Source organism: Pseudomonas sp. 1121_17 (assembly GCF_052850745.1).
This window is the reverse complement of record NZ_VXCX01000010.1, coordinates 115,344-171,805: the sequence shown is the minus strand read 5'-3', so window position 1 is coordinate 171,805 and position 56,462 is coordinate 115,344. Positions and strand designations below refer to the sequence as shown.

The 56,462-nt window shown below is 61.6% G+C and carries 54 protein-coding genes and 1 other RNA gene (2 of these 55 cut by a window edge); 14 read left to right on the top strand and 41 right to left on the bottom strand.

All coding sequences use genetic code 11. The annotated features are described in order from the left end of the window. The 3 genes from FW789_RS18380 to FW789_RS18370 form a co-directional block, all read right to left on the bottom strand. Positions 1-740 carry the 5' portion of an MFS transporter gene (locus FW789_RS18380; protein ID WP_411564332.1) on the bottom strand. Its footprint begins 505 nt before the window's first position, so only the first 740 of its 1,245 coding nucleotides appear in the window; it begins with the start codon at positions 738-740; its stop codon lies off the left edge, out of view. 183 nt (positions 741-923) lie between these two features. Then, a complete protein-coding gene (locus tag FW789_RS18375) occupies positions 924-1,766 on the bottom strand; it encodes a mechanosensitive ion channel family protein (RefSeq protein WP_103438467.1) in 843 nt (280 codons plus the stop codon). A 109-nt stretch (positions 1,767-1,875) separates the two neighbouring features. Then, positions 1,876-2,361, bottom strand: coding sequence for a YajQ family cyclic di-GMP-binding protein (locus FW789_RS18370; RefSeq protein ID WP_101321976.1), 486 nt, complete (start codon positions 2,359-2,361; stop codon positions 1,876-1,878). 103 nt (positions 2,362-2,464) lie between these two features. Between FW789_RS18370 and FW789_RS18365 the strand changes: the two genes are divergently transcribed. The 3 genes from FW789_RS18365 to FW789_RS18355 are packed head-to-tail and all read left to right on the top strand — an operon-like array spanning position 2,465 to position 6,020. Further along, the gene (locus tag FW789_RS18365; protein ID WP_103438468.1) at positions 2,465-3,382 is read left to right on the top strand and encodes a putative 2-dehydropantoate 2-reductase; all 918 of its coding nucleotides are present in this window, start codon (positions 2,465-2,467) and stop codon (positions 3,380-3,382) included. 39 nt (positions 3,383-3,421) lie between these two features. Continuing rightward, positions 3,422-5,452 carry a sensor histidine kinase gene (locus FW789_RS18360; protein ID WP_446431838.1) on the top strand — a complete coding sequence of 677 codons (2,031 nt, stop codon included), beginning with the start codon at positions 3,422-3,424 and terminating at the stop codon, positions 5,450-5,452. Position 5,453: 1 nt separating this feature from the next. Beyond that, positions 5,454-6,020, top strand: a complete 567-nt coding sequence (locus FW789_RS18355) for a cob(I)yrinic acid a,c-diamide adenosyltransferase (RefSeq protein WP_446431837.1) — start codon at positions 5,454-5,456, stop codon at positions 6,018-6,020. Between the two features lie 51 nt (positions 6,021-6,071). Here the strand turns inward: FW789_RS18355 and FW789_RS18350 are convergent, their stop codons facing one another. From FW789_RS18350 to secA, 3 genes are all read right to left on the bottom strand, one after another. Then, positions 6,072-7,016 carry a Nudix family hydrolase gene (locus FW789_RS18350; RefSeq protein ID WP_103438470.1) on the bottom strand — a complete coding sequence of 315 codons (945 nt, stop codon included), beginning with the start codon at positions 7,014-7,016 and terminating at the stop codon, positions 6,072-6,074. A 65-nt stretch (positions 7,017-7,081) separates the two neighbouring features. Continuing rightward, entirely contained in the window at positions 7,082-8,299 is a 1,218-nt protein-coding gene (gene argJ, locus FW789_RS18345) for a bifunctional glutamate N-acetyltransferase/amino-acid acetyltransferase ArgJ (protein ID WP_446431836.1), read from the bottom strand. 171 nt (positions 8,300-8,470) lie between these two features. Further along, complete coding sequence (gene secA, locus FW789_RS18340) at positions 8,471-11,206, bottom strand: preprotein translocase subunit SecA (protein ID WP_101321982.1); 2,736 nt, start codon at positions 11,204-11,206, stop codon at positions 8,471-8,473. Positions 11,207-11,567: 361 nt separating this feature from the next. On the opposite strand from secA, the gene FW789_RS18335 reads away from it, so the two are divergent. Beyond that, the gene (locus FW789_RS18335) at positions 11,568-12,029 is read left to right on the top strand and encodes a DUF721 domain-containing protein (protein ID WP_103438471.1); all 462 of its coding nucleotides are present in this window, start codon (positions 11,568-11,570) and stop codon (positions 12,027-12,029) included. 60 nt (positions 12,030-12,089) lie between these two features. Here FW789_RS18335 and lpxC read toward each other — a convergent pair whose 3' ends face one another. The 18 genes from lpxC to rsmI form a co-directional block, all read right to left on the bottom strand. Further along, positions 12,090-13,001, bottom strand: coding sequence for a UDP-3-O-acyl-N-acetylglucosamine deacetylase (gene lpxC / locus FW789_RS18330; RefSeq protein ID WP_101321984.1), 912 nt, complete (start codon positions 12,999-13,001; stop codon positions 12,090-12,092). A gap of 112 nt (positions 13,002-13,113) precedes the next feature. Next, positions 13,114-14,310 carry a cell division protein FtsZ gene (gene ftsZ / locus FW789_RS18325; RefSeq protein ID WP_101321985.1) on the bottom strand — a complete coding sequence of 399 codons (1,197 nt, stop codon included), beginning with the start codon at positions 14,308-14,310 and terminating at the stop codon, positions 13,114-13,116. Positions 14,311-14,365: 55 nt separating this feature from the next. Beyond that, a complete protein-coding gene (gene ftsA / locus FW789_RS18320; RefSeq protein ID WP_101321986.1) occupies positions 14,366-15,625 on the bottom strand; it encodes a cell division protein FtsA in 1,260 nt (419 codons plus the stop codon). A 14-nt stretch (positions 15,626-15,639) separates the two neighbouring features. Continuing rightward, positions 15,640-16,509, bottom strand: a complete 870-nt coding sequence (locus FW789_RS18315) for a cell division protein FtsQ/DivIB (RefSeq protein ID WP_101321987.1) — start codon at positions 16,507-16,509, stop codon at positions 15,640-15,642. A gap of 5 nt (positions 16,510-16,514) precedes the next feature. Then, positions 16,515-17,471 carry a D-alanine--D-alanine ligase gene (locus FW789_RS18310; protein ID WP_103438473.1) on the bottom strand — a complete coding sequence of 319 codons (957 nt, stop codon included), beginning with the start codon at positions 17,469-17,471 and terminating at the stop codon, positions 16,515-16,517. Continuing rightward, positions 17,468-18,922, bottom strand: a complete 1,455-nt coding sequence (murC, locus tag FW789_RS18305) for a UDP-N-acetylmuramate--L-alanine ligase (protein ID WP_101321989.1) — start codon at positions 18,920-18,922, stop codon at positions 17,468-17,470. The genes FW789_RS18310 and murC overlap by 4 nt, the downstream gene beginning before the upstream one ends. After that, positions 18,915-19,994 (bottom strand): undecaprenyldiphospho-muramoylpentapeptide beta-N-acetylglucosaminyltransferase, encoded by a 1,080-nt coding sequence (gene murG / locus FW789_RS18300; RefSeq protein WP_446431835.1) that lies wholly within the window; start codon positions 19,992-19,994, stop codon positions 18,915-18,917. Before murG ends, murC begins: the two co-directional genes overlap by 8 nt. Continuing rightward, positions 19,984-21,201 (bottom strand): putative lipid II flippase FtsW, encoded by a 1,218-nt coding sequence (gene ftsW / locus FW789_RS18295; protein ID WP_103438475.1) that lies wholly within the window; start codon positions 21,199-21,201, stop codon positions 19,984-19,986. Before ftsW ends, murG begins: the two co-directional genes overlap by 11 nt. Further along, positions 21,198-22,544 carry a UDP-N-acetylmuramoyl-L-alanine--D-glutamate ligase gene (gene murD, locus FW789_RS18290; RefSeq protein ID WP_446431856.1) on the bottom strand — a complete coding sequence of 449 codons (1,347 nt, stop codon included), beginning with the start codon at positions 22,542-22,544 and terminating at the stop codon, positions 21,198-21,200. The genes ftsW and murD overlap by 4 nt, the downstream gene beginning before the upstream one ends. A gap of 6 nt (positions 22,545-22,550) precedes the next feature. Next, positions 22,551-23,633 (bottom strand): phospho-N-acetylmuramoyl-pentapeptide-transferase, encoded by a 1,083-nt coding sequence (gene mraY / locus FW789_RS18285; protein ID WP_103438476.1) that lies wholly within the window; start codon positions 23,631-23,633, stop codon positions 22,551-22,553. Further along, positions 23,633-25,000, bottom strand: a complete 1,368-nt coding sequence (locus FW789_RS18280) for a UDP-N-acetylmuramoyl-tripeptide--D-alanyl-D-alanine ligase (protein ID WP_207073200.1) — start codon at positions 24,998-25,000, stop codon at positions 23,633-23,635. Before FW789_RS18280 ends, mraY begins: the two co-directional genes overlap by 1 nt. After that, on the bottom strand, positions 24,993-26,480 hold the full coding sequence (locus FW789_RS18275) for a UDP-N-acetylmuramoyl-L-alanyl-D-glutamate--2,6-diaminopimelate ligase (RefSeq protein ID WP_446431834.1): 1,488 nt from the start codon (positions 26,478-26,480) through the stop codon (positions 24,993-24,995). The genes FW789_RS18280 and FW789_RS18275 overlap by 8 nt, the downstream gene beginning before the upstream one ends. Next, complete coding sequence (locus FW789_RS18270) at positions 26,480-28,228, bottom strand: peptidoglycan D,D-transpeptidase FtsI family protein (protein WP_340612192.1); 1,749 nt, start codon at positions 28,226-28,228, stop codon at positions 26,480-26,482. The genes FW789_RS18275 and FW789_RS18270 overlap by 1 nt, the downstream gene beginning before the upstream one ends. Continuing rightward, complete coding sequence (ftsL, locus tag FW789_RS18265) at positions 28,228-28,521, bottom strand: cell division protein FtsL (RefSeq protein ID WP_101321996.1); 294 nt, start codon at positions 28,519-28,521, stop codon at positions 28,228-28,230. The genes FW789_RS18270 and ftsL overlap by 1 nt, the downstream gene beginning before the upstream one ends. Continuing rightward, positions 28,518-29,465, bottom strand: coding sequence for a 16S rRNA (cytosine(1402)-N(4))-methyltransferase RsmH (rsmH, locus tag FW789_RS18260; protein WP_103438479.1), 948 nt, complete (start codon positions 29,463-29,465; stop codon positions 28,518-28,520). Before rsmH ends, ftsL begins: the two co-directional genes overlap by 4 nt. Continuing rightward, a complete protein-coding gene (gene mraZ / locus FW789_RS18255; RefSeq protein WP_101321998.1) occupies positions 29,462-29,917 on the bottom strand; it encodes a division/cell wall cluster transcriptional repressor MraZ in 456 nt (151 codons plus the stop codon). Before mraZ ends, rsmH begins: the two co-directional genes overlap by 4 nt. Positions 29,918-30,225: 308 nt before the next feature. Beyond that, positions 30,226-30,585, bottom strand: an RNA gene (gene rnpB / locus FW789_RS18250) — RNase P RNA component class A. Positions 30,586-30,652: 67 nt separating this feature from the next. Continuing rightward, complete coding sequence (rsmI, locus tag FW789_RS18245) at positions 30,653-31,528, bottom strand: 16S rRNA (cytidine(1402)-2'-O)-methyltransferase (protein ID WP_446431833.1); 876 nt, start codon at positions 31,526-31,528, stop codon at positions 30,653-30,655. 187 nt (positions 31,529-31,715) lie between these two features. Between rsmI and FW789_RS18240 the strand changes: the two genes are divergently transcribed. The 5 genes from FW789_RS18240 to FW789_RS18220 all read left to right on the top strand — a co-directional run bounded on the left by FW789_RS18240 (position 31,716) and on the right by FW789_RS18220 (position 35,438). After that, a complete protein-coding gene (locus FW789_RS18240; RefSeq protein ID WP_446431832.1) occupies positions 31,716-33,530 on the top strand; it encodes a penicillin-binding protein activator in 1,815 nt (604 codons plus the stop codon). Further along, complete coding sequence (locus FW789_RS18235) at positions 33,530-33,901, top strand: YraN family protein (RefSeq protein ID WP_103438482.1); 372 nt, start codon at positions 33,530-33,532, stop codon at positions 33,899-33,901. The genes FW789_RS18240 and FW789_RS18235 overlap by 1 nt, the downstream gene beginning before the upstream one ends. Before the next feature lie 88 nt (positions 33,902-33,989). After that, the gene (locus FW789_RS18230) at positions 33,990-34,583 is read left to right on the top strand and encodes a phosphoheptose isomerase (protein ID WP_101322002.1); all 594 of its coding nucleotides are present in this window, start codon (positions 33,990-33,992) and stop codon (positions 34,581-34,583) included. Beyond that, on the top strand, positions 34,580-35,158 hold the full coding sequence (locus FW789_RS18225) for a BON domain-containing protein (protein ID WP_101322003.1): 579 nt from the start codon (positions 34,580-34,582) through the stop codon (positions 35,156-35,158). Before FW789_RS18230 ends, FW789_RS18225 begins: the two co-directional genes overlap by 4 nt. Before the next feature lie 61 nt (positions 35,159-35,219). After that, the gene (locus FW789_RS18220; RefSeq protein WP_101322004.1) at positions 35,220-35,438 is read left to right on the top strand and encodes a YgdI/YgdR family lipoprotein; all 219 of its coding nucleotides are present in this window, start codon (positions 35,220-35,222) and stop codon (positions 35,436-35,438) included. Between the two features lie 52 nt (positions 35,439-35,490). Here the strand turns inward: FW789_RS18220 and FW789_RS18215 are convergent, their stop codons facing one another. From FW789_RS18215 to rplM, 7 genes are all read right to left on the bottom strand, one after another. After that, on the bottom strand, positions 35,491-35,922 hold the full coding sequence (locus FW789_RS18215) for a ClpXP protease specificity-enhancing factor (RefSeq protein WP_181107751.1): 432 nt from the start codon (positions 35,920-35,922) through the stop codon (positions 35,491-35,493). A 10-nt stretch (positions 35,923-35,932) separates the two neighbouring features. Beyond that, the gene (locus FW789_RS18210) at positions 35,933-36,556 is read right to left on the bottom strand and encodes a glutathione S-transferase N-terminal domain-containing protein (RefSeq protein ID WP_101322006.1); all 624 of its coding nucleotides are present in this window, start codon (positions 36,554-36,556) and stop codon (positions 35,933-35,935) included. A 118-nt stretch (positions 36,557-36,674) separates the two neighbouring features. Further along, positions 36,675-37,454, bottom strand: a complete 780-nt coding sequence (locus tag FW789_RS18205; RefSeq protein WP_446431831.1) for a cytochrome c1 — start codon at positions 37,452-37,454, stop codon at positions 36,675-36,677. Next, positions 37,454-38,665 carry a cytochrome b gene (locus FW789_RS18200; RefSeq protein WP_101322008.1) on the bottom strand — a complete coding sequence of 404 codons (1,212 nt, stop codon included), beginning with the start codon at positions 38,663-38,665 and terminating at the stop codon, positions 37,454-37,456. The genes FW789_RS18205 and FW789_RS18200 overlap by 1 nt, the downstream gene beginning before the upstream one ends. Then, a complete protein-coding gene (gene petA, locus FW789_RS18195) occupies positions 38,665-39,258 on the bottom strand; it encodes a ubiquinol-cytochrome c reductase iron-sulfur subunit (RefSeq protein WP_101322009.1) in 594 nt (197 codons plus the stop codon). The genes FW789_RS18200 and petA overlap by 1 nt, the downstream gene beginning before the upstream one ends. A gap of 262 nt (positions 39,259-39,520) precedes the next feature. After that, on the bottom strand, positions 39,521-39,913 hold the full coding sequence (gene rpsI, locus FW789_RS18190; protein ID WP_101322010.1) for a 30S ribosomal protein S9: 393 nt from the start codon (positions 39,911-39,913) through the stop codon (positions 39,521-39,523). Positions 39,914-39,927: 14 nt separating this feature from the next. Continuing rightward, positions 39,928-40,356 carry a 50S ribosomal protein L13 gene (rplM, locus tag FW789_RS18185; RefSeq protein ID WP_103438485.1) on the bottom strand — a complete coding sequence of 143 codons (429 nt, stop codon included), beginning with the start codon at positions 40,354-40,356 and terminating at the stop codon, positions 39,928-39,930. A gap of 261 nt (positions 40,357-40,617) precedes the next feature. Here rplM and FW789_RS18180 point away from each other — a divergent pair, with 261 nt between their 5' ends. Together FW789_RS18180 and FW789_RS18175 are read left to right on the top strand one after the other, a co-directional pair. Beyond that, complete coding sequence (locus FW789_RS18180) at positions 40,618-41,658, top strand: NADP(H)-dependent aldo-keto reductase (RefSeq protein ID WP_103438486.1); 1,041 nt, start codon at positions 40,618-40,620, stop codon at positions 41,656-41,658. A 241-nt stretch (positions 41,659-41,899) separates the two neighbouring features. Continuing rightward, on the top strand, positions 41,900-42,796 hold the full coding sequence (locus FW789_RS18175) for a GlxA family transcriptional regulator (RefSeq protein ID WP_446431855.1): 897 nt from the start codon (positions 41,900-41,902) through the stop codon (positions 42,794-42,796). 39 nt (positions 42,797-42,835) lie between these two features. Here the strand turns inward: FW789_RS18175 and zapE are convergent, their stop codons facing one another. The 3 genes from zapE to FW789_RS18160 all read right to left on the bottom strand — a co-directional run bounded on the left by zapE (position 42,836) and on the right by FW789_RS18160 (position 46,024). Continuing rightward, on the bottom strand, positions 42,836-43,930 hold the full coding sequence (gene zapE, locus FW789_RS18170; protein WP_103438487.1) for a cell division protein ZapE: 1,095 nt from the start codon (positions 43,928-43,930) through the stop codon (positions 42,836-42,838). 83 nt (positions 43,931-44,013) lie between these two features. Continuing rightward, the gene (locus FW789_RS18165; protein WP_411562628.1) at positions 44,014-45,363 is read right to left on the bottom strand and encodes a tryptophan--tRNA ligase; all 1,350 of its coding nucleotides are present in this window, start codon (positions 45,361-45,363) and stop codon (positions 44,014-44,016) included. Between the two features lie 25 nt (positions 45,364-45,388). Further along, positions 45,389-46,024: an alpha/beta hydrolase gene (locus FW789_RS18160; protein ID WP_103438489.1), complete on the bottom strand. Its 636-nt coding sequence runs from the start codon at positions 46,022-46,024 to the stop codon at positions 45,389-45,391. A 139-nt stretch (positions 46,025-46,163) separates the two neighbouring features. On the opposite strand from FW789_RS18160, the gene FW789_RS18155 reads away from it, so the two are divergent. Beyond that, the gene (locus FW789_RS18155) at positions 46,164-46,601 is read left to right on the top strand and encodes a YhcB family protein (protein WP_101322017.1); all 438 of its coding nucleotides are present in this window, start codon (positions 46,164-46,166) and stop codon (positions 46,599-46,601) included. A gap of 72 nt (positions 46,602-46,673) precedes the next feature. Here FW789_RS18155 and FW789_RS18150 read toward each other — a convergent pair whose 3' ends face one another. Then, on the bottom strand, positions 46,674-47,870 hold the full coding sequence (locus FW789_RS18150; protein WP_446431830.1) for a methionine gamma-lyase: 1,197 nt from the start codon (positions 47,868-47,870) through the stop codon (positions 46,674-46,676). 127 nt (positions 47,871-47,997) lie between these two features. Between FW789_RS18150 and FW789_RS18145 the strand changes: the two genes are divergently transcribed. Next, entirely contained in the window at positions 47,998-48,477 is a 480-nt protein-coding gene (locus FW789_RS18145) for an Lrp/AsnC family transcriptional regulator (protein WP_446431829.1), read from the top strand. A 90-nt stretch (positions 48,478-48,567) separates the two neighbouring features. On the opposite strand, the gene cysN is transcribed toward FW789_RS18145, so the two are convergent. From cysN to FW789_RS18130, 3 genes are all read right to left on the bottom strand, one after another. Then, entirely contained in the window at positions 48,568-50,469 is a 1,902-nt protein-coding gene (gene cysN / locus FW789_RS18140) for a sulfate adenylyltransferase subunit CysN (protein WP_103438492.1), read from the bottom strand. A 16-nt stretch (positions 50,470-50,485) separates the two neighbouring features. Further along, positions 50,486-51,403: a sulfate adenylyltransferase subunit CysD gene (cysD, locus tag FW789_RS18135; RefSeq protein WP_103438493.1), complete on the bottom strand. Its 918-nt coding sequence runs from the start codon at positions 51,401-51,403 to the stop codon at positions 50,486-50,488. A 166-nt stretch (positions 51,404-51,569) separates the two neighbouring features. Next, positions 51,570-52,328, bottom strand: a complete 759-nt coding sequence (locus FW789_RS18130) for a Nif3-like dinuclear metal center hexameric protein (RefSeq protein WP_103438494.1) — start codon at positions 52,326-52,328, stop codon at positions 51,570-51,572. Positions 52,329-52,551: 223 nt separating this feature from the next. Here FW789_RS18130 and algW point away from each other — a divergent pair, with 223 nt between their 5' ends. Continuing rightward, entirely contained in the window at positions 52,552-53,712 is a 1,161-nt protein-coding gene (algW, locus tag FW789_RS18125) for a Do family serine endopeptidase AlgW (RefSeq protein WP_446431828.1), read from the top strand. Between the two features lie 34 nt (positions 53,713-53,746). Here the strand turns inward: algW and FW789_RS18120 are convergent, their stop codons facing one another. The 3 genes in view from FW789_RS18120 to FW789_RS18110 are tightly spaced (at most 10 nt apart) and all read right to left on the bottom strand, a layout consistent with a single transcriptional unit that may run on beyond the window. Then, the gene (locus tag FW789_RS18120) at positions 53,747-54,511 is read right to left on the bottom strand and encodes an amino acid ABC transporter ATP-binding protein (protein ID WP_103438495.1); all 765 of its coding nucleotides are present in this window, start codon (positions 54,509-54,511) and stop codon (positions 53,747-53,749) included. 10 nt (positions 54,512-54,521) lie between these two features. Continuing rightward, on the bottom strand, positions 54,522-55,619 hold the full coding sequence (locus tag FW789_RS18115) for an amino acid ABC transporter permease (protein ID WP_150570648.1): 1,098 nt from the start codon (positions 55,617-55,619) through the stop codon (positions 54,522-54,524). Positions 55,620-55,628: 9 nt separating this feature from the next. Further along, a protein-coding gene (locus tag FW789_RS18110; protein WP_101322028.1) for an amino acid ABC transporter permease crosses the window boundary here: on the bottom strand, positions 55,629-56,462 show its 3' portion. It continues 345 nt past the right edge of the window; 834 of the gene's 1,179 nt are visible here — the last part of the coding sequence; the start codon falls outside the window, past its right edge — the gene reads right to left on this strand; the stop codon is at positions 55,629-55,631.

Sequence of the window (56,462 nt, the reverse complement as noted above, 5' to 3'; positions counted from 1 at the left end):
GACAGGCCGATCCAGCCGATCAGCGGCAAGCCGACCAGGCCCAGCGCAGCGCTGCCGGCGACGAAGCGACGATTGCTCAGCAACTGGCCATAACCAGACAACAGCGGCAGCAGGTGAATCGGCGTGAACGGCAGGCGGGTACCGTCGCGGCGCTCGACGCCGAGGGTTTCCGGCATGAAGCGATACAGCAGCCCGAGGGTCAGCAGAGCACCCACGGCAAAAGCCAAGAACAACCAGCGCCAGTCCAGCCACTGCAGCATCAGCGTGCCCACCAGCGGCCCAAGCAAGGGCGAAAGCAAGGCGATATTGGCCAGCAAGGCCATCATGCGTACGGCATCGGCCTCGCTGAAAGCCTCGTTCAATGCTGGGTAGCTGACGGTGACGACAAAGCCCAGGCCGATCCCCTGCAACAGCCGCAGCAGGTTGAACAGGCCGATGTCATGCACCCAGAAGGTCGCCATGCAGGCCACACCAAAGATCACGCAGCCAGCGAGCAGCAAGGGCCGCCGGCCATAGCGGTCGGCCAGCGGGCCGATCAGCCATTGCAGGACCACCCCACCCAGCAGGTACAGGTTCAGCGCGTGCGGGATAAATTCCGGACTGGCGTTCATCTCGGTGACCACATCCGGCATAGCCGGCATGACCGCATCGCTGGCCAGGTAGGTGAGCAGCTCGAACAAGGCCAGGGTCAGACCAAACAGCAAGGCACGGGCCGGGGTGATATACAGCAGTGGTTTCATGGCAGACATCAATGGATACGAAAGGGGTCAGGTTATATGCCAGAAATGGCACGCCCTGGCTGTGAACAAGTGTAAGGGTGCGCCAAACAAAACGCGGGCTTGCCCGCGAATGTCCAGCGCCAGCAACATCGTTGCGGCGGGTACATCCGCGGAACAAGCCCGCGCAGTTACAGCGAACGCGGTTTACTGCGCGGCAGTCTCCTGCACCACGCGGATCACCCGTTGCGGGAACGGGATATCGATCCCTTCTGCCTTGAGCCGGTCGCGCGTGTGCTCGTTGAGCATGAACATCACGTCCCAATAGTCGGCCGTTTTCGTCCACAGACGCAGAGACACAGTGATCGAGCTGTCGCCCAGGGTCGAGATCACCGCCTGCGGCGCCGGGTCGGGCAGCACGCGCGGGTCCTTGGCCAGCTCCAGCAGCACGTTGCGCGCCTTCTGCAGGTCAGCTTCGTAATCAACGCCCACATCGAACACCACCTTGCGCGTCGGCTGACGGTTGGTGTTGGTGATGATGCCATTGGACAAGCTGCCGTTGGGCATGATCACGGTCTTGTTGTCACCGGTGCGCAGCACCGTGTGGAAGATCTGGATGCTGTCGACAGTACCGCTGACGCCTTGCGCCTCGATCCAGTCGCCGATGCGGAACGGGCGGAACAGCAGGATCAGCACACCACCGGCGAAGTTGGCCAGGCTGCCCTGCAACGCCAGGCCAATGGCCAGGCCGGCAGCACCGATGGCCGCGACGAACGAGGTCGTCTCGATGCCGATCATCGAAGCGACGCTGACCAGCAGCAATATCTTCATGATGATATTGGCCAGGGTGCTGATGAAGCCCTGCAAGGCCAGGTCGGCATTGCGCAGCCCAACCAGCTTGCCCAGGCGGGCGCTGAGCTTGTTGGTAATCCACCAGCCAACCGCCAGGGTCAGCAGCGCCAGCAGCAGGCGGCTGCTGTATTGCATGATCAACGGCAGCCAGGTTTGCGATTGGCGAACCAGTTGATCGACCTCATTGGTCAAATCCATAACTTTCTCCTGATGCCAAACGGCATGTACACAGTGAAGCAGGCCGCAGACAGGCCGCGGCGAGGAGCCCCATGGACCTCAGTGTGGCAATGGGGTTCCTGCGGCCAGGTCAATCGCGGAAGTTGTTGAACTGCAGCGGCATGTCGAATTCCTTGGCGCGCAGTGCAGCGATCGCTTCTTGCAAGTCGTCACGCTTCTTGCCGGTGACGCGTACCTGTTCGCCCTGGATGGCGGCCTGGACCTTGAGCTTGGCGTCTTTGATGTGGGCGACGATCTTCTTCGCCAGCTCCTTGTCGATGCCTTCGCGGAAGGTCGCTTCCTGTTTCATTTCCTTGCCCGAGGCATAGGCGTCCTTGACCTCGAGGCACTTCACTTCGATCTTACGTTTGACCAATGCGCTGCGCAGGATCTCGACCATCGCCTCGAGCTGGAACTCGGCCTCGGCGGTCATCAGCACGGTCTGGTCCTTTTCCTTGAATTCGAAGCTACCCTTACCTTTGAGGTCGTAGCGGCGGTCCAGCTCCTTGATGGCGTTGTCGACTGCGTTCTGCACTTCGTGCTTGTCCAGTTCCGATACCACGTCGAACGAAGGCATGGTTGTTCTCCAATATGAAAGCGCCGCGCTCAGCGTGAAGATGGAGCGCGCAGGGTTTGATGGTTAAAATGCGGGACACATTATAACGGGTTGCGAAACGTAGATGAGCAGCACCTGGCATATTCTCGGCGCCGGCAGCCTGGGCAGCCTCTGGGCCTGCCGGCTGGCCCGTGCGGGCAAGGCGGTCCGTTTGATCCTGCGCGACCCGCAGCGTCTGGCGGCGTACCAGGCCGTCGGCGGCCTGAGCTTGATCGAGCAAGCGCACAGCAGCTTTTTTGCCATCCCCGCCGAAGCCGATGAAGCGCACGCGCCGATTCATCGCTTGTTGGTGGCCTGTAAAGCCTACGATGCCGCCCCTGCCCTGGCCAGGCTGGCCCCTCGTCTGGCTGCGGGCGCCGAGCTGATTCTGTTGCAGAACGGCCTTGGCAGCCAGGACGAGGTGGCCGATCAGGTGCCCCATGCGCGCTGTATCTTTGCCTCCAGTACCGAAGGCGCGTTTCGTCCGGCGGACTGGCAGGTGCAGTTTGCCGGGCATGGCTTCAACTGGTTGGGCGACCCGCTCAACCCCGCCCCGGCCGAGTGGTTCAGTGACCTCGAGGAGGCCGGCATCCCCGCCCAGTGGACGGTGGATATTCTCAGCCGGCTGTGGCGCAAGCTGGCCCTGAACTGCGCGATCAACCCGCTGACCGTACTGCACGACTGCCAGAACGGTGGCCTGCTCGAGCACTTGAGTGAGGTGGATGCGCTGTGCGCCGAGCTGGCGCAACTGCTGCACTGCTGCGGCCAGCCGCAAGCGGCCGAGGGCCTGAACGAAGAAGTACAGCGGGTGATTCTGGCGACTGCAGCCAATTATTCTTCCATGTATCAAGACGTGCGCCATGGCCGCCGCACCGAGCTGCATTACCTGCTCGGCTACGCCTGCCGCGCCGCCCACCGCCATGGCCTGGCCCTGGTGGAGCTGGAACACCTGCGCCAGCGATTGGTCGATAACCTGCAGGCACGCGGCCTGCCCAGTGACTGATCGCTGCCCTCTGACCCGAATACGGACACTGCCTTGCCCATGAAACTGTGCCAACGCCTGGACAACCTCCCGGTCGGGCAGAAACTGCTTGCGGCCCTGCTGGTACTGCTGATCACCATCCTGCTGGTGGCCAACCTGACCTTTATCAGCGCGGCCTACTGGATCACCCAGGAAAGCATGGCGCCACAGGCGCTGCAAACCATCGGCAGGCTGGTCGCCAACCCGCAGCTGTCGGCCCGCGCCGGTGATTCCAGCGATAACGCCAACGCCCTGCTCAAGGAACTCGACAGCTACACCCCACTGCGCGCCGCAGCGGTCTACGGCAGCGACGGGCGCATGCTCGCGCAACTGCAGCATGGCGAACCGCTGGCCCTGCCCAAGCGCTATCGCAACATCGACGGTTGGCGTCTGATGGAGTTTCGCAGCACTCAACTGATTCGCCTGCCGCGTCCGGGCAACCCGCCGGCGTTTCTCCTTCTGGTAGCCAGCAGCGAGCTGCCGACCGCGTTCTACACCGGCACGCTGACCGCCAGCCTGGCGATTCTGGTGTTCAGCATCCTGCTCTGGCTGGTGATCGCCCGGCAGATCAAACGGCTGATCACTCAGCCGATCAACCAGCTCGAAGAACTCAGCCGCCAGGTCACCCGCGAAGAGAGCTATGCCCTGCGCGCGCAACGTGGCAACGACGATGAGATCGGCAGCCTGGCCAACGCTTTCAATACCATGCTGTCGCGCATCGAAGCCCGCGAGCAGCAACTCAAACGTACCCGTGACGAATTCCAGACGGCCTACGACCAGGCCCAGGGCCTGGCCGAAGAAACCCGCCACACCAATCGCAAACTGGAGCTGGAAGTCCAGGTGCGCAGCAAGATCGAGAAAAAACTCACCGGCTTTCAGAATTACCTCAACAGCATCATCGACTCCATGCCCTCGGCGCTGATCGCACTGGACGAACAGCTGTACGTGACCCAATGGAACCAGGAAGCCACCGCGCTCTCCGGGACGCGTCTGGATGAGGCGCTGAACCAACCTATTTTCATCGCCTTCGAGCCGCTTAAGCCGTTTCTGCCGCAGCTCAAGGACACCGTCGAAAAACATCGGGTGGCGAAGATCGAGCGGGTCACCTGGCACAAGGACGACGACGCCCGCCACTACGCCCTGACCTTCTACCCACTGACCGGTGGTGGCGGCCGTGGCGTGGTGATCCGCATCGACGACATCACCCAGCGCATATCGCTGGAAGAAATGATGGTGCAGTCGGAAAAGATGCTCTCCGTGGGGGGCCTGGCCGCAGGCATGGCGCATGAGATCAACAACCCGCTCGGGGCGATCCTGCACAACGTGCAGAACATCCGTCGACGGCTGTCACCCGAGCTGCCACGCAATCAGGAGCAGGCAGAAGAACTGGGCATCGACCTGCCCCAGATCAGCCGTTATCTGGACAGCCGCGAAGTACCGCAGCTGCTCGACGGCATCCAGCAGGCCGGCGCCCGCGCGGCCAAGATCGTCACCCACATGCTCAGCTTCAGCCGTCTCAGCAATCGCCAGCTGGCCCCCTGCAGCCTGCCCGCGCTGATCGACCAGGCGGTGGAAATTGCCGGCAACGACTTCGATCTGGCAATTGGTTTCGACTTCAAGGGCCAGGCCATCGTCCGCCAGTTCGACCCGCAACTGGGGCCGGTGCCATGCACCGCCAACGAGCTTGAACAAGTACTGCTCAACCTGTTGAAGAACGCCGCCCAGGCGATCCACCTGCGCCCGCAACCGAGCGAGCCAGGCCGTATCATCCTGCGCACTCGGCTCAATCCGCCGTGGGCGGAAATTCAGGTCGAGGACAACGGCATCGGCATGCCCGAAGCGGTGCGCAAGCGTACCTTCGAGCCGTTCTTCACCACTAAGGAGATCGGCCAGGGCACAGGCCTGGGCCTATCGGTTTCGTATTTCATCATCACCAACAACCACAAGGGGCAGATGGAGGTGCAGTCCTCGCCCGGCCAGGGCACCTGCTTTACCCTGCGCCTGCCCCTCGGCTCGCCCGTGCCTGCTGCACCGGCCACTACGGAGACATGACATGGGCTTTCGCCTGTCGAAAATCTACACCCGCACCGGTGACAAAGGCGAAACCGGCCTTGGCGACGGCCGCCGCGTGCCCAAGGACCACCCTCGGATCGAGGCGATTGGCGAGGTCGACACCCTCAACAGCCAACTCGGTGTGCTGCTGGCAGGGCTGAGTGAGGCCGGGCTGAGCGAGTTGAGCGAGGTGCTCGCGCCTTGCCAGCACCGCTTGTTCGACCTTGGTGGCGAGCTGGCAATGCCTAGTTATCAGGCGCTGAACCAGGCTGAAGTCAAGCGCGTGGAAGCAGCCATCGACCTCTGGAACGACGAACTTGGGCCGCTGGAAAACTTCATCCTGCCCAGCGGCTCGGCCTTGATTGCACAAGCCCACGTGTGCCGCAGCCAGGCGCGCACCGCCGAGCGCCGCTGCCAGGCGCTGAATGCGCTGGAGCCGCTGGAAGGGGTTGGCCTGGCGTATATCAATCGGGTGTCGGATTTGCTGTTTGTTGCAGCGCGTATCATTGGCCGCCGTCAGGGCGTTGCAGAAGTGCTGTGGCAGGCGGCGAAAAAGCCTGAGGCTTGATCCTGCTATCCAGCTGAACGGGGGCGCAGGCACGCCCCGATTCATGCCAGCTTAAAGCTCAGGCCAGAACGCGCGGATACCCGCCACACCTTGGGCGCCTGCCTGCCAGGCACGCTCACGGTCGGCAGCGCTGACGCCGCCCAGCAAGAACACCGGGAAGCTGACGCTGTCGATCAACGCCGCGGCCTGCTCCCAACCCAATGGCAGTGCATCGGGGTGGGTCTGAGTCGCCTGGACTGGCGACAGAGTGACGAAGTCGACCCCCATCTGCGCCGCCAGGGCCAACTCTTCGGCATTGTGGCAAGACGCTGCCAACCAACGATGCTCCGGGAACGGCCGGCCCTTGGCGGCGTACTTGCGCAATTGCGCGGCGGTCAGGTGCCAGCCGGCCGAGGGGAAGTCGCCCAACCATTCCAACGGACCTTTGAGCATCAGTTGGGCTTTGCCCGCACACAGTCCAGCCGCATCTACCGCGACATCACGGTACTTGGGGTCGTACATGTCCGGCGCGCGCAGCTGAACCAGCTTGATACCGTTGGCCACAGCCTTCTGGATACCGCGCAACATCGGCGGCACTTCGAGGCCATCAGGGGTGATCAAGTACTGATCCGGCAAGCGTGCAGCGGCGACGATGGGCTTGTTTGCCGCAGGGAACTCGTACTGGTGCAGGTCACGCGGCGCGACCCATTCCAGCGGCTGACCTTCGGCGCCATGCGGCTCGCCGCTAAATGCATCGACCTCACGCACATCGAGCAGGATTTGCTTGTCCGGGTAGTCATGGCTGATCTTGATCAGCGGGCGTGATCCGCTGACCTCGATACCAAGCTCCTCGCGCAGCTCACGGGCCAGCGCTGCTTCGACGCTTTCACCGGCCTCGACCTTGCCCCCGGGAAACTCCCAAAGGCCGCCCTGATGCTGGCTATCGGCGCGACGGGCGATGAGGACCCGCCCGTCGCCACCGCGGATAACCGCCGCTACTACATGAATCCGCTGCACCTTGTACCCTCCGTTGCTGCGTCAGGCGCCCCGGCCAGTGGCCAGACCAGGGCGCAGGCCAATGATCAGGTCCGGTATTCGGCGTTGATCTTGACGTACTCGTGGGACAGGTCGGTGGTCCAGATGGTCTCGCTGCACTGGCCGCGACCCAGCTCGATACGAATAGTGATCTCTTCTTCGGCCATGACCTTGGAGCCTTGCTCTTCGGTGTAACTTGGGCTGCGCCCGCCTTTGCTGGCGATGCACACGTCACCGAGGAAAACGTCGATCAGGCTGACGTCCAGCTCAGGCACGCCAGCCCGGCCGACGGCAGCGAGGATACGGCCCCAGTTGGGATCGGAGGCGAACAGCGCGGTCTTGATCAGCGGCGAATGCGCCACGGCGTAACCGACGTCGAGGCATTCCTGGTGATTGCCACCACCGTTGACCTGCACGGTGACGAACTTGGTCGCGCCTTCGCCATCACGGACGATCGCCTGGGCTACTTCCATGCACACTTCGAACACTGCTTGCTTCAAGGAGTCGAACAGCTCGCCCTTGGCTTCGGTCACTTCAGCGACCTTGGCCTGGCCGGTGGCAATCAGCATGCAGCAGTCGTTGGTCGAAGTGTCGCCATCGATGGTGATGCGGTTGAACGACTTGTTGGCGCCGTCGAGGATCAGATCCTTGAGCACCGCCGGAGCGACCTTGGCGTCGGTAGCGATGTAGCCAAGCATGGTCGCCATGTTCGGGCGAATCATGCCGGCGCCTTTGCTGATGCCGGTGACGGTGATGGTCTGGCCATCGAACTGGAACTGACGGCTGGCACCCTTGGGCAGGGTGTCGGTGGTCATGATGCCGGTAGCGGCTTCAGCCCAGTGATTTTCCGAAAGGTTGTCCAGTGCAGCCTGCAGCGCGGCCTCGATCTTCTCGACCGGCAGCGGCTCACCGATCACACCGGTGGAGAACGGCAGCACCGCCTGGGCGTCAACGCCGGTCAGCTCGGCCAGTTTGGCACAGGTGCGCTCAGCGGCGGCCAGGCCTGGTGCGCCGGTACCGGCGTTGGCATTGCCGGTATTGGTCAGCAGGTAACGCACGGTGCCCTGCACGCGTTGCTTGGCGAGGATCACCGGCGCCGCGCAGAACGCGTTGAGGGTGAACACGCCAGCCACGCTGGAGCCTTCGGCGCAGCGCATTACCACGACGTCCTTGCGCCCAGGGCGCTTGATGCCCGCCGAAGCGATGCCAAGTTCAAAACCGGGAACCGGGTGCAGAGTGGGCAAAGGACCAAGACCAACAGCCATTAGAGCGCTCCTAGATAAAAAACAGATAGGTTCCATGAAACAAAGCCGCCCCAACTGACACCTTTACGGTGCCTGTAGGAGCGGCCTTGTGTCGCGATGGGCTGCAAAGCAGCCCAAAAATCTCAAGCCAGCAGCGGCCTTAGATCACTCGCATCACTCGCATCACTCGCATCACTCAATGGTGCCGTGGCAATGCTTGAACTTCTTGCCCGAACCACACCAGCATGGCTCATTACGACCCAGCTTCTGGTCATTGCGAACCGGCGCGGCGGCAACGGCGACTTCAACGCCCTCTTCGCTCAGCTGCTCGCTTTCCAGGCCTGGTGCCGGAGCATGTTCAAACTGCATACGCTGGGCCAGCTCTTCGGCGTCGCGACGCAGGCGGGCTTCTTCTTCGATCGGGTCTTCGCGGCGAACCTGTACGTGCGACAGCACACGGATGGCGTCGCGTTTGATCGAATCGAGCAGTTCCTGGAACAGCGTGAACGACTCGCGCTTGTACTCCTGCTTCGGGTTCTTCTGCGCATAACCACGCAGGTGAATGCCGTGACGCAGGTGATCCATGGTCGACAGGTGGTCTTTCCACAGGTCATCCAGCACGCGCAGCAGGATCTGCTTCTCGAAGGTGCGCAGAGCCTCTTCGCCGGCCTGATCTTCTTTCTCGGTGTATGCGCTGGTGATCTCGCTCAGGAGCTTCTCACGCAGGGTTTCTTCGTACAGGTGGTCGTCTTCATCCAGCCATTGCTGGATCGGCAGCTTGATCGCGAAATCGCTGGCCAGCGCCGCTTCGAGACCGGCCACATCCCACTGCTCAGGCAGCGATTGCGGCGGAATGTGCTGGCTGATGGTGGTATCGAGGACTTCCTTACGGAACTCTTCGATGGTGCCGCCCAGGTCCTGCGCAGCCAGCAGGCTGTTGCGCATGTGGTAGATCACCTTGCGCTGTTCGTTGGCCACGTCATCGTATTCGAGCAGTTGCTTACGAATATCGAAGTTGCGCCCTTCGACCTTGCGCTGAGCTTTTTCGATGGCGTTGGTCACCATGCGGTGCTCGATGGCTTCACCGGACTGCATGCCCAGGGCCTTCATGAAGTTCTTCACCCGGTCAGAGGCAAAGATGCGCATCAGGCTGTCTTCCAGCGACAGGTAGAAGCGGCTCGAACCCGGGTCACCCTGACGACCGGAACGGCCACGCAGCTGGTTGTCGATGCGGCGCGACTCGTGGCGCTCGGAGGCGATCACGTGCAGGCCGCCGGCCTCGATCACTTGCTGATGACGCTTCTGCCAGTCGGCCTTGATGTGCGCAATCTGCTCGGCAGTCGGGTTTTCGAGTGCCGCGACTTCCGACTCCCAATTGCCGCCCAGAAGGATGTCGGTACCACGGCCGGCCATGTTGGTGGCGATGGTCAAAGCGCCTGGCGCACCGGCCTGGGCAATGATCTCGGCTTCTTTTTCGTGGTACTTGGCGTTGAGCACCTTGTGCTCGATGCCTTCCTTGTTGAGCAATGCCGACATGTGCTCGGAGGTCTCGATGGTCGCCGTACCGACCAATACTGGACGCCCGCTGGACATGCTTTCCTTGATGTCGGCAATGATCGCCAGGTACTTCTCTTCGGCGGTCAGGTACACCAGGTCGTTGAAGTCTTTACGCGCCAACGGCTTGTTCGGCGGAATGACCATCACGTTGAGGTTGTAGATCTGAGCGAATTCGAACGCTTCGGTGTCTGCAGTACCGGTCATGCCGGACAGCTTGTTGTACAGACGGAAGTAGTTCTGGAAGGTGGTCGAAGCCAGGGTCTGGCTTTCGGCCTGGATGTTCAGGTTTTCCTTCGCTTCGATGGCCTGGTGCAGGCCCTCGGAGAGACGACGACCCGGCATGGTCCGACCGGTGTGCTCGTCGATCAGCAGCACCTGACCGTCCTGGACAATGTACTCGACGTTGCGGTGGAACAGCTTGTGCGCGCGCAGGCCGGCATAGACGTGGGTCAGCAGGCCCAGGTTGTGCGCCGAATAGAGGCTCTCGCCTTCAGCCAGCAAGCCGGCCTGGGTGAGCATCTCTTCGATGTACTGGTGGCCGGCTTCGTTGAGCTCGACCTGACGGCTCTTCTCATCGATCGAGAAGTGGCCTTCCTGGGTGACCTGGCCTTCGACTTCTTCAATGTGCTGGGTCAGCTGCGGGATCAGGCGGTTGATTTCGATATACAGCTTGGAGCTGTCTTCAGCCTGGCCGGAGATGATCAGCGGGGTCCGCGCTTCGTCGATCAGGATCGAGTCGACTTCGTCGATCACGGCGAAGTTCAGCTCACGCTGGAACTTCTCGTCGACACTGAAGGCCATGTTGTCGCGCAGGTAATCGAAGCCGAATTCGTTGTTGGTGCCGTAGGTGATGTCGGCAGCATAGGCGGCGCGCTTGTCTTCCGGCGGCTGGAAGGCCGAGACAATGCCAACCGACAGGCCGAGGAATTCGTACAACGGGCGCATCCAGTTGGCGTCGCGGCGGGCCAGATAGTCGTTGACCGTGACCACGTGCACGCCTTTGCCGGACAATGCGTTGAGGTACACCGCCAAGGTACCGACCAAGGTCTTGCCTTCACCGGTACGCATCTCTGCGATCATGCCTTCATGCAATGTCATGCCGCCGATCAGCTGGACGTCGAAGTGGCGCATACCCATCACACGCTTGCCGGCCTCGCGGGCTACAGCAAAGGCTTCCGGCAGCAGTTGGTCGAGGGTTTCGCCTTTGGCCAGACGCTCTTTGAACTCGGCGGTCTTGCCGCGCAATTGCTCATCGGAGAGGGCCAACATTTTCTCTTCGAAGGCATTGACGGTGGTTACCGTCTTGAGCAGGCGTTTGATCTCGCGCTCGTTCTTGCTTCCAAAAAGTTTCTTTAACAAAGGCGCAAACATATCGGCAGGATCTTCCACACTTAGGGATGGAGGGCGGCCCCATGAGTCGCCCGAGCAGCCCTTGGGCCGCATGCGAACGAGCATTCTACCCGGAAACGATGGTGAGGAAAGTGGTCGATTGCCACGATGCTGGCACAGCGCTAGGGTGGGGACGGTTCTTAGATGAGGGTGATTATTACAAGTTCAAGGTTTGCTGAAGATGAAAGCTGCCGAGAATCTCTATTATCCTGCACAACATGCCTAGCCCCCGGTAATTGCGTGCTGATCCAGGGCAACTGCATCACCTGTCCCCACCGGCAATCACTCAGCGCTGCGCACGCAGATGCTAAGATGGCCATTCTGTAACTTCCTGCGTACCGTCATGGCTTACAAACCCTCGCCCGCCCGGCTGCCGGCCGCGCTCCTGCGTGAAGTCCGACCGCTACGACTGCTGCTCAATCAGGCTGAACGCCTGGTGCATCTGCAGCGTTTGCTCGAAAGTCAGCTGCAACCGGCGGCCCGTGAGCACTGCCACGTGGCCTCCTGGCGCGACGGTGTGTTGCTGCTGGTGGTCACCGATGGCCACTGGGCCACGCGCCTGCGCTATCAGCAAAAACGCCTGCAACGGCAACTGATCGAACTTGAAGTATTCGCCAACCTGCGGCGGATCCTGTTCAAGGTGCAGCCGCCAGTGATCCCGGCCAAACGCGGCGGGCACCCGACCCAGCTCTCCGGCGATGCCGCGCAGAGCCTGCGCGAAACCGCCGCAGGCATTGACGACCCCAAGCTCAAAGCGGCTCTGGAGCGCCTGGCATGCCACGCCCAGAACAAGCCTCAGCGCTGAGTTCTGCCCAATAAAAAGGCCACCCGAAGGTGGCCTCAATGAACTAGAGAGTGTTCGAACTTACACAGCCGCAACAGGGCGCATGTAGGAGATCGGTGCCGTACTGGCATCTTCGAAGGTGACCACTTCCCAGGCATCTTTTTCTGCAATCAGCTTGCGCAGCAGCTGGTTGTTCAGCGCGTGTCCGGACTTGTAGCCCTTGAACTCGCCGATCAGGCTGTTGCCGAGCAGATACAGATCGCCTATGGCATCGAGAATCTTGTGCTTGACGAACTCGTCTTCGGAGCGAAGGCCGTCTTCGTTGAGCACGCCGGTCTCATCGACAACGATGGCGTTATCGACGCTGCCACCCAGTGCCAGATTCTGCTCGCGCAGATACTCGATGTCGCGCATGAACCCGAAGGTCCGTGCACGGCTGACTTCTTTCACGAACGAGGTGCTGGAGAAGTCGACGCTGGCACTTTGGGTCTGGTCCTTGAGGACCGGGTGATCGAAGTCGATCTCGAAGCTCACCTTGAACCCTTCGAAAGGCAGGAAGGTTGCGCGCTTGTCGCCATCCTCCACTGACACTTCACGCAGGATGCGGATGAACTTCTTGGCTGCGTCCTGCTCTTCCAGGCCGGCAGACTGAATCAGGAATACAAAGGGACCGGCGCTGCCATCCATGATCGGCACTTCCGAGGCGGAGAGCTCGACGTAGGCGTTATCGATGCCCAGACCCGCCATGGCGGAGAGCAAGTGCTCGACCGTATCGACCTTGACGTCACCGTTGACCAACGTCGTCGACATGGTTGTCTCGCCAACGTTGGCCGCACGAGCCGGAATCTCGACCACAGGATCGAGGTCGGCGCGGCGGAAGACGATGCCGGTATCCACAGGCGCAGGCTTGAGGGTCAGGTAGACCTTCTCACCGGAGTGCAGACCGACACCTGTGGCACGGATAATGTTCTTCAGGGTGCGTTGTTTAATCATGGCATTGGCCGCTTCAGCGCAAATTGCGAATTGGTATCAACAAAGGCTGAGGATGATAACAGACCCGTCCTTTGCTGAATACCAATCACCTTTATAGCCCTGATAAATTCCATCAATCAGCCTGACGACGCAGGAAGGCTGGGATGTCCAGGTAATCCAAGTCATCTTGCGGGTTGAGTTTAGCGGCTGCAGCGGCACCTGCATGGGCCTGGTTACGCATCACGGTTGGACGCTCCAGGTCACGGTAGTTGACCGCTGGCTGCTCCTGGCGAGCTGGTGCCGGGTTCGACGCCTCGTAGGCCGCTTGAGCGGTCTGCAAAGTATTGTCGACAACCTTGACCGGCTTCTCGATGCGCGCACCCAGGCCAGTGGCCACAACGGTTACGTGCAGCTCGTCGCGCATGTCCGGGTCGATCACGGTACCGACCTTGACCATCGCGTGGTCGGAGGCGAAGGCTTCGATGATGCTACCGACGTCGGAGTACTCGCCCAGCGACAGGTCAGGACCTGCGGTGATGTTCACCAGAATACCGCGGGCACCCTGCAGGTTGACGTCTTCGAGCAGCGGGTTGCGAATGGCCGCTTCGGTGGCCTCGCGCGCACGGTTCGGACCGCTGGCGCAGCCAGTGCCCATCATCGCCATGCCCATCTCGCCCATCACGGTGCGCACGTCGGCAAAGTCGACGTTGATCATGCCGGGACGCTTGATGATGTCGGAGATACCGCGCACGGCACCGGCCAGCACATCGTCAGCCTTGGCAAAGGCCGACAGCAGGCTGGCGTCCTTGCCGAGAATGGTCAGCAGCTTCTCGTTGGGGATGGTGATCAGCGAGTCGACGCTTTCAGCCAGCATGCGGATGCCTTCATCGGCGATCTGCATACGCTTGCGGCCTTCGAACGGGAACGGACGGGTCACCACCGCAACGGTGAGGATGCCCATTTCCTTGGCCACTTCGGCGATGATCGGCGCTGCACCGGTACCGGTACCGCCACCCATGCCAGTGGTGATGAAGACCATGTTGGTGCCCTGCAGCACCTCGGCAATACGCTCACGGTCTTCCAGCGCGGCCTGACGACCGACTTCCGGATTGGCACCGGCACCAAGGCCCTTGGTAACACCAGTACCCAGTTGCAGAATGGTCCGTGCGCCAATGCTTTTCAGCGCCTGGGCATCAGTGTTGGCGCAGATGAACTCGACGCCTTCAATGCTGCTTTTGACCATGTGATTGACGGCGTTGCCACCACCACCACCGACGCCGATCACCTTGATGACCGGGCTTTGCGGGACGTTGTCTACGAGCTCGAACATTTTCCCTCTCCTTACAGTTCTCTAGTTGTTTCGCCTACCACTACTGCTTTGAAACTTAGAAGTTGCCCTGGACCCAGCGCTTGAGACGCTCAAGCACTGGAGCCTTCGGTTCCTCGCCATAGCTGTTGCTGCTGTTGCTATTGCCGGTCAGGGTCAGGTCCTCGGACTGCTTGAGCAGACCGTAGGTGAGCAGGCCCACACCGGTGGAGTAAATCGGGTTGCGTACCACGTCGCTGAGGCCACGCACGCTGTGCGGGACGCCGAGGCGTACGGGCATGTGGAAAATCTCTTCGGCCAGCTCCACAGCGCCTTCCATCTTCGCCGTGCCGCCGGTGAGGACGATGCCGGCTGGGACCAGGTCTTCATAGCCGCTGCGACGCAGCTCAGCCTGAATCAGGGTGAACAGCTCGTCGTAGCGCGGCTCGACCACCTCGGCCAGGGCCTGACGCGACAGTTCGCGCGGCGGCCGGTCGCCAACGCTTGGCACCTTGATGGTTTCGCCGGCACCGGCCAGCTTGGCCAGGGCGCAGGCGTAGCGAATCTTGATTTCTTCGGCGTACTGAGTCGGTGTACGCAGGGCCATGGCGATGTCGTTGGTGACCTGGTCGCCGGCAATCGGGATCACTGCGGTGTGGCGGATCGCGCCTTCGGTGAAGATGGCGATATCGGTGGTACCACCGCCGATGTCGACCAGGCACACGCCGAGCTCTTTCTCGTCATCGGTCAGCACCGAGTAGGCCGAGGCCAGTTGCTCGAGGATGATGTCGTCGATTTCCAGGCCGCAGCGGCGTACGCACTTCTCGATGTTCTGCGCCGCGTTGACCGCGCAGGTCACCACGTGCACCTTGGCTTCCAGACGCACGCCCGACATACCCAGCGGCTCGCGAACGCCTTCTTGGTTGTCGATCACGTAGTCCTGCGGCAGGGTGTGCAGCACGCGCTGGTCAGCCGGAATCGCCACAGCCTGGGCAGCGTCGAGCACGCGCTCGAGGTCAGCCGTGCTGACTTCGCGGTCGCGAATAGCGACGATGCCGTGCGAGTTGAGACTGCGGATGTGATTGCCGGCCACTCCGACAAAAGCCGAGTGAATGCGGCAGCCTGCCATCAACTGGGCTTCTTCGACGGCGCGCTGGATCGACTGCACGGTCGACTCGATGTTCACCACCACGCCCTTCTTCAGGCCGCGGGAGGGATGAGTGCCGATCCCGACAATCTCCAGGGTGCCGTCTTCGCCGACTTCACCGACCAGCGCCACCACCTTGGAAGTGCCAATGTCCAGCCCGACGATCATTTTGCCGCTATGCGCGTTTGCCATGGTCCTGCCTCTCTCTAATTCTTCGCAACGGCGGGTTGGGCCGTCGTCGGTGCAATCGGTTCCCGCCAGCCAACAGCCAGGCCGTTGGCGTAGCGCAGATCAATGCGGGCGATATTGGTGATCTGCTCTTTGAGTGTCTTGTCGTATATGGCAATGAAACGGCGCATCTTTTCGACCAGGTGGTCGCGCCCGAGCAACAGTTCGATACCTGGGCCGGCACTGCCGGCACCGGTGGTCAGGAACCAGCTGCCGCGTTCACGCAGCTCCAGCCGCGCAATCGAGAAGCCCATCGGCCGCAGCATCTGGCTCAACACCTGATACTGCTGCATGACTTGTTGCTGAGCGCGCTGCGGGCCGAACAGCTGCGGCAGGTGCTCGTAGTTGGCCAGCTCGCGCGGGGTGAACGCTTCGCCCTGGTTGTTGAGCAACGCCTGATCCCCCCAGCGCGCCACGGGCAGTTGTTCTTCCAGGCGAATGACCACTTCGTCCGGCCAGACCCGGCGCACTTCGGCGTGGGCAATCCACGGCATCTGTTCAAGCTCGGCACGCATCGCGCCCAGGTCGACACTGAAGAAGCTGGCCGCTACAAACGGTGCGATACGTTGCTGCACCGCCTGCTGGCTGATGTAGCTGAGGTCACCCTGCACGGCGATCTTGGTGATCGGCCGGTCAGCGTAAGGCATCAACCGCACAGCGCCTTCGTAGGCAGCAAAGCCCGCAGCCACCAGCAGCACCGGCCACAGCAAGCGCTTGAGCACGCTGAAGTTGGCCTTGGGCAGGCGCGCAGACATCGGCTCCTGGGCCACCATTCGGCTGGCACCGCGCGGCACCGGCTTGTTACGGCCGGGTGCAGGAGGCTGCTGACGAAGCATCGCGCCTTGCATGCTGATTAACCTCGCGTCTCGACGCTGGCAGCCAGGATCGCCAGCACCAACTGCTGGAAGTCCAGGCCGGCCGCGCGGGCCGCCATGGGCACCAGGCTATGATCAGTCATGCCTGGCGCGGTGTTTACTTCGAGCAGCCAGAAGCGGCCCTGCTCGTCCTGCATTACATCCAACCGGCCCCAGCCTTCGATGCCGATGGCATCACAGGCGCGCGCGGTCAGATCGATCAGTTCTTGTTCCTTGACACTGTCCAGCCCGCACGGAATGCGGTACTGGGTGTCATTGGCGATGTATTTGGCGTCGTAGTCGTAGAACACATGCGGCGTACCGAGGGCGATCGGCGGCAGCACCTGGCCACGCAATACGGCGATAGTGAACTCCGGGCCGTGGATCCATTGCTCGACCAGGACTTGCGAATCGTACTTGGCGGCGTCTTGCCAGGCGGCGACCAGCTCTTGCGTGCTGTTCACCTTGGCCATGCCGATACTGGAGCCTTCATGGGCCGGTTTGACGATCAATGGGAAGCCCAGTTCCGTACCGGCTGCAATACAGTCCTGTTCGCTGGCCAATACCGCGTGACGCGGGGTTGGAATACCCAGGCTTTGCCACACCTGCTTGGTGCGCAATTTGTCCATGGCCAGCGCCGAAGCGAGGATGCCGCTACCGGTGTAGGGGATGCCGAGGCACTCGAGCAGGCCCTGCATGCTGCCGTCTTCACCGCCACGGCCGTGCAGGATGATGAAGGCGCGATCGATCTTCTCGCGCTGCAGACGCTCGAGCAGATCATCACCAACATCGATGGCCACGACGTCGACACCGGCGCTTTGCAGCGCGCCGATTACCGCCTCACCGGATTTGAGCGAGACTTCGCGCTCGGCGCTTTTGCCACCGTACAGCACCGCTACGCGGCCAAACGCGGTGACGTCGAGCGTCGAGTGCAACTGGGCGTAAGTGGCGGTCATTGCGGCTTCTCCTGTTTGGCGACGGCACCGGCAAACAGCGGGCTCTTCATCAGTTGTGGGGCGAGGCCACCAATGTCACCCGCGCCCTGGCACAGCAGGATGTCGCCGGCACGCAGCAGGGGCTTGACCAACGGCGCCAGCTCGACGCCGCGCTCGATGTAGATCGGGTCGAGCTGACCACGCTGGCGGATGCTGTGGCACAGCTGACGGCTGTCGGCGCCCGGGATCGGCTCCTCACCGGCTGGGTAGACTTCCATCAACAGCAGCACGTTGGCGTCGGCCAGGACCTGAACGAAGTCGTCATACAGGTCACGGGTGCGGCTATAGCGGTGCGGCTGATAGACCATCACCAGGCGCCGGCTCGGCCAGCCGCCGCGCACGGCCTTGATCACGGCAGCCACTTCGGTTGGGTGGTGACCGTAGTCGTCGACCAGCATCACGTCGCCGCCTTCGACCGGCAGTTCGCCATACACCTGGAAGCGTCGACCGACACCCTGGAAGCCCGACAGTCCCTGAACGATGGCGGCATCGCTGATGCCTTCGTCAGTGGCGATGGCTATGGTCGCCAGCGCGTTGAGGACGTTGTGGTTGCCAGGCATGTTGACCGACACATCGAGCGGCTCGCAGTCGCGACGCAGCACGGTGAAGTGGGTCTGCATGCCCTGCTGGCGCACATTGATGGCGCGGATGTCCGCCTCATCGCTGAAGCCGTAGGTCACGGTCGGACGCTTCACCAGCGGCAGGATCTCGCGCACCACCGGGTCATCCAGGCACATCACTGCCAGCCCGTAGAACGGCAGGTTGTGCAGAAACTCGACAAAGGTCTTCTTCAGTTTGTTGAAGTCGCCTTCATAGGTGGCCATGTGGTCGGCATCGATATTGGTGACCACGGCAACCATCGGTTGCAGGTGCAGGAAGCTGGCATCGCTTTCATCTGCTTCGGCAATCAGGTAACGGCTGGCGCCGAGCTGGGCATTAGTGCCCGCTGCGGTCAGACGACCACCGATGACGAAGGTCGGATCCAGCCCACCGGCGGCGAACACCGAGGCCAGCAAGCTGGTGGTGGTGGTCTTGCCATGGGTACCGGCCACGGCAATGCCATGGCGATAGCGCATCAGCTCGGAGAGCATCTCCGCACGCGGTACTACCGGGATGCGACGCTCCAGCGCAGTGGCGACTTCCGGGTTGGCCGGGTTGATCGCACTGGACACCACCAGCACATCGGCGTTGGCGGCGTTCTCGGCACGGTGACCGACAAAGATCTGTGCGCCGAACGACTGCAGGCGTTGGGTGACCGGCGACTCTTTGAGGTCGGAGCCAGACACTTCATAGCCCAGGTTGAGCAGGACTTCGGCAATGCCGCACATGCCCACACCGCCGATACCGACGAAGTGAATACGGCGAATACGGCCCATCTTTGGTTGCGGCATGGCTTTTTGCGCTTCAACCATGGGCCACCTCCAGGCAGATATCGACTACGGTGCTGGTTGCAGCAGGCTTGGCCAGGCGCCGTGCGGTGCCGGCCATGGTGTTGAGTTTCTCGGGTTGCATCAGCACCTCGTTCAGGCGGTCAGCGAGTTGCGCTGCGCCAGTTGTCGCTTGTGGCAGCAGGAAGGCAGCGCCTTCCCGGGCCAGATAATGGGCATTGTGGGTCTGGTGGTCGTCGATGGCGTGCGGCAATGGCACCAGCATCGAAGGCAGGCCTGCCGCCGCGAGTTCGCTGACGGTCAGGGCACCGGCCCGGCACACGACCAGATCGGCCCAGCCGTAGACATGGGCCATGTCCTTGATGAACGGCTCGACCTGCGCCTCGACGCCAGCCTCGCGATAACGCTCGGCGGTGATCGGCGCATGTTGCTTGCCAGCCTGGTGGAACACTTCCGGACGCAGCTCAGGGGCTACTTCCGACAGGGCCTTAGGCAGCAATTTGTTCAATGGTTCCGCACCCAGGCTACCGCCCAGCACCAACAGCCGTGCCCGGCGCTCGCCGAGTGGGGGGCGCTGGGCCTCGAGGAACAGCTCCGGACGTACCGGATTACCTGTGGTACGGCGCTTGTCGCTGGTGGCGAAGGTGTCCGGGAAGGCTTCGCAGACCCGCGCAGCCAGTGGTACCAACAGACGGTTGGCAGTGCCGGCGCGGGCATTCTGCTCGTGAATCACCAGCGGCACGCCGCACAGCTTGGCAGCGACGCCGCCGGGGCCGGTGACATAGCCGCCAAAGCCGATCACGCACACTGGCTTGAGCTGGGCGATGATCTTGCGCGCCTGCATCACCGCCTTGATCAGGGTGAACGGCGCCTTGAGCAGCGACAATTTGCTTTTGCCACGCAGGCCGCTGACCTGAATCAGGTGCAGCGGCAGACCCGCTTGTGGCACCAGCTCGTTTTCGATGCCGCGCGGGGTACCCAGCCAGTGCACGCTATAGCCGCGCGCCTGGAATTCGCGGGCACAGGCCAGCGCCGGGAACACGTGGCCACCGGTGCCGCCGGCCATGATCAGTACGTTTTTACCGTCAGCGGCCATGGTTGCTGGTCTCCTCGGCAAAATCGCTTTCGTTGAATTCATGCTCTTCGCTGCCCAGGTGGGTGCGACTCTCCCACTCGATGCGCAGTAACAAGCCAACGCAGGCGCAACAGATCACCAGCGAGCTGCCGCCGTAACTGAGGAACGGCAGGGTCAGGCCCTTGGTCGGCAGCAGGCCGACGTTCACGCCGATGTTGATCAGGAACTGACCAATCCACAGGAATGCCAGGCCGAACGCCATATACGCCGCGAAGTACTGCTTGGCCTTCTCGGCCCACAGGCCGATATACAGGGCACGCACGGTGACGAACACGAACAGCGCGACGGTGCACAGGGTGCCGACCACGCCGAGCTCTTCGGCCAGTACCGAGAACACAAAGTCGGTATGCGCTTCGGGCAGGTAGAACTGCTTCTGTACGCTGTTGCCCAGGCCAACCCCCAACCACTCACCGCGACCAAAGGCGATCAACGCCTGGGTCAACTGGTAGCCGGAACCGAACTGATCGGACCACGGGTCGGTAAAGGTGATGAGCCGCGCCATCCGATATGGCTGGGCCTGCACCAGGACGAACACGGCCACAACCGCCAGCACCACCATCAGCGAGAAGCGGAACAACCCCACCCCGCCGAGGAACAGCATTGCGGCAGCCGCGCCCATCATCACTACAGTGGCGCCGAAGTCCGGCTCCATCAGCAGCAGCCCGGCCATCGGCAACAGCACGATGAACGGCTTGAAGAAGCCCATCCAGCTTTCACGCACTTCCTGCTGACGGCGTACCAGGTAGCCAGCCAGATAGATCACCACGAAGACCTTGGCGATCTCCGACGGCTGCACGTTGAAGAAGCTGAAACCAATCCAGCGCATCGAACCGTTCACCTCACGGCCAATACCGGGTACCAGTACCAACACCAGCAAGCCAAAGGCGCCGATCAGCATCATGAAACCCATGCGCTGCCAGGTTGCGATCGGCACCAGCAGGGTCACGCCGCCGGCGGCCAGACCGATGGCCACGTAAACCAAGTGGCGGTACATGTGGTAGAGCGGGTTGCCCGACTGGGCCGCAGCCACTTCCGACGAGGCCGAGGTGATCATCACCAGGCCCAGGCCGAGCAATGCCAGGCAGCCGGCAAGGAAGGCGAAATCAAGGTCGATGCCACGGCCACTGATCAGTGGCGACGGATAGGGTTTGAGGATGCCGAAAATCATGCCAGGCCCTCCACCGCTTGCGCGAACAGCTGCCCGCGTTGCTCGAAGTTCTTGAACATGTCGAGGCTGGCACAGGCTGGCGAGAGCAGCACGGCATCGCCGGGCTGCGCCAGCGCGGCGCACTGCAGCACAGCTTCATCAAGCGTGTTGACATAAATCTGCGGCACTTGCTCGGCCAAGGCCTGACCCAGACGCTGAGCGTCACGGCCCAGTAACACTACTGCGCGGCAGTAGCGTGCAACGGGTTCGCGCAAGGCGGCAAAGTCAGCGCCTTTGCCGTCGCCGCCGGCGATCAGCACCAGCTTGCCGTCGATGTCGGCCCCCAGCCCTTCAATAGCGGCAAGGGCCGCCCCGACGTTGGTCGCCTTGGAGTCGTCGTACCAGCTGACAGCGTTGTGCTCGCGAACCCACTGGCAGCGGTGCGCCAGGCCGGCGAATTCGCGCAGCGCTGCAAGCATCGGCTCGAACGGCAGGCCCGCGGCATGCCCCAGGGCCAATGCGGCCAGCGCATTGCTCTGGTTATGCGCGCCACGGATCTTCAGCTCGCGTACCGGCAGCAGGTTTTGGAATTCGAAGGCCAGGTATTTTTCGCCATCGACTTCGCGCAGGCCAAAAGCCTTGAAGTCCGGCGTATTCAAACCAAAGCTGAAGCATGGCCGGCCTTCAACCGGCAGTGGCCGGCTCAGCGCGTCCTGACGGTTGACCACAACCTGATGGGAACCGCGGAAGATCCGGTGCTTGGCCAGGTGATAGGCCGGCAGGCCGCTGTAGCGGTCCATGTGGTCTTCGCTGATATTGAGCACGGTGGCCACTTCGGCGTTGAGCTGGTCAGTGGTTTCCAGCTGGAAGCTGGACAGCTCCATCACGTACAGCTCGATGCTGTCGTCGAGCAGGTCCAGCGCCGGCGTACCGAGATTGCCGCCAACTGCCACACGCTTGCCGGCCTTGGCCGCCATCTCGCCCACCAGCGTTGTCACCGTGCTTTTCGCATTGGAGCCGCTGATCGCGATGATCGGCGCCTTGGCGTTACGGGCAAACAGCTCGATATCACCAGACAGCTTTACTCCGCGCGCGGCAGCAGCCTGCAAGGCAGGCGTCGCCAGTGCCAGGCCCGGGCTGACGTACAGCTCGTTGGCGCGGCAGAGGAAGTCGACATCCAGTTCACCACAGCGTACTTCCACCTGCGGGTAGTCCCGGCGCAAGGTGTCCAGTTCCGGCGGTTGCTCGCGCGTGTCGGCGACCGCAAAGGCAATGCCCCGGCTCGCCAGGAAGCGAACCAGGGACATGCCGCTCTTGCCGAGGCCGACAACGATGCGGAATTGGTCGGAAGCGATCAATGACACGCTCATCTACCTCAGCTTCAGGGTGGCAAGGCCGACCAGCACGAGAATCACGGTGATGATCCAGAAACGGACAATCACCCGTGGCTCGGGCCAACCCTTGAGTTCAAAGTGGTGGTGAATCGGCGCCATACGAAACACCCGCTTGCCGGTCAGCTTGAAGGAGGCGACCTGGATCACCACCGACAGGGTTTCCATGACAAACACACCGCCCATGATGAACAGGACGATTTCCTGACGAACGATGACGGCGATGGTGCCCAGGGCAGCGCCCAGCGCCAGTGCGCCGACGTCGCCCATGAACACCTGAGCCGGATAGGTGTTGAACCAGAGAAAGCCCAGGCCGGCACCGATCAACGCGCCGCAGAACACGATCAGCTCGCCAGCGCCTGGCACATAAGGGATCAACAGGTATTCAGCGAACTTCACGTTACCCGACAGGTAACAGAAAATCCCCAGCGCGCCGCCGACCATGACCGTTGGCATGATCGCAAGGCCGTCGAGGCCGTCAGTCAGGTTGACTGCGTTGCTCGAGCCGACGATGACGAAATAGGTCAGCACCACGAAACCGATGCCCAGGGCGATGGTGACGTCCTTGGCGAACGGTACGATCAAGGTGGTTTCGACGCTGGTCGGCGCGGTCATGTAGAGGAACACCGCCGCGCCCAGGCCGAACACCGATTGCCAGAAGTACTTCCAGCGGCTTGGCAGGCCACGCGAATTTTTCTCGATGACCTTGCGGTAGTCGTCGACCCAGCCAATCGCGCCGAACAACAGGGTGACGATCATCACAACCCACACGTAGCGGTTGCTCAGGTCAGCCCAAAGCAAAGTACTGATGGTGATTGCAGACAGGATCAACGCGCCGCCCATGGTCGGTGTACCCGACTTGGACAGGTGCGATTGCGGACCATCGTTGCGCACTGCCTGGCCGATCTGACGGATCTGCAGGGTGCGAATCATCCAGGGGCCCAGCCACAGCGACAGCGACAAAGCAGTCAGAACGCCCAGAATCCCGCGCAGGGACAGGTACTGGAAGACCGCAAAGCCTTTATGGAACTGCTGTAGATACTCAGCCAACAGCAAAAGCATTAATGTTTCTCCCCGCTGACACCGCACAGTGCAGCCACGACGTTTTCCATCGCAGCGCTGCGCGAGCCCTTGATCAAGATTGTGGTGTCGCTGGCGGTTTCGCTGCTAACAGCGTCGATCAGCTCAGCCTGAGTTGCGAAATGTCGGCCTTCGGCGCCAAACGCCCGGACCGCATGAGTCATGTTGCTACCTACCGCGTACAAGGCATCGACCTTGTCGCGTGCGTAGTCGCCCACCAGCTGGTGGCCTTCCTGCGCCCATTGACCCAGTTCGCCGATATCCCCGAGCACCAGAACGGTGCGTCCGGAAAAGCCGGCGAGTATATCAATGGCCGCACACATCGAGGTGGGATTTGCGTTGTAACTGTCGTCGATCACACGCACGCCATTGGCAGTGATCTGCGCGACCGTACGGCCCTTGACCGGCTGCACCGCGTTCAGGCCAGCGGCAATACCGGGCAAGCTCACGCCCAAGGCATGGGCAGCAGCCGCTGCAGCCAGGGCGTTGCTGACGTTGTGGGTGCCGAGCAGATTCAACTGCACCGCCACCGAACCGGCGGCACTATGCAAGGTGAACGCCGGGCAGCCACGGGCATCGCGACCGATATCGCTGGCGTAAAAATCCGCCTGCGGGTTGTTCAGCGCGAAGCTCAGCACGCGTTTGTCGCCAGCACGTTTGTGCCAGATGGCAAACGCCTTGTCGTCCAGGTTGAGCACCGCAGTGCCGCCCTCGCCCAGGCCTTCAAGAATCTCGCCCTTGGCCTCGACGATTTTTTCCGGGCCGCCAAACTCGCCAACGTGGGCGGTGCCGGCGTTGTTGAGGATGACCACCTGAGGCTGGGTCAGGCCAACGGTGTAACGAATCTCGCCGAGGCGCGACGCACCCAGTTCGATGACCGCCGCGCTGTGCTCACTGGCAATTTCCAGGAGGGTCAGCGGTGCACCCAGATCATTGTTGAGGTTGCCGCGGGTCGCCAGCACCTGGCCACGGGTGCGCAGGATGCAGGCAAGCATCTCTTTCACAGTGGTCTTGCCGCTGGAGCCGGTGATGGCTGCTACTGGCTTGTCGAACCCGGCACGGTTGAGCGCGCCGAGTTGACCCAGCGCCACACGGCAATCAGCGACAACCAGTTGCGGCAGATCGACGCCCTCGACCTCACGTTCGACCAGCGCCGCGACGGCGCCCTTGGCCTGTACATCAGCCAGGTAATCATGGCCATCGAAGCGCGGGCCGGTAAGGGCAACGAACAGTTGGCCGGCGCCGACGCTGCGGCTGTCGATGCTGACGCCATCGAAGCTGACATCGCTGCCAACCAGGCGCGCCTGCAGCGCTGCGGTCAGTTGGCTCAGGCTCAAGGGCTTAAGCATGTGGGCTCCCCCAGGTTGCCAGGGCTTTCTCGGCTTCAACCAGATCGGAGAACGCATGGCGCTCACCGTGAATTTCCTGATAGTCCTCGTGGCCTTTGCCAGCCAGCACGATCACGTCGTCGGCCGCAGCAGAGGCGATCAATTGCGCGATCGCGGCGCCGCGGCCAGCAACGAAGCTGACTTCTGACGGTTTGGCAAAGCCCGGGCGAATATCGTCGAAGATGGCCGCAGGCTCTTCAGTGCGTGGATTGTCGTCAGTGACCAACACGCGGTCAGCCAGTCGCTCGGCGACTTCAGCCATCAACGGGCGCTTGCCGCGGTCACGGTCACCGCCGCAACCAAACAGGCACAGCAGTTTGCCGTGGGCGTGTGGGCGCAGGGCTTCGAGTACTTTTTCAAGGGCATCCGGGGTGTGCGCGTAGTCGACCACCACCAGCGGTTTGTTACCGCCGCCCAAGCGCTGCATACGGCCGACCGGCCCTTGCAGGGTTGGCACGACCTTGAGAATTTCGTCCAGCGAATAATCCAGCGACATCAGCGCGGCAATCGCGGCGAGCACGTTGCTCAGGTTGAAGCGACCGAGCAGTTGGCTGCGCAGTATCCTTTCACCCTGTGCCGTAACCAGCACCGCACGCACGCCGTCGTCGTCGAATTTGGCTTCGCGGCAGTACAGCGAAGCTTCTGGATTTTCCAGGCTGTAGCTGAGCAAGCGAGTCTCGACGTGATCGGCGATTGGCTTGCGAGCAAAGTCCTCGGCCAGCCGCCGACCGAACTCATCATCCAGATTGACCACCTGGCTACGCAGGTTCGGCCAGGCAAACAGCTTGGCCTTGGCCGCTTCATACGCCTGCATGCTGCCGTGATAATCGAGGTGATCACGCGACAGGTTGGTCATCACGGCGATGTCGAAGGCCAGCGCGGCAACGCGGCCTTGTTCCAGGGCATGCGACGATACTTCCATGGCCACGGCTTTGGCGCCGGCTTTTTTCAGGTCGTACAGGGTTGCCTGCACTGCAATCGGGTCAGGCGTGGTCAAGCGGCCGCTCTGCAGCGCGCCGGAGAAACCGGTGCCCAGCGTGCCGATCAGGCCGCAGCGTTGGCCGAGGGCGTCCAGCGCCTGCGCCAGCAACTGGGTCACGCTGGTCTTGCCATTGGTGCCGGTGACGCCGATCAGGTTGAGCTGACGGCTCGGTTCACCGTAGAAACGCCCGGCAATCTCCGACAGCTGCGAGATCAGGCCCTTGACCGGAATCAGTGCAACGTCGGTCAGCGGCAGCACAGTGGCGCCCTGCTCTTCATAAGCGACGGCAGCCGCGCCGCGCTGCAAGGCGTCGGCGATATGGTCACGACCATCGACCAGCGCACCTGGCACGGCCAGGAACAGATCGCCCGGGCGCACGGCCCGGCTGTCCAAGGTCAACTCGCGGATCATCGGATCGCGGCTGGCATGGGCAAACAGCTTGCTCAATGGCATCGTCATCAACCACGCCCTCCTTTGGCTACGGCGGCATTCACTTGCGCCGGTACGGTAGGCGCAACGGGTGCAGGCGGAGGCAGGTTATCTGGTGGTACGTTCATCAACCGCAGGGTCCCGGACATGACTTTGCTGAATACCGGTGCCGAGACCAGGCCACCGAAGTAGCCGCCTTTGCTCGGCTCATCGATGACCACGACAATTGCGTAACGCGGATCGCTCATCGGGCCGAAGCCTGCGAACAGCGAGCGGTAGGCGTTTTCGGTGTAGCCCTTGGAGCCGACGGTGGCCTTACGCGCCGTACCGGACTTGCCACCAACGTGATAGAACGGCACCTGCGCACGGTACACACCGCGCGGGGCTTCGATCACCTGCTGGAGCATGCCCTGAATGGTCTCGGCGGTTTCCTTGGGCACCACTTGGGTGAAGTCAGGGGTCTTGTCGACCTTGACGATGCTCAACGGCACCATCTTGCCGTCGTTGGCCAGTGCGGCGTAGGCGTGTACCAGCTGCAATGCGGTCACGGACAGGCCGTAGCCATAAGACAGGGTCGCAGTCTCGGCCTTGCGCCATTCGCGGTGGTTAGGCAGGTTGCCGACGCGCTCGCCAGGGAAGCCCAGGCCGGTGTACTGACCCAGACCCAGCTGCGACATCACCCGGTAGATGGCTTCGCCGCCGATGTCGAAGGCGATCTTGCTCATGCCGACGTTACTGGAGTTGATCAGGATGCCGGTCAGGTCGAGCACCGGGCCCTCGCTGCGCGAAACGTCCTTGATCGTGTAGCGACCGATCTGCAGGCTGCCCGGATACACTTCGACCTTGTCGGTCGGCTTCCAGCGGCCACTCTGCAATGCAGCGCTCATCGACAGCGGCTTGACCGTCGAGCCTGGCTCGAACACATCGATGATGGCCCGGTTGCGCATCGCGGCCGGGACCATGCTGCGGCGGTTGTTCGGGTTGTAGGTAGGCTGGTTGACCATGGCCAGCACTTCGCCGGTCTTGACGTCCATGATCACCAGGCTGCCGGCCTTGGCTTCCTGCTCGGCAATGGCGTTGCGCAGTTCGCGCGTAGCCAGGTACTGCAGGCGCAGGTCGATCGACAACGCCAAGGTCGAACCGGCCTTGGCGTTTTTGGTGACCTGAATGTCTTTGATCAAGCGGCCACGCCGGTCCTTGATTACCTGGCGCTTGCCAGGCACGCCGGCGAGCCATTCGTCATACGCCAGCTCGACCCCTTCGCGACCGTGGTCGTCAAGGTCGGTAAAGCCAACCATGTGTGCGGTGACATCACCGGCTGGGTAGAAGCGGCGGAACTCCTCGAGGCCGTACACACCCGGCACTTTCAGGTCGAGCACCTGCTGGCCTTGCTCAGGGGTAAGCCCGCGCACCAGATAGATGAATTCTTTGTTGGCCTGCTGGGTCAGGCGCTCGGTCAGTTGCTGCGGATTTTGCCCAAGCACAGCCGCCAGTTGCGCCCAGCGCTCCTTGTACGGCTGCATTTCCTTGGGATTGGCCCACAGCGTAGTGACTGGCGTGCTGACCGCCAATGGCTCGCCGTTACGGTCAGTGATCAGCCCCCGGTGTGCCGGAATCTGAATGTGGCGCAGGCTGCGCGCGTCGCCCTGGCCCTTGAGGAAGGCACGGTCGACGACCTGCAGGTCGATGATGCGCCAGCAGATGGCACCGACCATCAGCGCCAGCAGGCCGATCACGACGCGGAACCGCCAAGGGTAGAGTGCGCCTTCGAGTTTCATCATGGCGCCACCATCCGCACTTCGTCGGCGGCCGGAACACGCATTTTCAGCTGTTCGCTGGCCAGGCTTTCGATGCGGCTGTGGGCAGTCCAGGTGCTCTGCTCAAGGATCAGCCGGCCCCATTCTGCCTGCGCCTTGTCACGCTCGTTCAGCTCGCCGAACAAGGTGTTGAGCAATTGCCGGTTCCAGTGCGCGCTATAGGACACCGCCACCGCTGAAACCAGCACAGCAATGAACAGCAGCAGCATCAGCGAGCTGCCGCCGGGCAATGGCTTGGCGAAGAGCTTGCTCAACGGAGCTTCTCCGCAACGCGCATGACCGCGCTGCGTGAGCGGGGGTTGGCCTTGAGCTCGGCTTCGGAGGCGAACTGCGCCTTGCCGATCAAGCGCACTTTTGGCTCGAAGACGGTGTGCTGCACGGGCAGGTTGCGCGGCAGGTTGTCCGCCTCGCCCTTGACCAGCTTGCGCATGAACAGTTTGACGATGCGGTCTTCCAGCGAGTGGAAGCTGATCACCACCAGGCGGCCACCGATCTCCAGAGCCTCCAGCGCAGCCTCAAGGCCCGTCTCCAGGTCACCAAGCTCGTTGTTGACGTGGATGCGCAGACCTTGGAAGGCGCGGGTCGCGGGGTTCTTGCCCTTTTCCCAAGCCGGGTTGGCGACCTTGAGCACTTCAGCCAGGTCGGCCGTGCGGGTGAACGGCTGCTTTTCGCGGCGCTCGACCACGGCCCGGGCCATACGCCCGGAGAAGCGCTCTTCACCATACTGCTTGAATACGCGGGCGATCTCTTCAGCCGGGGCGGTGGCGATGAACTCGGCGGCGCTGATGCCTTGCGCAGGGTTCATGCGCATGTCCAGCGGGCCATCGTTGAGGAAGCTGAAGCCGCGCTCGGGGTCATCAAGCTGCGGTGAAGACACGCCCAGGTCCAGTAGCACGCCGCTGACCTTGCCGGCCAGGCCGCGCTCGGCTACTTCTTCGCCCAGCTCGGCAAAGCTGCGCTGCACAATGACGAAGCGGCCGTCTTCGGCCGCCAGCGCTTGCCCCGTGGCAATCGCTTGTGGGTCTTTGTCGAACCCGAGTAGCCGCCCCTGCGGCCCCAGCTTGCTGAGGATCAGGCGGCTGTGGCCACCGCGGCCGAAGGTACCATCGAGGTAGCAGCCATCGGCGCGCAGGGCCAGTGCCTCGACAGCTTCGTCGAGCAGCACGGTGATGTGGTTGAAGCCGCTATCTATGGTCACAGGATCAGGTCACGCAATTCGTCAGGCAAAGCGCCCGGTTGTTGAATAGCTGCAAGATCGTCTGCCGAAACCGCGTTCCAGGCATCCTCATCCCACAGCTGAAATTTGTTCAGCTGCCCCACCAACATCGCCTTCTTGTCTAGATTGGCGTACTCACGCAGGCGCGGCGGTACCAGAAAACGGCCACTGCCATCGAGCTCCAGGTCTACCGCATTACCGATCAGCAAGCGCTGCAGGCGGCGGTTTTCCTCACGCAACGACGGCAAGGCACGCAACTTGGCTTCTATCTGTTCCCACTCATCGAGGGGATATACACATAAGCAGCGATCGACTGCATCGATGGTCACGATCAACTGGCTCTGGCAACGCGAATCCAACTCGTCACGGTACCGACTCGGCATGGCGAGTCTGCCCTTTGCATCAAGGCTGACGGCATTGGCTCCGCGGAACACGGCTGCGATTCCCCACAATGTTATCGTTTTTGGGGCAGAAAACCCACTTCAACCCACTTTCTGCCACTTGCGCACACTATAGGAATCCGCCCGGTACACCGTCAAGGCGCGCTCGTAGGGAAATCCCTTACACAGCGGAGATTTAGCTCAACAAAGAGATGAAGGAAGATAAACAGAGGGAAAAATGGCGGGCAAAAAATGTGCGAACTCAGTCAGATAGCGACCAAAGTTAAAGTGATTTATTAAGAGTAAGATTTTTTCGATATTACCAAGGTGCTTCTGCTGTCGATTACAGCAGGGAGGGAGAGGTGGAGAGTCGATCTATAAGCCGGGTTTTGTCGAGGACAGTCATTCCTCTACGACGGCCATCACTGGACGCCTCTAGCAACCTACCCGGTTCCGACGCGGGCCACGCCTAATGGAACCCTATTTGGTCTTGCTCCGAGTGGGGTTTACCTAGCCACGAACTGTTGCCAGTCGCGCGGTGCGCTCTTACCGCACCTTTTCACCCTTACCGGCACCGAAGTGCTTAGGCGGTTATTTTCTGTGGCACTTTCCGTAGGCTCACGCCTCCCAGGGGTTACCTGGCACTCTGCCCTATGGAGCCCGGACTTTCCTCCCCCCTCTTTTGCGGAACAAAAGAAGGCAGCGACTGTCCAATCGACTCTCCGCCGACAAGGGTAACGTCAGGCGCGCTCAAGAACAAGCTTTAGAGCAACAGGATGTCGCTAATGCTCAATCGGCTTTCTGCTTTTCCAGGGCCGCCTGGTACAGCAGGTTCTTGCGCACCCCGGTAATTTCCGCAGCCAGCGCCGCTGCGCGCTTGAGCGGCAATTCCGCCAGCAGCAAGTCCAGAACGCGCTGCGCCTCGGTGCTGATCTCCTGCTCGTCTTCGGGCGCACTCCAGCCACCCACCAACACCACGCATTCGCCGCGCTGCTGATTACTGTCGGCGGCAACAAACGCGTGCAACTCGCCCAGCGGCAGGCCCTTGAGTGTTTCGAACGCCTTGGTCAGCTCACGCCCAAGCAGCGCCGGGCGGTCCGCACCGAACACCGCCTGCATGTCATCGAGGCATTCCAGAATGCGGTGTGGGGCCTCATAGAAGATCAGCGTGCGCGGCTCTTCCTTGACCTGTTCCAGGCGGGCACGCCGCCCAGCAGTCTTGGCAGGCAGAAAGCCTTCGAAGATAAACCGGTCAGACGGCAGGCCAGCGGCCGACAACGCAGCAATCAGCGCGCAGGCGCCGGGCACCGGCACCACTTTCACGCCGGCAGCGCGAGCCTGGCGCACCAGGTGATAACCCGGGTCGGAAATCAGCGGCGTGCCAGCGTCAGAGACCAGCGCAATATCGTCCCCCGCCAGCAAGCGAGTCAGAAAACGCCCGCCCTCGTCGCGTTCATTGTGCTCATGGCAGGCAGCCAGCGGCGTGTTGATACCGAAGTGCTGCATCAGGCGAATTGAATGGCGGGTGTCTTCGGCAGCGATCAAGGCTACATCCGCCAGCACCTTGAGCGCGCGGGCACTCATGTCATCGAGGTTGCCGATCGGCGTGGCCACCACGTACAGCGTGCCTGTGGTGGATTTCGAAGCCCCTGCTACATCTGTCACTGCGCGCACCTGTCTTTCGGATCAAAGGCGCCATTGTAGCCCGAGCACCGGTAACAGGGCGCAAACATCTTCACCGGCGGCCCGCTTCGAGCGACCTATAGTGAAGGTTGCACATCAGCGACATCGCGCCCCGGCCAGTGGTTGGGTACAATCGTCGGCCAACCAGATCGAGTAACAGGACTTTTACATGATCGCTTGTCTGCGGCTGCTCACAGCCCTCTGCCTAGCTGCCTTGCTGGCAGCTTGCGCAAGCTCGCCCTCATCCAGCCTGGGCGAACTCCCGCGCACCCCGGACGCCAGTATCGAGCAACTGCTCGACCAGGCAGCCACCAGCAAGTCGCCCGAGGACGCAGCCCTGCTGCGCCTGAGCGCTGCCGACCTGGCCTACAAGCAAAAGGACTATCCACGCGCAGCGCGGATTCTCGAGCAGGTGCCACTGGACCCGCTCAAGCCTGCACAGCAGGTGTTCGCCAGCACCTTGAGCGCTGAGCTGGCCATGAGCCGCAACCAGCCCAAAGCTGCCCTGACCGCCCTCGCCCACCCTAGCCTGCAGCGTCTGGGCGAGATGCCGGCTGAGCTGCAAGTGCGCACCTACAGCGTGCATGCCGCCGCCCTCGAAGCCGATGGCCAGACCTTGGCCGCAGCGCAGCAGCGGGTGCAACTGGCGCCTTTGCTCAGTGGCCAGGCTGCCAGCGCCAACAACGACACGATCTGGGCACTGGTCGCTGCCTTGCCTGCCGAGCAGCTGCAATCGACTGGCAACGACACCCTGGCCGGCTGGACCAGCCTGGCCCTGGCGGTAAAAAGCGCCGGCACGCTGGAGCAGCAACAGGCTGCGATCGACGCCTGGCGCAACCAGCATCCAGAGCACCCCGCCGCCAAGCAACTGCCGACCGCGCTGACCAAGCTCAAGGAACTGGCCAGCCAGCCCCTGACCAAGATCGCCCTGCTGCTGCCTCAGGAAGGCTCGCTGGCCGGCGTCGCCCGCGCCCTGCGTGACGGTTTCATGGCCGCACATTTCCAGGCCCAGCAGACAGGCCAGCAGGCACCTGCGATCCAGGTCTATGACAGCTCGCGGATCAGCTCGCTGGACGATTTCTACCGCCAGGCTCAGGCCGATGGCGTGCAACTGGTAGTCGGCCCGCTGGAAAAACCGCTGGTGAAAAAGCTCGCCGCCTACCCACAGTTACCGCTGCCGACCCTGGCCCTGAACTACGCCGAAGCCGGCCAGAGCGCACCGCCGCAGCTGTTCCAGTTTGGCCTTGCGGCAGAAGACGAAGCCCGTGAAGTGTCGCGCCGTGCACGCGCCGACGGCCTGGTCCGCGCTGTTGCACTGGTGCCGAGCGGCGAATGGGGCGACCGCGTGCTGTCCGCCTTCCGCAAGGACTGGGAAAGCAACGGCGGCACCCTGCTGGCTGCCGAGCGCATCGCCCAGCCGGTCGCCCTCGCTCAGCAAATCGCCGAGCTGTTCCAGCTGCGCCAGAGTGAAGGCCGTGCCAAGAGCCTGCAAAGCACGGTCGGTGGCAACATTGCCGCACAGCCGTCACGCCGTCAGGACATCGACTTCATCTTCCTCGCTGCCACGCCGCAGCAGGCGCAACAGATCAAGCCGACGCTGAACTTCCAGTACGCAGGGGATGTGCCGGTCTACGCCACCTCCAACCTGTACAGCGCCAGCGGTGACGTCAACCAGTACAACGACATGACCGGCATCCGCTTCTGCGAAACGCCGTGGCTGCTCGACAGCAGCAACAGCCTGCGCCAACAAGTCGTGCAGCAGTGGCCGCAAGCCGCTGGCAGCCTTGGTCGACTTTATGCGATGGGCGTTGATGCGTATAGCCTGGCACCGCGTCTGGGCCAACTGAAAGCACTGCCTGACAACCGCGTACAGGGCCTGTCCGGCAGCTTGAGCATGAACCCGAGCCAGCGCATCGAGCGTCAACTGCCATGGGCAGAGTTCGCCGGCGGCCAGGTCAAACGCCTGCCGGACACGCCGCGCTGATGCAGGCGGCATCGCCTGGTCGCGCCGGCCAGGATGCTGAGGACTACGCCCTGGAGTATCTTCTGGGGCAAGGTCTGCAGTTGCTGGCGCGCAATTGGCGATGCAAGGGAGGCGAGCTTGATCTGGTCATGCTCGACGCCGATACAGTAGTATTCGTCGAAGTCCGCTATCGGCTGCACGCAGACTTCGGTGGCGCCCTCGGCAGTATCGATGGGCGCAAGCAGAAACGCCTGGCGCTGGCCGCCAGCATGTTTCTGCACAAGGAGTTCCGCTGGGCCAATCACCCCTGCCGCTTCGATGTCATCGCTCTACAAGGCAGCGGCCATGCAGGGCAACCGCTGCAATGGCTGAAAAACGCCTTCCAATGCTGAACCCACTGCGAATTTTTTGCTCTATGTTTCGCGGGCTGGTCCCTGTTGCGCGTCGCACGGGCCACCGCCCCTCTTAAGGTCACACCAGATGGACATGCAATCCCGAATTCGCCGGCTGTTTCAGGCCAGCATCGACACCAAGCAACAGGCAATGGACATGTTGGCGCCGCATATCGAGCAGGCCAGCCTGGTCATGGTCAATGCCATGCTCAATGAGGGCAAGATGCTCGCCTGCGGCAACGGCGGCTCAGCCGGCGATGCTCAGCATTTCTCGTCCGAGTTGCTCAACCGTTTCGAGCGTGAGCGCCCGAGCTTGCCGGCGATCGCGCTGACCACCGACAGCTCGACGATCACCTCGATTGCCAACGATTACAGCTACAACGAAGTATTCTCCAAGCAGATCCGCGCCCTCGGCCAGCCCGGCGACGTGCTGCTGGCGATCTCTACCAGCGGTAACTCGGCTAACGTGATTCAAGCGATCCAGGCAGCACATGATCGTGAAATGATTGTCGTAGCAATGACTGGGCGCGACGGCGGTGGCATGGCCTCGCTGCTGCTGCCCGAAGATGTCGAGATTCGCGTACCGTCGAACGTGACTGCGCGCATCCAGGAAGTCCACCTGCTGGCGATCCACTGCCTGTGTGATCTGATCGACAGCCAACTGTTCGGGAGTGAAGAATGATCCCCAAGCGTTTTGGCCTGATGGCCCTGACTCTGTGCCTGAGCCTCTCCGGCTGCAGTTCGGTATTGACCTCTACCCGCGACAATCCTATCGAGGACGATCGCGGCACCCGCACCATCGGCAGCAAGATTGACGATTCACTGATCGAAACCAAGGTCTCGGTCAACATCGCCAAGGCCAACCCTGACCTGGACAAAGGCTCGCACATCGTTGTCAGCAGCTATAACGGCGTTGTCCTGCTGGCCGGGCAAACCCCGCGTGCCGACCTCAAGAGCCTCGCCGAGCAGACCGCCGGCCAGGTGCAACGGGTCAAGAAGGTGCATAACGAAATCCAGGTGATGCAGCCGTCTTCGATTCTGGCGCGCAACAACGACGCCTGGCTGACCACCAAGATCAAGGCGCAGATGCTTGGCGACGCCAATGTGCCTGGCTCGCGCATCAAGGTCATCACCGAAAACGGTATCGTCTACCTGCTCGGCCTGGTTACCCAGGGCGAAGCCAACGCCGCGACCAGCGTGGTGCAAAGCGTTTCCGGCGTGCAGAAAATCGTCAAACTGTTCGAATACATCGACTAAGTCGCACCCGGCGGGAGGGCTGCGTCCTCCCGCCCTCCTCACCCGATCCAGGAAATACTCCATGACCAAGTTTCTGCTGCCCGCGCTGCTGATCGGCGCCTGTGCATCCCTGGCTGGCTGCTCCAGCCCGAGCATCATCACCCTCAATGATGGCCGTGAACTGCAGGCATTGGACCAGCCCCACTTCGATCGCGCTTCTGGCTTCTATGAATTCGAACAGCTGGACGGCAAGCGCACGCGCATCAACAAGGATCAGGTTCGTACCATTACCGACCTGTAATTGCTGATCTAACGCTTACAAAAAAGGCGATCCTCTCGGATCGCCTTTTTCGTTACTTGACCACCTTCAGACTCGGTCGTCCGCTTGGACGCGGCGGCTGGCCACCACCTTCGGGCGGGCCGTCGTTATCCGGCTCGTCAACTTCATCCTCAAGCTCTTCATCATCCAGCAGCGAAGGCTCAAGCTCGAACACCATGCCCTGACCGTTCTCGCGGGCGTAGATGCCCAGGATCGCGCCGGTGGGCACGAACAACGAATGCGCGACGCCGCCGAAGCGGCCTTCAAAGCTCACTGCGTCGTTATCCATGTGCAGGTTGCGCACCGCACTGGGCGACACGTTCAGGACAATCTGACCATCACTGGCGAAGCCCTGGGGCACCTGGACGGCCGGAAACTCGGCATTGACCAGCATATGGGGCGTGCAATCGTTGTCGACGATCCACTCGTACAGTGCTCTAACCAGATAGGGGCGACTGGAGTTCATCAACGGCTCCTTAAAGCTTGCGCATTTCACGTTCAGCAGCAGACAGGCTCGCCTGGAATGGCTCGCGGGCGAACTGTCGCTCCATATAATCAAGCAGCGGCTTGGCTTGCCGCGGCAGTTCGATACCCATTACCGGCAAACGCCAGAGTATGGGCAGTAGACAACAATCGACCAGGCTTTGCTCATCACTCATGAAGCAGGCCATCTCGGCAAACAATGGCGCAACCCCGGTCAGGCTCTCGCGCAGTTCCTTGCGCGCCTTTGCCTGCGCAGCCTCGGTGCTGCGCTTGTCGAGCAGCACGTCGGCCAGCGAGCACCAGTCGCGCTGGATGCGGTGCACCAGCAGGCGGCTGTTGCCGCGTGCGACCGGATACACCGGCAGCAGTGGCGGGTGCGGATAGCGCTCATCGAGGTATTCCATGACTACGGTCGACTCGTACAGCGCCAGATCGCGATCAACCAGGGTTGGCACACTGGCGTAAGGGTTCACTTCAACCAGCTTGGGTGGCACACGCCCAGGATCGACGTCGATGATCTGCACGCTGACGCCCTTTTCGGCGAGCACCAGGCGGACCCGGTGCGAGTAATGATCAGCGGGATCGGAATAGCAGGCTAACCTGTTGGTTACGCCCATGCAGCGCCTCCTCGTGGGGATGCTTGTAAAACACAAATGCAAACGCGCCCTGAGGGGCCCAATGCAGTTGCACGGGGCGCCTCAGGGCGCGTTCAACTAACCAGAAACTACTGCGTGATCAGTGCACGTCCTTCCAGTATTCGCGCTTGAGCAAATAGGCGAACACGAAGAAGAAAGCCAGGTACAGCAACACATAGGTACCGATGCGCTGGCTCTCCAGTTTGACCGGGTTGGCCGAATAGGCCAGGAAGGTCACCAGGTTCTTGACCTTCTCGTCGAACTGCTCGGGCGTCAGGGTACCGGATTTCGGCTCGATGGTCAGCTGATCACATGCTTCATGGGTCAATGGGCTGCCCGTCAACGGGTCATATTGCTTCTTGCCGTCGACAACGCTCTGCACCTGCTTGCAGCCAATCACCTGATTACCCTGCAGGCCAACCAGCACGTTAGGCATGCCGACGTTGGGGAAGACCTTGTTGTTGACCCCGTATGGCCGCGAGTTGTCCTCATAGAAGCTACGCAGGTACGAGTACAGCCAATCGGTACCACGCACCCGCGCAACCAGGGTCAGGTCTGGCGGTGCAGCGCCGAACCAGGTCTTGGCGTCAGCCGGCTGCATGCCGATCTGCATGTGGTCGCCGATCTTGGCACCGGTGAACACCAGGTTTTCCAGCATCAGCTCATGGGGGATACCCAGGTCATCAGCGACCCGCTCATAGCGCTGAAACTTGGCGCTATGGCAGCCCATGCAATAGTTGGCAAAGGTCCGCGCACCGTCCTGCATGGCGGCTTTGTCACTCAGGTCGATATCGACCTTGTCCAGCTCCAGGCCGTGTTCCGCGGCAAAGGACAAGGCAGGCATCACTGCCAGGAACAGTACTGCAATAAGCTTTTTCATCAGCCAGTCACCCTTTCCGGAACCGCTTTGGTCTTCTCCAGCCTTGTGTAGAACGGCATCAGCAGGAAGTAGGCGAAATACAGCACGGTACAGACCTGCGACAGCAGGGTCCGCCCCGGCGTAGGTGCCAACACACCCAACACACCGAGAATCACGAAGCTGACGCAGAACACCAGCAGCCAGATCTTGCTCAGCCAGCCCTTGTAGCGCATGGAACGTACCGGGCTGCGGTCAAGCCAGGGCAACACGAACAACACGGCAATGGCGGCGCCCATGGCGATCACGCCGAACAGCTTGTCGGGCACCGCGCGCAGGATCGCGTAGAACGGTGTGAAGTACCACACAGGAGCAATGTGCTCGGGTGTCTTGAAGGCGTTGGCTTGCTCGAAGTTTGGTTTTTCGAGGAAGTAGCCGCCCATTTCCGGGAAGAAGAACACCACCGAACAGAACACGAAGAGGAACACCACTACGCCGACGATATCCTTGACGGTGTAGTACGGGTGGAACGGGATACCGTCGAGGGGAATGCCGTTTTCGTCCTTGTGCTTCTTGATGTCGACGCCGTCAGGGTTGTTCGAGCCGACTTCGTGCAGCGCCAGGATATGCAGCACCACCAGGCCGAGAATGACGATCGGCAAGGCCACCACATGCAAGGCAAAGAAGCGGTTCAGGGTGATCCCCGAGATCAGGTAGTCGCCGCGAATCCACTGGGTCAGGTCATCGCCGATCACCGGGATGGCGCCGAACAGCGAGATGATTACCTGCGCCCCCCAATACGACATCTGGCCCCAAGGCAGCAGATAGCCCATGAACGCTTCAGCCATCAGCGCCAGATAGATCAGCATACCGAACAGCCAGACCAGCTCACGCGGCTTCTGATAAGAGCCGTAGAGCAGCCCGCGGAACATGTGCAGGTAGACCACGATGAAGAACGCCGAGGCGCCGGTGGAGTGCAGGTAGCGCAGGATCCAGCCGTACTCGACATCGCGCATGATGTACTCGACCGAGGCGAACGCCTCCTCGGCCGAAGGGGTGAAACTCATGGTCAGCCAGACGCCGGTAACAATCTGGTTGACCAGCACCAGCAACGCCAGCGAGCCAAAGAAGTACAGGAAGTTGAAGTTCTTCGGCGCGTAGTATTTGCTCAGATGCTCTTCCCACATCTTGGTCGCGGGGAAGCGCGCATCGATCCAGTCCATGAACTTGCTCATCATGCGTTCTCCTGATCGACGCCGATGACGATGATGTCGTCCGTCTCGTATGAGTGCGGAGGCACTGGCAGGTTGAGAGGTGCCGGCTGGGACTTGTAGACGCGGCCAGCGAGGTCGTAGTGAGAGCCGTGGCAGGGGCAGAAATAGCCACCTACCCACTTGGGCCCAAGATCGACCGGCGCCACTTCAGGACGGAAGGTCGGCGAGCAGCCCAGGTGGGTGCACAGGCCAACCAGCAGGAGGATTTCCGGCTTGATCGAGCGCACCTCTGGGTCGACGTAAGTCGGCTGCACCGAGGCCTGCGATTCTGGATCAGCGAGTTCGCCGACGATTTTCTTGAGATTGCCGAGGATCTCTTCTGTGCGTCGCACGATGAATACTGGCTGCCCGCGCCACTCAGCAACCATCTGCTGGCCGGGTTCAATCTTGGCAATATTGACCTTCACCGGTGCACCGGCGGCTTTCGCCTTGGCACTGGGAAACCATGACCCCACGAACGGTACCGCAGCCCCCACAGCCCCCGCTGCACCCACCACGGACGTGGCGGCTACGAGGAAGCGGCGCCGGCCTGCGTTGACGCCGTCATTACTCATTCAGTCCTCTCCCATCAGCTGCTCTGGCCTGTTGAACCAGGCCTGTATTTTGTGAATGTCTGTGGCACTAAATTTTGGTCGCCATGGTAAGAAACAAATCCACACACTGACAAGGTGATTAGCCCCGGCCGGGCTACAACCCACGCTTTGCTTGATCTGCGTCTATAAGGCGACTCGCCACGGACATGCTGACAGGTTAGTTCAAGGCAAAAAAAAAGCCCGGTTCCAAGGAACCGGGCTTTTTTCGACTGCCGAAGCGAAATTAACGCTTGGAGTACTGAGGACGCTTACGTGCTTTACGCAGACCCACTTTCTTACGCTCGACTTCACGAGCATCGCGGGTTACGTAGCCAGCGCGACGCAGAGCAGGGCGCAGGGCTTCGTCGTAGGCCATCAGAGCGCGGGTGATACCATGACGGATCGCACCGGCTTGACCGCTGACACCACCACCGGAAACGGTGACGTAGATGTCGAACTTGGCAACGTTCTCGGTCAGCTCGAGCGGTTGACGAACAACCATACGAGCGGTCTCACGACCGAAGAAAGTGTCCAGAGGACGGTTGTTGATGGAGATGTTACCGGTACCTGGACGCAGGAAAACGCGAGCGGTTGCGGTCTTGCGACGGCCAGTGCCGTAATTTTGAGTCGCCGACATAATGAACTATCCCCTTAGATCTTCAGTTCTTGAGGCTGCTGAGCAGTGTGTGGGTGAGCAGCACCCGCGTACACTTTCAGCTTGCGATACATGTCGCGACCCAGCGGGTTCTTAGGCAGCATGCCCTTGACCGCGGTCTCGATGATACGCTCAGGGGCTTTAGCGATCAGCTTGTCGAAGCTGATTTGCTTGATGCCACCTGGGAAGCCGGAGTGGGAGTAGTACATTTTGTCAGTAGTTTTAGCACCAGTGACACGTACCTGCTCGGCGTTGATGACGACGATGTAGTCGCCGGTGTCAACGTGAGGGGTGTATTCAGCTTTGTGCTTGCCGCGCAGACGACGAGCGATTTCGGTAGCCAGACGACCCAGGGTCTGACCAGCGGCGTCGACGACGAACCAGTCGCGCGTTACTGTTTCTGGTTTAGCAGTAAAAGTTTTCATTATCTCTAAAGCCTCAGAGGCCGCCCAAGCAATAAAAAATAGACGGCGAATCTTACTGGATAGTGCGCAACTTGACAAGCAAGCACGCAGCCGAATACGGACGCTATTGGGGGCTCGGGTCGGGCACGTCCAATATCCGGCGGGTTTCTCTCGTAATGCAGTGCATCACTTCCGCAAAACGGAGAGGGGCAGGATTATCCAGATTGCAGAAAAAAATTCAACCTGCTTTTATGGTCTTTTTCGCCAGAGAGAAGCTTCCAGATGGAATACCGCAAGCTCGGCCGTACCGACCTCAACGTCAGCGCCCTGTGTCTGGGCACCATGACCTGGGGCGAGCAGAACGATCAGGACCAGGCTTTTGCCCAGATCGCCCGGGCCAAGGCCGGCGGGATCAACTTCATCGATACCGCCGAAATGTACCCGGTGCCGCCGCGCCCGGAGACCTACGCCGCCACCGAACGAATCATCGGTAACTGGTTCAAGGCCAACGGCGATCGCGACCAGTGGACTCTGGCGAGCAAGGTTGCCGGCCCGGGCAACGGCATCAGCCACATCCGCGACGGCCAGCTCAAGCACAACCGCCAACACATCATTGCCGCGCTGGATGCAAGCCTTGAGCGCCTGCAGACCGACCACATCGACCTGTATCAGCTGCATTGGCCAGAGCGCAGCACCAACTTCTTCGGCAAGCTTGGCTACCAGCACCTGCCGCAGGACCACTTCACACCACTGGAAGAAACCCTCGAAGTGCTCGACGAGCAGGTTCGTGCCGGCAAGATCCGTCACATTGGCCTGTCCAATGAAACGCCATGGGGCACGATGAAGTTCCTGCAACTGGCCGAGAGCCGCGGCTGGCCGCGGGCGGTATCGATCCAGAACCCCTACAACCTGCTCAACCGCAGCTTCGAGATCGGCCTGGCCGAAGTGGCGATACGCGAGCAATGCGGGCTGCTGGCCTACTCGCCGCTGGCATTCGGCATGCTTGCCGGCAAGTATGAAAACGGCGCCAGACCTGAAGGCGCGCGGTTGACGCTGTTCAACCGCTTTGCCCGCTACTCCAACCCGCAGACCGTCGCCGCCTGCAGCCGTTACGTGCAGATAGCCCGCGAGCATGGCCTGGACCCGGCCCAGATGGCCCTGGCGTTCGTCACCCGCCAGCCGTTCGTGACCAGCAACATCATCGGTGCGACCAGCCTTGAACAACTGGAAAGCAACCTCGCCAGCGCCGACCTGAACTTGAGCGATGAGCTACTGGCAGCCATCGAAGCGGTGCACCAGGATCAGCCAAACCCGGCGCCGTGATGCAGCCGTAACAAAGTGGCAGCGGGTCAGCCCGCTGCCGCAGCCAGCCGGATCGGGACGGGACGGGGTAGACACAATCGCCAAAAAATAAGACGATCCAGCCGGTGATTGACCACTCTACCCTATAAGAACAATGACAATGATGTTTACCCAACCCACCGCTTCACTGCGGCGCGTCAGCATTCTGGCCGTCGATAATGTGTTCGCCTCGACCCTGATGCAGGCCAAGGATTTCTTCCATCTGGCCAGCCTGCGCTACGGCAAGCAAATGGGCCTGGGCCTGCAACCGATGTTCGAAATCTGCCTGGTCAGCCCCGATGCTGCACCGGTGGACAGCTTCAGCAACGTGCAGGTGCCGGTAGACGGCGGCCTGGGCGATGCCGATGTGATCATCCTGCCGGCGTTCTGGGATGACTTCGACAACCTTCAGCAACGTTATCCGCAGGTCTTGCCATGGCTACGCGAGCAGCATGCGCGTGGCGCGGTGCTCTGTGGCGAAGCCAGCGGCGTGTACTGGCTGGCCGAAGCGGGCTTGCTCGATGGCAAGGAGGCTACCACCTACTGGCGCTTCTTCACTGACTTCGCCGAGCGTTTCCCGACTGTTCGGCTGAACCAGGACAAGCACCTGACCGATGCCGACAACCTATACTGCGCGGGCGGCGCGACTTCGGCCTGCGACCTGTACATTTACCTGATCGAGCGCTTCTGCGGGGCCAATGTCGCCCGCGCGGTAGCCCGCGACATCCTCTATGAAGTGCAACGTAACTACACCCCAGGGCGTATGGGTTTTGGTGGGCAGAAGCTGCATCAGGACCTGATCATCCTGCAGATGCAGCATTGGCTCGAAGAGCACTTCGCGGACAAATTCCGCTTTGAAGACGTCGCCCGCAACCATGGCATGAGCATTCGCAATTTCATGCGCCGGTTCCAGACGGCTACCGGCGACAAGCCCCTGCACTATCTGCAAAGGCTGCGCATCGAAACCGCCAAGGGTTTGCTGTCGAGCACCCGCAAGAGCATCAAGACCATCAGTTATGAGGTGGGCTACGACGATGCGAGCTTCTTTGCCCGGCTGTTCCGCCAGCATACCGAGCTGTCGCCGAACCAATATCGCCAGCAGTTCATGCAGGAAGCGTGAGCCGCATTGGGGCTGCCTTGCAGCCCCAGTCACATCGAATCAGGGCTTGTGCGCCCGAGACAGGAATTCGTGCGACTGCATCTCCAGCAAACGGCTCAGCGTACGCTGGAACTCGAAGCTCAGCCGCCCGCCGGTGTACAGATCCTTCAACTCAACCTCAGCTGAAATGATCAGCTTGACGTTACGGTCGTAAAATTCATCGACCATGTTGATGAAGCGCCGGGCGATATCGTCGGTAGCCACACCCATCTGCTCGACATTGCTCAGCAGCACGGCATGGAAGATCTTGCCCAGCTCGATGTAGTCGTTCTGGCTGCGCGGCCCGTCGCACAAGGCGCGGAAGTCGAACCAGGCGACATCGTCACAGGTACGCAGGGCGTGAATCTCGCGATTCTCGATCATCAGCACGTCGTTCTCGACCGCCTGCGTGCACTCCGGGGTCAGCGCCTTGAAGCTCTGGCGCAGGCTCTCGTGCGCAGCGGCATCGAGCGGGAAGTGGAACAGTTCGGCCTGCTCGAGGTGGCGCAGACGATAGTCGACGCCGCTGTCGACGTTCACCACATCGGTGTACTGCTTGATCATGGCGATGGCTGGCAGGAAGCGCGCACGCTGCAAGCCATCCTTGTACAGGCCGTCAGGCACGATGTTGGAGGTCGCGACCAGTGATACGCCGTTCTTGAACAGCTCTTCCATCAAGGTGCCGAGGATCATCGCATCGGTGATGTCGGAGACGAAGAACTCATCGAAGCAGATGACCCTGGCTTCGTTGGAGAAGCGCTTGGCGATCACCGTCAGCGGGTTCTTCTCGCCCTTGAGCGTGCGCATTTCTTCGTGCACGCGCTTCATGAAGCGGTGGAAGTGCGTGCGCATCTTCTGTTCGAACGGCAGCGCCTCATAGAAGGTGTCGACCAGATAGGTCTTGCCGCGCCCTACCCCACCCCAGAAGTACAAGCCCTTGACCGGGGCCTGGTCCTTCTTGCCGAACAGCTTGCCGAACACGCCGGGCTTGTTGTTCTGCGCCGCGACCAGGTCGTCGTACAGACGCTGCAGATGACGCACCGCTGTTTCCTGCGCCGCATCATGGAAGAAATCGGGACGTTTGAGATCTGCTTGATATCGTTCTAAAGGCGTCATAATTCGCTGGTGAGGTAACAAAAGCGGGCCGTCACTGTAGCGACGGGCCCGCATAATGGCAATCAGACTTGCGGCGAAATGCCTCAGTCGGCTTGTGGCTGGAGCGCTGCGTGCAGGGCTTGCACGGCAGCGTCGCGCGCTGATGCATCGGCAAACTGCGGGCCTTCCGCGACCTGCTCACCGTTCAGCCACAAGGCAAAGCTCAGGCCGTCGACGCGTACATCGGCTTCACCACCCTGCTGCAGCTGCTTGCTCACCGCACCGGCGCTCTTGCCGTCGGCGAAGCTGCGCGACAGCAGCAATTGCTCGCCATCGGCGGCCAGCAGGCGGAAGCGGAAGCTGCCGTCTTCATCACGGAAGCTGACAAAACGGGCGCTCTTGGCGGCCTTTTTCTTCACGTCGGTGCTGGCCTGGACACTGCTGCGGAACGAGCGCAGGCCGACCGCTTCGCGCAGTTGTTCAAGGAACGGCGTCGCGCTCTTGCGCGCCTTGGCCGCGCCGGCCAGAAGGATGTCTTCAAGGTCGGCAGGACGTGCGATCAGCTGATGATAATGCTCGCGAGGCGCGGCCAGTTGGCCGTCCAGCAGCTGGAACAGGCGCTGCTTAGCCTCGCCCCAGCCCAGCCCTTGCAGCAGCGCTTCATGTAGCTCTGCCGATTGCGCCGGTGTAGCGAACGCCTGGTACAGGGTGAACAGGTGCGAGCTGTCCGGGTCTTTCGCTTCGCCAGGGGCACGGGAGTCGGTGACGATGCGCGAGATGGCGTCTTTCATGTCCTTGGCGCTGGCGAACAACGGGATGGTGTTGTCGTAGCTTTTGGACATCTTGCGCCCATCCAGACCCGGCAGGGTCGCCACGCTTTCTTCGATCACCGCCTCGGGCATGGCGAAGAAGTCCTTGCCCTGGCCGAACAGGTGGTTGAAGCGCTGGCCAATGTCACGGGCCATTTCCACGTGCTGGATCTGGTCACGGCCAACCGGCACCTTGTGCGCGTTGAACATGAGAATGTCCGCCGCCATCAGCACCGGGTAGCTGAACAGGCCCATGGTCACGCCGGCATCCGGGTCTTCGCCGTTTTCCAGGTTCTTGTCTACCGACGCCTTGTAGGCGTGGGCGCGGTTGAGCAGGCCCTTGCCGGCGACGCAGGTCAGCAGCCAGGTCAGCTCAGGGATCTCGGGGATGTCGGACTGACGGTAGAAGGTGACCTTGTCCGGGTCGAGCCCGCCCGCCAGCCAGGTGGCGGCGATCTCCAGGCGCGAACGCTGGATGCGCAGCGGGTCATCGCACTTGATCAGCGCGTGATAGTCGGCCAGGAAGTAGAACGAGTCGGCACCGGGCTGCTGGCTGGCAAGGATGGCCGGGCGAATGGCGCCGGCGTAGTTGCCCAGGTGCGGGGTGCCGGTGGTGGTGATACCGGTAAGAATGCGCGTAGTCATGGGTAATCGCTTGATCAGGCTTGGCTCAGTTCGAGAGGCGCGGCAGTACCAGATCCTTCAGATCGGTCAGCTTGCCATGGAAAAAGTGTCCGCATTCTGCCACTTTCAGCAGCTCATGGGGGCGCGACAGGCTGTCGGACCATTCGTAAACCAGCTGGGGATCGACGACTTCGTCGGTGTCTGGCTGGATGACGGTCAACGGGCATACCTGCGGCAGCGGGAAGTCGTCATTCAAACGCATCACAGCAGGTGCGATCATGAACAGCTGCTGCAGCGTTGCGCCCTGGCTTTCCAGGCGCCCGGCAAGACTCGCGGCAACGAAACCGCCGAACGAGAAGCCCATCAACACCAGCGGCAGTTCGGGGTAGCTGGTCCGCACCCAGGCGGCGACGGCCTCGGCATCAGCCACTTCACCCGCGCCCATGTCATGGCTGCCAGCGCTTTGGCCGACGCCGCGGTAATTGAAGCGCAGCGTGTTGTAGCCAGCATCGCGAGCAGTGCGTTGCAGGGTCGAGACCACCTTGTTGAGCATGGTACCGCCCTGCACCGGATTAGGGTGGCAGATCAGCACTACGCCACGCGGCTCGGCCACTTCCAGCTGCAAGGCTTCCAGTTGGCCGCATGGGCCATCGATGAACAAGGGGGTTTCGCGGATAAGCAAAGCACTACTCCGTGACCTCGGAAGGGGTCGACTCGTCTAGCTGATGAATTCTGTTCTGAAATATTTGCGATCGTTCGCGGTATACAGCGCAGGTCTGAGCCGTTAACGTAAAGCAAAGCCGTTTATAGAGGAAGGACTCGTGGAACTCTCGCTCCTTGTTTGGTTGTTGCCGACCCTGGCCCTGGTCGTCGGCGTAGTCGTCGGCTTCGTCGTGGCCCGCCTGCTGCCCAACGCAGCGCCCAGCAGCACACAGCGTCAACTGGATGATATCCAGCAACGTTTCGACAGTTATCAAAGTGAAGTGGTCACCCACTTCAACAGCACCGCAGCCCTGGTTCAACGCCTGACCCAGAGCTACCAGGACGTGCAGGATCACCTGGCCGACGGTGCCAACCGCCTGGCCCTGGACGAGCTGACCCGTCAGCGTCTGCTGGCAGCGCTGCACTCGGAGGCTGCGCAAAGCCATCGAGATCGCCTGACGCCGCCGAAAGACACCGCCGAAGTGCCGCGTGACTACGCGCCCAAGACGCCTAACTCGCCGGGCATGCTCGACGAGAGCTACGGCCTCAAGCGCTGATCCGAGCTGTACATTGAAAAGGCCTCGCGAGAGGCCTTTTTGCTGTCTGGGCGAAGCGTGAGCACGTGCAACTCAAACGCTGGCGCGCAATGCCTGCTCGATATCAGCCAGCAGGTCCTCGATATCCTCAAGCCCCACCGACAACCGCACCAACCCCTCGCCTATGCCGTGCTGCGCGCGCTCGACGGGGGTATAGCTGGAGTGAGTCATGCTCGCCGGATGCTGGGCCAGCGACTCGGCATCACCCAGGCTGACCGCGCGGCTGAACAGCTGCAGGGCATTCATGAAGCGCCGACCGGCTTCGATACCACCCTTGAGCTCGAAGGCAATCATGCCGCCGGGCGAGCGCATCTGCCGCTGCGCCAGCGCGTACTGCGCGAAGCTCGGCAGGCCGGGATAATGCAGCAACTCGACCTGCTGCTGGCCTTGCAGAAACGTAGCCACCTGCGCCGCATTGGCGCAATGCCGATCCATGCGCAGGCCGAGCGTCTTGATTCCGCGCATCAGCAGTGACGCATCGTGCGGCGACAGCACCGCGCCAGTCATGTCTTTCAGACCTTGCAGACGAATGCGGTCAATCAACGCCTTGCGCCCCGCCACCAGCCCGGCAGTGATGTCGCCATGGCCGCTCAGGTACTTGGTCGCCGAGTGCACCACCAGATCCGCGCCGAGCTCCAGCGGCCGCTGCAGGTAAGGTGTACAGAAGGTGTTGTCGACCACCACATGAATATCACGACCGTGCACGGCCTGTGCTACGGCGGCAATATCGACCAGTTCCAGTGTGGGGTTGGCGGGCGACTCGAAATAGATCATGCGAGTTTTGTCGTTGATCGCAGCTGCCAGCGCCTGAGCGTCGTTGAGGTCGACGTGCCGGATCTTGACGCCGAACTCGCCGATACCGTGGTGCAGAAAGGCAAAGGTGCAGCCATAGAGCGTCTGGCCGACAATCAGCTCATCGCCAGGGCGCAACAAGGTCCACAGGGTGGCGGTGATTGCGCCCATCCCTGAGGCAAGCGCCAGCCCTGCCTCAGCGCCTTCCAGTGAGGCGATGCGCTGTTCCAGCAAGTCCAGGGTCGGGTTGGAAATACGGCTGTAGAAATGCCCCGGCTGCTCCCCGGCAAAGCACGCTGCGCCATATTCGACAGTGGGGAAGGCATAGGTAGCCGTCTGGTAAACCGGCGGCACCAGGGCCCCGCCATGGGCGAGCGGATCGTAGCCGTGGTGAATGGCTCGGGTGGAGAATCCGGATTGGCGCTTGGCAACGTCCATGGCTACAGCCTCTTGTGGTTTGTTATAAGCTTATGCCAACGAACCACCGGGATTTTTCCAAAGTCGCCCAGTAATACCGGCGTCTACGGGCATAAAAACAACAATTGACTCTCTGGAAGGGCAAGCCATGCCTACGACCCTTGACCGCACCGATCGCGCCCTGCTCGGCGCCTTGCAGGACAACGCCCGTCTCACGGTTTCCGAACTCGCCGATCAGGTTTCCCTGACCACTTCGCCCTGCTGGCGGCGGGTCAAGCTGCTCGAAGACAACGGCTACATTACTGGCTATCAGGCAGTGCTCTCGCCCAAGGCTTTGGGCTTTGGCGTGACCGCGTTCGTCAGCATCATGATGGATTCACATACCAAAGAAATGGCCTTGGCGTTTGAGCGGCGATTGCTGGAAATCCCCGAGATCGTTGCCTGCCACAACGTGTCCGGGCGCTATGATTTCTTGCTGGAGATTCTGGCGCGGGATCTGGAGTCGTTTGGCGAATTCACCCGCGAAGTATTGCAGCGGTTGCCCGGGGTGAAGGAGATCTATTCGAGTTTTTCGTACAAGGCAGTGAAGGAGCGGCGGGTGGTTCCGGTATCCGAGAAGCATATTTGAGGGCCCCACTGCAGCCCTTGCCGATCATCAGACACACGCAACAAATAAAAAACCCCGCCGAAGCGGGGTTTTTAGTTACCTCAACTGGCCTTAGATAGCACCACGCTGACGCAACACTTCCAGCACCTGCTTGACGCCGTCTTCGACGCTGCTGAGCTGGGTATCGATAACCAGATCAGCATCCAACGGCACATCGAACGGGAAGCTTTCGCCCGGGATGTTATCGCCAGCAGCGGCGTACAGGCCCTGCGGGTCACGCTCGCGGCACGCCAGTGGCGAAGCCTGCACGTAAACCGTGATCAAGCGGTCCTTGCCGATCAGGGCCTTGGCCTGCTCGCGACCTTCGGCATCCGGTGCGACGAACGCGGCCAGGGTCAACATGCCGGCTTCGTTGAACTGACGCGCGACATGCGCGGCGCGACGCCAGTTCTCGGTGCGCCCGGCGCGGTCCTGTGGCAGGCCCTTGTTCAGGTCATGGCGCAGGTTCTGGCCATCGAGCACGTAGACCGCCCGACCCATGTCGAACAGCTTGCGCTCCACGGCGTAGGCCAGGGTGCTCTTGCCAGCGCCGGACAACCCGCTGAACAGCACGGTGGCTGGCTGCTGACCAAAGCGCAGAGCGCGCTCTTCGGTGGTGACGTGGGCCTGCTTGCCATGCTGACCAGTGCTGCCGTGCGGCAGTACCGGCGGTGCGATGATCATGCCGGCGCCAACGGTGCCGTTGGTCAGGCGGTCAATGACGATGAACGCGCCCGTAGTGCGGTTGCTGTCGTAACCATCCAGCGCGATGGCGGAGTCGAGGCTGACCTTGACCCGGCCGATCTCGTTCAACTGCAGCGAACTGGCCGCGCCCTTGTCGAGGGTGTTCACATCGACCTTGTGGGTGATGCTGGCAATCGAGCCCGGCACGTAGCTGGTGGCGCGCTTGATGTCGTACTTCTTGCCCGGCAGCATCGGCTCTTCGGCCATCCACACGAGCATGGCGTCGAACTGGTCGGTCACCGGCGGCACGTTGTCGGCATGCACCAGCAGGTCGCCACGGGAGATGTCGATCTCGTCTTCCATGGTCAGGGTCACGGCCTGGCCTGGGCCGGCGTGCTCCAGTTCACCTTCATAGGTGACGATGGATTTGACCCGGCTGCTCTTGCCCGACGGCAGTACGACGATCTCGTCGCCCTTGTGCACCACGCCGCTGGCGAGGGTGCCGGCAAAGCCGCGGAAGTTCAGATTGGGCCGGTTGACGTACTGCACCGGGAAACGCAGGTCGGTGAAGTTGCGGTCGGCAGCGACTTCGACGGTCTCGAGGATTTCCATCAAGGTCTGGCCGCTGTACCACGGCGAACGCTCGCTGCGGTTGACCACGTTGTCCCCCTTGAGCGCAGACATCGGCACGAAGTGCAGGCTGCTCGGGGTCAGGTCGATGGCCTGCGCAAACTGCAGGTAATCAGCCTTGATCGACTCGAACAGCTGCTCGTCGAAGCCTTTGAGGTCCATCTTGTTGACCGCAACGACGATGTGCTTGATGCCCAGCAGCGAGGCGATGTAGCTGTGCCGACGGGTCTGGGTCTGCACGCCGTAGCGGGCATCGACGAGGATGATCGCCAGGTCGCAGGTCGACGCACCGGTGGCCATGTTGCGGGTGTACTGCTCATGGCCCGGGGTGTCGGCGATGATGAACTTGCGCTTGGCGGTGGAGAAGTAGCGGTAGGCGACATCGATGGTGATGCCCTGCTCGCGCTCGGCCTGAAGGCCATCGACCAGCAATGCCAGGTCGACTTCTTCGCCCGTGGTGCCGGACTTTTTCGAGTCGCGGGTAATGGCCTCGAGGTGGTCCTCGTAGATCATTTTCGAGTCGTGCAACAGGCGCCCGATCAGGGTGCTCTTGCCGTCATCGACGTTGCCGCAGGTAAGGAACCGCAGCAGTTCTTTGCGCTCGTGCTGAGCCAGATAAGCGACGATGTCTTCGCTGATCAAATCGGATTGATGCGACATGGAGTAACCCTGAAAATTAGAAGTAGCCCTGGCGTTTTTTGTCTTCCATGGAGCCTGCGCCATCGTGGTCGATGACTCGGCCCTGACGCTCGGAAGTGCGCGTCAGGAGCATCTCCTGGATGATGTCGGTCAGGCTGTCGGCCTCCGACTCCACCGCGCCCGTCAACGGGTAGCAGCCAAGGGTACGGAAGCGCACCTTCTTCTTGACGATGCGGGCTTTCTCTTCCTCGGAGAGGTGCTCGAGAATACGCTCGTCGTCGATCATGATCAGCGTGCCGTTCTTCTCGATGACTTCACGCTCGGCGGCGAAGTACAGCGGCACGATCGGGATGCCTTCAAGGTAGATGTACTGCCAGATGTCCAGCTCGGTCCAGTTCGACAACGGGAAGACGCGGATCGACTCGCCTTTGTTGACCTTGCCGTTGTAGACGTTCCACAGCTCAGGGCGCTGGTTTTTCGGGTCCCAGCGGTGCTTGCTGTCGCGGAACGAGTAGACCCGTTCCTTGGCCCGGGATTTCTCCTCGTCGCGGCGCGCACCACCGAAGGCGGCATCGAAGCCGTACTTGTCCAGTGCCTGCTTGAGGCCCTGGGTCTTCATGATGTCGGTGTGCTTGGAGCTGCCATGGGTGAATGGGTTGATGCCCTGCGCCACCCCTTCCGGGTTGACGTGGGTGATCAACTCCAGGCCCATTTCCTCGACCATCTTGTCGCGGAAGCTGTACATCTCCTGGAATTTCCACTGGGTATCGACGTGCATCACCGGAAACGGCAGCTTGCCCGGGAAGAAGGCCTTGCGCGCCAGATGCAGCATCACGGCAGAGTCTTTACCGATCGAGTAGAGCATCACCGGGTTGTCGAACTCGGCGGCCACCTCGCGGATGATGTGGATGCTTTCCGCCTCCAGCTGTTTCAAGTGCGTCAGTTTGTCGACCATGGCTACTCACGTAAAACGATCTTATGAACGGCCAGCGGGCCGTGTTCGAGCGAGCCACTTTAGCACAGCGACTGCTTCTATTTAGGCAGGCGGCTAGATCGAAACGGTCTAACCATATGACTGCCGGTTTGGGCTTCAGCAGGTGTAACAGCACGCAATCTGGCGCTCAGATCGGATTCGGGCAGTCGATGAACAGGTGCTCGACGGCAAAGCGCCGGGCCAGATAGTCACCCAGCGCCTGCACGCCATAGCGCTCGGTAGCGTGGTGGCCGGCAGCGATGAAGCTGATGCCGTTTTCGCGGGCGCTGTGAAAGGTCTGCTCGGAGGCCTCGCCACTGATGAACAGGTCGACGCCCTGGGCAATTGCCGTGTCGATGTAGCCCTGGCCGCCGCCGGTGCACCAACCGATCCGCCGCACCAGTTGCTCGCCTTCGATCAGCAACGGCTCGCGACCCAGCACCTCTTGCACGCGGCGGGCGAAATCACGCGCCGAGACTGGCTCGTCGAGCGAGCCGAGCATGCCTACCACCTTGGGATTGTTTGGGTCCAGCGGGCCTTCGACGGTGATGCCCAACTGATGCGCCAGTTGCACGTTGTTGCCAACCTCGGGGTGCACATCCAGCGGCAGATGGAACGCCAGCAGGCTGATGTCATGCTTGAGCAGCGTCTTCAGGCGACGTTGTTTGATCCCGGTGATGCAGGGGTCTTCGCCTTTCCAGAAGTAACCATGGTGCACCAGCACCAGATCAGCCTCGGCTTCTACTGCCGCATCAAGCAATGCCTGGCTTGCGGTAACGCCGCTGACGATGCGGCTGACCTGGGGCCGACCTTCGACTTGCAGGCCATTGGGGCAGTAATCCTGGATCCGCGCGCTGTTCAGATAGCGTTCGGCTTCGGTGACCAGCGTGGTGAGGGCGACGGCCATGAAAAATCTCCTCGCAGTGGCATGTAGGCAGGGCGCAAGGCCCTATAATGGCGGCCATTATGAGCTGTCGCCGGCGCTGCGGATACCGCTGGCAGGCGCCCGCCAAACGCACGCCGACGATGCGCCGCAGTGGCCGTCGCCGCGCGCCGTGTTCAGGTGTATCATCGCGCGCGCCTCCCCGGGCCGCTCTGCGACGGCCCTGCCCTACTCCAGGATTGATTCGATGCTCAAGGTTCTGCGTTACTTTGGCTGGCCACTGCTTACCGGCATATTGATCGCCATGCTGGTCATCCAGCGCTTTCCGGAGTGGGTCGGCCTGCCCAGCCAGGACGTCAACCTGCAGCAGGCGCCGCAGACTACGCGGATCATGCAGGGCCCGGTGTCGTACGCCGACGCCGTCACCCTGGCGGCGCCAGCGGTGGTCAACCTGTACACCACCAAAGTGGTCAACAAGAGTGCCCACCCGCTATTCGAAGACCCGCAGTTCCGCCGCTTCTTCGGTGACAACCTGCCCAAGCAACGGCGCTGGGAATCGAGCCTGGGTTCGGCGGTGATCATGAGCCCCGAAGGCTACCTGCTGACCAACAACCACGTCACCAGCGGTGCCGACCAGATCGTGGTCGCCCTCAAGGACGGCCGCGAGACATTGGCCCGAGTGATTGGCAGCGACCCGGAAACCGACCTGGCGGTGCTCAAGATCGACCTGAAGAACCTGCCGGCGATTACCATCGGCCGCTCCGACACTATCCACATCGGCGACGTTTCGCTGGCCATCGGCAACCCGTTCGGGGTTGGCCAGACGGTGACCATGGGCATCATCAGCGCCACCGGGCGTAACCAGCTGGGCCTGAACAACTACGAAGATTTCATCCAGACCGACGCGGCGATCAACCCCGGCAACTCCGGGGGTGCGCTGGTCGACGCCAATGGCAACCTGGTCGGTATCAACACGGCGATCTTCTCCAAGTCCGGCGGCTCGCAGGGTATCGGCTTCGCCATCCCGGTAAAGTTGGCGCTGGAGGTGATGAAGTCGATCATCGAACACGGCCAGGTGATTCGCGGCTGGCTGGGGATCGAGGTGCAGCCACTCAGCCAGGAATTGGCCGAATCGTTTGGCCTCGAAGGCAAGCCAGGGATCGTCGTAGCGGGGATCTTCCGCGATGGCCCGGCGCAGCGCGCAGGTTTGCAGTTGGGTGATGTGATCCTGAGCATCAACGGCGAGCCGGCGGGCGATGGGCGCAAGTCGATGAACCAGGTGGCGCGGATCAAGCCGACCGACAAGGTGGCGATCGAGGTGATGCGCAATGGCAAGCAGCTCAAGCTGATCGCCGAAGTGGGCCTGCGCCCACCGCCGGCGCCGGTAGTGCCGAGCGAAGAGAAATAAACAAAAGGGGCCGCAATCGCGGCCCCTTTTTGTATCAGTGCAGGATCTGGCTGAGGAACAACTTGGTCCGGTCGCTCTGCGGCCGGTCGAAGAAGTCATCCGGCGCCGCCTGCTCTACGATCTCGCCCTTGTCCATGAAGATCACCCGGTTGGCCACGGTGCGGGCAAAGCCCATCTCGTGGGTCACGCAGAGCATGGTCATGCCGTCTTCGGCCAGGCCCACCATGGTGTCGAGCACCTCCTTGACCATCTCCGGGTCGAGCGCCGAGGTCGGCTCATCGAACAGCATGATCTTCGGCTTCATGCACAGCGCTCGGGCAATTGCCACTCGCTGCTGCTGACCACCCGATAACTGCCCAGGGAACTTGTGCGCCTGCTCCGGGATGCGCACGCGTTCCAGATAGTGCATGGCGATTTCCTCGGCCTTGCGCTTGGGCATCTTGCGCACCCACATCGGCGCCAGGGTGCAGTTCTCGAGAATGGTCAGGTGCGGGAACAGGTTGAAGTGCTGAAACACCATGCCGACTTCGCGGCGGATCGCTTCGATCTGCTTGAGGTCGTTGGTCAGCTCGACGCCGTCAACGACGATGCGCCCTTGCTGATGCTCCTCGAGCCGGTTGAGGCAACGGATGGTGGTCGACTTGCCCGAGCCGGACGGCCCGCACAAGACGATGCGCTCGCCCTGACGCACGTTCAGGTTGATGTCCTTGAGCACATGGAACTGGCCATACCACTTGTTCACGCCCTGCATCTGGATGATGCCTTCGGGGCCGGCAGGCTGCTTGATCGCTTCACTCATTTTGAAACTCCTAACGCTTGTGGCCAGTGTCCAGCTTGCGCTCCAGGTGCATGGAGTAGCGGGACATACCGAAACAGAAAATCCAGTAAACCAGGGCGGCAAACACATAGCCCTCGGTCGCCATACCCAACCAGGCCGGGTCTGCCGTGGCTTGGCGCACACTGTTGAGCAGGTCGAACAGGCCGATGATGATTACCAGGCTGGTGTCCTTGAACAGGGCAATGAAGGTGTTGACGATGCCCGGAATGACCAGCTTCAAGGCCTGCGGCAGGATCACCAGGCCCATCGAGCGCCAGTAACCCAGGCCCATCGCCGACGCGGCTTCGTACTGGCCTTTGGGGATAGCCTGCAAGCCACCGCGTACCACCTCGGCGATGTACGCCGACTCGAACAGGATGACGAAGATCATCGCCCGCAGCAGCTTGTCGAAGCTCATGCCCTCTGGCATGAACAACGGCAGCATCACCGAAGACATGAACAGCACAGTGATCAGCGGAATACCGCGCCAGAACTCGATGAAGGTCACCGACACCGACTTGATCACCGGCATCCGCGAGCGCCGCCCAAGTGCCAGCAGAATCCCTAGTGGCAATGCCGCGGCGATACCGACGGTAGCGATCACCAGGGTCAGCATAAGCCCGCCCCACTGCGAGGTCGGTACCTGGCTCAGGCCAAAGCTGCCGCCATGCAGCAGGAAGTAAGCCACGGTCGGGTAGACCAGCAGGTAGCCAATGCCGTAGGCCACCTTGCGCGGGAAGCGGCGGATGAACAGCGGCGCAGCACCGATCACGCCCAGCCACACGGTCAGGTCGACGCGCCAGCGCAGGTCGCTCGGGTAATAGCCATACATGAATTGGCCGAAGCGCTGCTGGACGAACACCCAGCAGGCGCCCTCCTTGGTGCAGTCGGCGCGGGTAGTGCCGGTCCAGTTGGCGTCGATGAACGCCCACTGCAGCAGCGGCGGCACGGCCAGCCAGACCAGGTAGATGGCAAAGAAGGTCAGCAGCGTGTTGACCCAGCTGGAGAACAGGTTGGCGCGCATCCAGGCCACCACACCAACGGTTTTCACCGGTGGTGGCATATCAGGTTTGAAAACATGGGCGTTCATGCGCGACTCCTACCGCTCGATCAGCGCAATGCGCTTGTTGTACCAGTTCATCAGCAACGAGATACTGATGCTGATCGTCAGATAAACCGCCATGGTGATCGCCATGACCTCGACCGACTGGCCGGTCTGGTTGAGTACGGTGCCGGCAAACAGCGAGACCAGTTCCGGGTAGCCGATAACGGCTGCCAGTGAGGAGTTCTTGGTCAGGTTGAGGTACTGGCTGGTCAACGGTGGAATGATCACCCGCAGCGCCTGGGGAATGATCACCTTGCGCAGCGTCGGGCCTTCGCGCAGCCCCAGCGAACGGGCCGCTTCGGTCTGGCCGTGGCTGACCGAGCGGATGCCGGCACGCACGATTTCGGCAATAAACGCAGCGGTATAGATCGACAGCGCCAAGGTCAGTGCCATGAACTCGGGGATCAGCACCCAGCCACCGGCAAAGTTGAAGCCTTTGAGCTGCGGCACTTCCCACTGCAGCGGGTTGCCGAACAGCAGCACGCACATGGCCGGAATGCCGACCATCAGCGCTAGGCCGACCCAGAACTTGTGGAACGGTTGCCCGGTTAGCTCGAAGCGCTTGTTGGCCTGGCGCACCATCAGCACCACAGCGACAATGGCGACCACCAGCGAAACCACAAACGGCCAGAAGCCATCGGCCATCGACGCTCCCGGCATGTTCACGCCGCGGCTACTGATAAAGAACAGGTCATCGATGTTGATGCTGCCGCGCGGCCCAGGCAACGCGGTGAACACTGCGAAGTACCAGAACAGGATCTGCAGCAGTGGCGGGATGTTGCGGAAGGTCTCGACGTAGACCGTGGCCAGCTTGTAGACCACCCAGTT

Excerpts from the sequence above, each read along its gene's own strand:
- zapE (WP_103438487.1), bottom strand. The coding sequence starts at position 43,930 with ATGACGCCTTTAGAACGATATCAAGCAGATCTCAAACGTCCCGATTTC.
- ftsZ (WP_101321985.1), bottom strand. The coding sequence starts at position 14,310 with ATGTTCGAGCTCGTAGACAACGTCCCGCAAAGCCCGGTCATCAAGGTG.
- FW789_RS18145 (WP_446431829.1), top strand. The coding sequence starts at position 47,998 with ATGCCTACGACCCTTGACCGCACCGATCGCGCCCTGCTCGGCGCCTTG.
- ftsA (WP_101321986.1), bottom strand. The coding sequence starts at position 15,625 with ATGGCAAACGCGCATAGCGGCAAAATGATCGTCGGGCTGGACATTGGC.
- petA (WP_101322009.1), bottom strand. The coding sequence starts at position 39,258 with ATGAGTAATGACGGCGTCAACGCAGGCCGGCGCCGCTTCCTCGTAGCC.
- FW789_RS18375 (WP_103438467.1), bottom strand. The coding sequence starts at position 1,766 with ATGGATTTGACCAATGAGGTCGATCAACTGGTTCGCCAATCGCAAACC.
- FW789_RS18270 (WP_340612192.1), bottom strand. The coding sequence starts at position 28,228 with ATGAAACTCGAAGGCGCACTCTACCCTTGGCGGTTCCGCGTCGTGATC.
- FW789_RS18355 (WP_446431837.1), top strand. The coding sequence starts at position 5,454 with ATGGGCTTTCGCCTGTCGAAAATCTACACCCGCACCGGTGACAAAGGC.
- algW (WP_446431828.1), top strand. The coding sequence starts at position 52,552 with ATGCTCAAGGTTCTGCGTTACTTTGGCTGGCCACTGCTTACCGGCATA.
- FW789_RS18205 (WP_446431831.1), bottom strand. The coding sequence starts at position 37,454 with ATGAAAAAGCTTATTGCAGTACTGTTCCTGGCAGTGATGCCTGCCTTG.
- FW789_RS18130 (WP_103438494.1), bottom strand. The coding sequence starts at position 52,328 with ATGGCCGTCGCCCTCACCACGCTGGTCACCGAAGCCGAACGCTATCTG.
- FW789_RS18310 (WP_103438473.1), bottom strand. The coding sequence starts at position 17,471 with ATGACCGCCACTTACGCCCAGTTGCACTCGACGCTCGACGTCACCGCG.
- FW789_RS18230 (WP_101322002.1), top strand. The coding sequence starts at position 33,990 with ATGGACATGCAATCCCGAATTCGCCGGCTGTTTCAGGCCAGCATCGAC.
- FW789_RS18335 (WP_103438471.1), top strand. The coding sequence starts at position 11,568 with ATGGCTTACAAACCCTCGCCCGCCCGGCTGCCGGCCGCGCTCCTGCGT.
- FW789_RS18215 (WP_181107751.1), bottom strand. The coding sequence starts at position 35,922 with ATGAACTCCAGTCGCCCCTATCTGGTTAGAGCACTGTACGAGTGGATC.
- FW789_RS18365 (WP_103438468.1), top strand. The coding sequence starts at position 2,465 with ATGAGCAGCACCTGGCATATTCTCGGCGCCGGCAGCCTGGGCAGCCTC.
- FW789_RS18200 (WP_101322008.1), bottom strand. The coding sequence starts at position 38,665 with ATGAGCAAGTTCATGGACTGGATCGATGCGCGCTTCCCCGCGACCAAG.
- FW789_RS18360 (WP_446431838.1), top strand. The coding sequence starts at position 3,422 with ATGAAACTGTGCCAACGCCTGGACAACCTCCCGGTCGGGCAGAAACTG.
- FW789_RS18220 (WP_101322004.1), top strand. The coding sequence starts at position 35,220 with ATGACCAAGTTTCTGCTGCCCGCGCTGCTGATCGGCGCCTGTGCATCC.
- lpxC (WP_101321984.1), bottom strand. The coding sequence starts at position 13,001 with ATGATTAAACAACGCACCCTGAAGAACATTATCCGTGCCACAGGTGTC.
- cysD (WP_103438493.1), bottom strand. The coding sequence starts at position 51,403 with ATGGTCGACAAACTGACGCACTTGAAACAGCTGGAGGCGGAAAGCATC.
- murG (WP_446431835.1), bottom strand. The coding sequence starts at position 19,994 with ATGGCCGCTGACGGTAAAAACGTACTGATCATGGCCGGCGGCACCGGT.
- FW789_RS18210 (WP_101322006.1), bottom strand. The coding sequence starts at position 36,556 with ATGGGCGTAACCAACAGGTTAGCCTGCTATTCCGATCCCGCTGATCAT.
- FW789_RS18150 (WP_446431830.1), bottom strand. The coding sequence starts at position 47,870 with ATGGACGTTGCCAAGCGCCAATCCGGATTCTCCACCCGAGCCATTCAC.
- ftsW (WP_103438475.1), bottom strand. The coding sequence starts at position 21,201 with ATGATTTTCGGCATCCTCAAACCCTATCCGTCGCCACTGATCAGTGGC.
- mraY (WP_103438476.1), bottom strand. The coding sequence starts at position 23,633 with ATGCTTTTGCTGTTGGCTGAGTATCTACAGCAGTTCCATAAAGGCTTT.
- rpsI (WP_101322010.1), bottom strand. The coding sequence starts at position 39,913 with ATGTCGGCGACTCAAAATTACGGCACTGGCCGTCGCAAGACCGCAACC.
- FW789_RS18180 (WP_103438486.1), top strand. The coding sequence starts at position 40,618 with ATGGAATACCGCAAGCTCGGCCGTACCGACCTCAACGTCAGCGCCCTG.
- FW789_RS18315 (WP_101321987.1), bottom strand. The coding sequence starts at position 16,509 with ATGCAAGGCGCGATGCTTCGTCAGCAGCCTCCTGCACCCGGCCGTAAC.
- FW789_RS18165 (WP_411562628.1), bottom strand. The coding sequence starts at position 45,363 with ATGACTACGCGCATTCTTACCGGTATCACCACCACCGGCACCCCGCAC.
- FW789_RS18225 (WP_101322003.1), top strand. The coding sequence starts at position 34,580 with ATGATCCCCAAGCGTTTTGGCCTGATGGCCCTGACTCTGTGCCTGAGC.
- secA (WP_101321982.1), bottom strand. The coding sequence starts at position 11,206 with ATGTTTGCGCCTTTGTTAAAGAAACTTTTTGGAAGCAAGAACGAGCGC.
- FW789_RS18275 (WP_446431834.1), bottom strand. The coding sequence starts at position 26,480 with ATGACGATGCCATTGAGCAAGCTGTTTGCCCATGCCAGCCGCGATCCG.
- FW789_RS18115 (WP_150570648.1), bottom strand. The coding sequence starts at position 55,619 with ATGAACGCCCATGTTTTCAAACCTGATATGCCACCACCGGTGAAAACC.
- murC (WP_101321989.1), bottom strand. The coding sequence starts at position 18,922 with ATGGTTGAAGCGCAAAAAGCCATGCCGCAACCAAAGATGGGCCGTATT.
- FW789_RS18120 (WP_103438495.1), bottom strand. The coding sequence starts at position 54,511 with ATGAGTGAAGCGATCAAGCAGCCTGCCGGCCCCGAAGGCATCATCCAG.
- FW789_RS18235 (WP_103438482.1), top strand. The coding sequence starts at position 33,530 with ATGCAGGCGGCATCGCCTGGTCGCGCCGGCCAGGATGCTGAGGACTAC.
- FW789_RS18280 (WP_207073200.1), bottom strand. The coding sequence starts at position 25,000 with ATGCTTAAGCCCTTGAGCCTGAGCCAACTGACCGCAGCGCTGCAGGCG.
- argJ (WP_446431836.1), bottom strand. The coding sequence starts at position 8,299 with ATGGCTGTTGGTCTTGGTCCTTTGCCCACTCTGCACCCGGTTCCCGGT.
- rplM (WP_103438485.1), bottom strand. The coding sequence starts at position 40,356 with ATGAAAACTTTTACTGCTAAACCAGAAACAGTAACGCGCGACTGGTTC.
- cysN (WP_103438492.1), bottom strand. The coding sequence starts at position 50,469 with ATGTCGCATCAATCCGATTTGATCAGCGAAGACATCGTCGCTTATCTG.
- FW789_RS18240 (WP_446431832.1), top strand. The coding sequence starts at position 31,716 with ATGATCGCTTGTCTGCGGCTGCTCACAGCCCTCTGCCTAGCTGCCTTG.
- FW789_RS18370 (WP_101321976.1), bottom strand. The coding sequence starts at position 2,361 with ATGCCTTCGTTCGACGTGGTATCGGAACTGGACAAGCACGAAGTGCAG.